At 63.7% G+C, this 53,804-nt stretch carries 57 protein-coding genes, 1 tRNA gene and 1 other annotated feature (1 of these 59 running past the window's edge); of the genes, 30 read left to right on the plus strand and 28 right to left on the minus strand.

Annotated features, from left to right (window positions below):
- Positions 1-96: 96 nt before the first annotated feature.
- Positions 97-993 carry a LysR family transcriptional regulator gene (locus J2Y55_RS28890; RefSeq protein WP_310160190.1) on the minus strand — a complete coding sequence of 299 codons (897 nt, stop codon included), beginning with the start codon at positions 991-993 and terminating at the stop codon, positions 97-99.
- 120 nt (positions 994-1,113) lie between these two features.
- Here J2Y55_RS28890 and J2Y55_RS28895 point away from each other — a divergent pair, with 120 nt between their 5' ends.
- The 5 genes from J2Y55_RS28895 to J2Y55_RS28915 all read left to right on the plus strand — a co-directional run bounded on the left by J2Y55_RS28895 (position 1,114) and on the right by J2Y55_RS28915 (position 5,917).
- Positions 1,114-1,842, plus strand: coding sequence for an SDR family oxidoreductase (locus tag J2Y55_RS28895; RefSeq protein ID WP_310160191.1), 729 nt, complete (start codon positions 1,114-1,116; stop codon positions 1,840-1,842).
- Positions 1,843-1,916: 74 nt separating this feature from the next.
- Complete coding sequence (locus J2Y55_RS28900; RefSeq protein WP_310160193.1) at positions 1,917-2,201, plus strand: Atu4866 domain-containing protein; 285 nt, start codon at positions 1,917-1,919, stop codon at positions 2,199-2,201.
- Between the two features lie 510 nt (positions 2,202-2,711).
- A complete protein-coding gene (locus J2Y55_RS28905; RefSeq protein WP_310160195.1) occupies positions 2,712-3,071 on the plus strand; it encodes a hypothetical protein in 360 nt (119 codons plus the stop codon).
- Positions 3,028-4,578: a hypothetical protein gene (locus J2Y55_RS28910; RefSeq protein ID WP_310160196.1), complete on the plus strand. Its 1,551-nt coding sequence runs from the start codon at positions 3,028-3,030 to the stop codon at positions 4,576-4,578. Before J2Y55_RS28905 ends, J2Y55_RS28910 begins: the two co-directional genes overlap by 44 nt.
- Positions 4,579-4,831: 253 nt before the next feature.
- Positions 4,832-5,917 (plus strand): hypothetical protein, encoded by a 1,086-nt coding sequence (locus J2Y55_RS28915; protein WP_310160197.1) that lies wholly within the window; start codon positions 4,832-4,834, stop codon positions 5,915-5,917.
- 140 nt (positions 5,918-6,057) lie between these two features.
- On the opposite strand, the gene J2Y55_RS28920 is transcribed toward J2Y55_RS28915, so the two are convergent.
- A complete protein-coding gene (locus tag J2Y55_RS28920; protein ID WP_310160198.1) occupies positions 6,058-6,552 on the minus strand; it encodes a hypothetical protein in 495 nt (164 codons plus the stop codon).
- Positions 6,553-6,710: 158 nt separating this feature from the next.
- Between J2Y55_RS28920 and J2Y55_RS28925 the strand changes: the two genes are divergently transcribed.
- From J2Y55_RS28925 to J2Y55_RS28940, 4 genes are all read left to right on the plus strand, one after another.
- Positions 6,711-7,049 (plus strand): hypothetical protein, encoded by a 339-nt coding sequence (locus J2Y55_RS28925; RefSeq protein WP_310160200.1) that lies wholly within the window; start codon positions 6,711-6,713, stop codon positions 7,047-7,049.
- Positions 7,049-9,082: a glycosyl hydrolase family 28-related protein gene (locus J2Y55_RS28930; protein ID WP_310160202.1), complete on the plus strand. Its 2,034-nt coding sequence runs from the start codon at positions 7,049-7,051 to the stop codon at positions 9,080-9,082. Before J2Y55_RS28925 ends, J2Y55_RS28930 begins: the two co-directional genes overlap by 1 nt.
- Before the next feature lie 67 nt (positions 9,083-9,149).
- Positions 9,150-10,010 carry a glycoside hydrolase family 108 protein gene (locus J2Y55_RS28935; protein WP_310160203.1) on the plus strand — a complete coding sequence of 287 codons (861 nt, stop codon included), beginning with the start codon at positions 9,150-9,152 and terminating at the stop codon, positions 10,008-10,010.
- A 368-nt stretch (positions 10,011-10,378) separates the two neighbouring features.
- Entirely contained in the window at positions 10,379-10,594 is a 216-nt protein-coding gene (locus J2Y55_RS28940; protein ID WP_310160205.1) for a hypothetical protein, read from the plus strand.
- A gap of 363 nt (positions 10,595-10,957) precedes the next feature.
- Here J2Y55_RS28940 and J2Y55_RS28945 read toward each other — a convergent pair whose 3' ends face one another.
- From J2Y55_RS28945 to J2Y55_RS28955, 3 genes are read right to left on the minus strand one after another with little or no spacing between them, the layout of a single operon-like run.
- Positions 10,958-11,311 carry a hypothetical protein gene (locus tag J2Y55_RS28945; RefSeq protein WP_310160208.1) on the minus strand — a complete coding sequence of 118 codons (354 nt, stop codon included), beginning with the start codon at positions 11,309-11,311 and terminating at the stop codon, positions 10,958-10,960.
- Positions 11,312-11,347: 36 nt separating this feature from the next.
- Positions 11,348-13,588 carry a glycosyltransferase family 9 protein gene (locus J2Y55_RS28950; RefSeq protein WP_310160210.1) on the minus strand — a complete coding sequence of 747 codons (2,241 nt, stop codon included), beginning with the start codon at positions 13,586-13,588 and terminating at the stop codon, positions 11,348-11,350.
- A gap of 12 nt (positions 13,589-13,600) precedes the next feature.
- Positions 13,601-14,233, minus strand: coding sequence for a class I SAM-dependent methyltransferase (locus J2Y55_RS28955; RefSeq protein WP_310160212.1), 633 nt, complete (start codon positions 14,231-14,233; stop codon positions 13,601-13,603).
- A 397-nt stretch (positions 14,234-14,630) separates the two neighbouring features.
- On the opposite strand from J2Y55_RS28955, the gene J2Y55_RS28960 reads away from it, so the two are divergent.
- The gene (locus J2Y55_RS28960) at positions 14,631-15,425 is read left to right on the plus strand and encodes an ABC transporter permease (protein ID WP_310160214.1); all 795 of its coding nucleotides are present in this window, start codon (positions 14,631-14,633) and stop codon (positions 15,423-15,425) included.
- A 51-nt stretch (positions 15,426-15,476) separates the two neighbouring features.
- Here the strand turns inward: J2Y55_RS28960 and J2Y55_RS28965 are convergent, their stop codons facing one another.
- Both J2Y55_RS28965 and J2Y55_RS28970 read right to left on the minus strand, forming a co-directional pair.
- Complete coding sequence (locus J2Y55_RS28965) at positions 15,477-16,427, minus strand: hypothetical protein (RefSeq protein WP_310160215.1); 951 nt, start codon at positions 16,425-16,427, stop codon at positions 15,477-15,479.
- A gap of 39 nt (positions 16,428-16,466) precedes the next feature.
- A complete protein-coding gene (locus J2Y55_RS28970) occupies positions 16,467-17,417 on the minus strand; it encodes a hypothetical protein (RefSeq protein ID WP_310160216.1) in 951 nt (316 codons plus the stop codon).
- 345 nt (positions 17,418-17,762) lie between these two features.
- Here J2Y55_RS28970 and J2Y55_RS28975 point away from each other — a divergent pair, with 345 nt between their 5' ends.
- From J2Y55_RS28975 to J2Y55_RS28985, 3 genes are all read left to right on the plus strand, one after another.
- Positions 17,763-18,350: a hypothetical protein gene (locus J2Y55_RS28975; protein WP_310160217.1), complete on the plus strand. Its 588-nt coding sequence runs from the start codon at positions 17,763-17,765 to the stop codon at positions 18,348-18,350.
- Between the two features lie 143 nt (positions 18,351-18,493).
- Positions 18,494-18,784: a DUF7696 family protein gene (locus tag J2Y55_RS28980; RefSeq protein WP_310160218.1), complete on the plus strand. Its 291-nt coding sequence runs from the start codon at positions 18,494-18,496 to the stop codon at positions 18,782-18,784.
- Between the two features lie 198 nt (positions 18,785-18,982).
- Complete coding sequence (locus tag J2Y55_RS28985; RefSeq protein ID WP_310160219.1) at positions 18,983-19,162, plus strand: hypothetical protein; 180 nt, start codon at positions 18,983-18,985, stop codon at positions 19,160-19,162.
- 275 nt (positions 19,163-19,437) lie between these two features.
- Here J2Y55_RS28985 and J2Y55_RS28990 read toward each other — a convergent pair whose 3' ends face one another.
- From J2Y55_RS28990 to gph, 3 genes are all read right to left on the minus strand, one after another.
- Entirely contained in the window at positions 19,438-19,692 is a 255-nt protein-coding gene (locus tag J2Y55_RS28990) for a DUF7696 family protein (protein ID WP_465247568.1), read from the minus strand.
- Between the two features lie 199 nt (positions 19,693-19,891).
- Positions 19,892-19,966 (minus strand) — tRNA-Val (locus J2Y55_RS28995).
- A gap of 117 nt (positions 19,967-20,083) precedes the next feature.
- Positions 20,084-20,788 carry a phosphoglycolate phosphatase gene (gene gph / locus J2Y55_RS29000; protein WP_310160225.1) on the minus strand — a complete coding sequence of 235 codons (705 nt, stop codon included), beginning with the start codon at positions 20,786-20,788 and terminating at the stop codon, positions 20,084-20,086.
- 216 nt (positions 20,789-21,004) lie between these two features.
- Here gph and J2Y55_RS29005 point away from each other — a divergent pair, with 216 nt between their 5' ends.
- The 4 genes from J2Y55_RS29005 (at position 21,005) to J2Y55_RS29020 (ending at position 24,284) form a co-directional block, all read left to right on the plus strand.
- On the plus strand, positions 21,005-21,361 hold the full coding sequence (locus tag J2Y55_RS29005) for a hypothetical protein (protein ID WP_310160314.1): 357 nt from the start codon (positions 21,005-21,007) through the stop codon (positions 21,359-21,361).
- A 158-nt stretch (positions 21,362-21,519) separates the two neighbouring features.
- On the plus strand, positions 21,520-22,971 hold the full coding sequence (locus J2Y55_RS29010; protein ID WP_310160226.1) for an NAD-dependent succinate-semialdehyde dehydrogenase: 1,452 nt from the start codon (positions 21,520-21,522) through the stop codon (positions 22,969-22,971).
- Positions 22,968-23,669: a ribose-5-phosphate isomerase RpiA gene (gene rpiA / locus J2Y55_RS29015; RefSeq protein ID WP_310160227.1), complete on the plus strand. Its 702-nt coding sequence runs from the start codon at positions 22,968-22,970 to the stop codon at positions 23,667-23,669. Before J2Y55_RS29010 ends, rpiA begins: the two co-directional genes overlap by 4 nt.
- Positions 23,670-23,777: 108 nt before the next feature.
- Complete coding sequence (locus tag J2Y55_RS29020) at positions 23,778-24,284, plus strand: DUF2059 domain-containing protein (protein ID WP_310160230.1); 507 nt, start codon at positions 23,778-23,780, stop codon at positions 24,282-24,284.
- 348 nt (positions 24,285-24,632) lie between these two features.
- On the opposite strand, the gene J2Y55_RS29025 is transcribed toward J2Y55_RS29020, so the two are convergent.
- The 3 genes from J2Y55_RS29025 to J2Y55_RS29035 all read right to left on the minus strand — a co-directional run bounded on the left by J2Y55_RS29025 (position 24,633) and on the right by J2Y55_RS29035 (position 27,740).
- Positions 24,633-26,132, minus strand: a complete 1,500-nt coding sequence (locus J2Y55_RS29025) for a tripartite tricarboxylate transporter permease (RefSeq protein ID WP_103717996.1) — start codon at positions 26,130-26,132, stop codon at positions 24,633-24,635.
- Between the two features lie 13 nt (positions 26,133-26,145).
- Entirely contained in the window at positions 26,146-26,622 is a 477-nt protein-coding gene (locus tag J2Y55_RS29030) for a tripartite tricarboxylate transporter TctB family protein (RefSeq protein WP_310160232.1), read from the minus strand.
- A 152-nt stretch (positions 26,623-26,774) separates the two neighbouring features.
- Positions 26,775-27,740: a Bug family tripartite tricarboxylate transporter substrate binding protein gene (locus J2Y55_RS29035; RefSeq protein WP_404979066.1), complete on the minus strand. Its 966-nt coding sequence runs from the start codon at positions 27,738-27,740 to the stop codon at positions 26,775-26,777.
- A 236-nt stretch (positions 27,741-27,976) separates the two neighbouring features.
- Between J2Y55_RS29035 and J2Y55_RS29040 the strand changes: the two genes are divergently transcribed.
- Both J2Y55_RS29040 and gor read left to right on the plus strand, forming a co-directional pair.
- A complete protein-coding gene (locus tag J2Y55_RS29040; protein WP_310160234.1) occupies positions 27,977-29,254 on the plus strand; it encodes an O-antigen ligase family protein in 1,278 nt (425 codons plus the stop codon).
- Positions 29,251-30,618, plus strand: coding sequence for a glutathione-disulfide reductase (gene gor / locus J2Y55_RS29045; protein ID WP_310160235.1), 1,368 nt, complete (start codon positions 29,251-29,253; stop codon positions 30,616-30,618). Before J2Y55_RS29040 ends, gor begins: the two co-directional genes overlap by 4 nt.
- Positions 30,619-30,621: 3 nt before the next feature.
- Here gor and J2Y55_RS29050 read toward each other — a convergent pair whose 3' ends face one another.
- From J2Y55_RS29050 to J2Y55_RS29060, 3 genes are all read right to left on the minus strand, one after another.
- On the minus strand, positions 30,622-31,032 hold the full coding sequence (locus tag J2Y55_RS29050) for a type II toxin-antitoxin system VapC family toxin (protein ID WP_310160238.1): 411 nt from the start codon (positions 31,030-31,032) through the stop codon (positions 30,622-30,624).
- A complete protein-coding gene (locus J2Y55_RS29055) occupies positions 31,029-31,268 on the minus strand; it encodes a type II toxin-antitoxin system Phd/YefM family antitoxin (protein ID WP_310160241.1) in 240 nt (79 codons plus the stop codon). Before J2Y55_RS29055 ends, J2Y55_RS29050 begins: the two co-directional genes overlap by 4 nt.
- Before the next feature lie 157 nt (positions 31,269-31,425).
- Entirely contained in the window at positions 31,426-32,439 is a 1,014-nt protein-coding gene (locus J2Y55_RS29060; protein WP_310160245.1) for an alpha/beta hydrolase, read from the minus strand.
- Positions 32,440-32,734: 295 nt separating this feature from the next.
- On the opposite strand from J2Y55_RS29060, the gene J2Y55_RS29065 reads away from it, so the two are divergent.
- The 3 genes from J2Y55_RS29065 (at position 32,735) to J2Y55_RS29075 (ending at position 35,127) form a co-directional block, all read left to right on the plus strand.
- Positions 32,735-32,983, plus strand: coding sequence for a type II toxin-antitoxin system VapB family antitoxin (locus J2Y55_RS29065; RefSeq protein ID WP_310160249.1), 249 nt, complete (start codon positions 32,735-32,737; stop codon positions 32,981-32,983).
- Positions 32,980-33,393, plus strand: coding sequence for a type II toxin-antitoxin system VapC family toxin (locus J2Y55_RS29070; protein WP_310160251.1), 414 nt, complete (start codon positions 32,980-32,982; stop codon positions 33,391-33,393). Before J2Y55_RS29065 ends, J2Y55_RS29070 begins: the two co-directional genes overlap by 4 nt.
- 348 nt (positions 33,394-33,741) lie before the next feature.
- A complete protein-coding gene (locus J2Y55_RS29075; RefSeq protein ID WP_310160253.1) occupies positions 33,742-35,127 on the plus strand; it encodes a class II 3-deoxy-7-phosphoheptulonate synthase in 1,386 nt (461 codons plus the stop codon).
- Between the two features lie 89 nt (positions 35,128-35,216).
- Here the strand turns inward: J2Y55_RS29075 and J2Y55_RS29080 are convergent, their stop codons facing one another.
- Positions 35,217-36,056, minus strand: a complete 840-nt coding sequence (locus tag J2Y55_RS29080; RefSeq protein WP_310160255.1) for an outer membrane protein — start codon at positions 36,054-36,056, stop codon at positions 35,217-35,219.
- 133 nt (positions 36,057-36,189) lie between these two features.
- Between J2Y55_RS29080 and J2Y55_RS29085 the strand changes: the two genes are divergently transcribed.
- On the plus strand, positions 36,190-37,929 hold the full coding sequence (locus J2Y55_RS29085; RefSeq protein ID WP_310160257.1) for an NAD+ synthase: 1,740 nt from the start codon (positions 36,190-36,192) through the stop codon (positions 37,927-37,929).
- A gap of 18 nt (positions 37,930-37,947) precedes the next feature.
- Here J2Y55_RS29085 and J2Y55_RS29090 read toward each other — a convergent pair whose 3' ends face one another.
- A complete protein-coding gene (locus tag J2Y55_RS29090; RefSeq protein ID WP_310160260.1) occupies positions 37,948-39,432 on the minus strand; it encodes a SulP family inorganic anion transporter in 1,485 nt (494 codons plus the stop codon).
- Between the two features lie 62 nt (positions 39,433-39,494).
- Positions 39,495-39,550: a sequence feature (sul1 is cis-regulatory element that is thought to sense ions involved in sulfur or methionine metabolism; They are found in Alphaproteobacteria), on the minus strand.
- A 157-nt stretch (positions 39,551-39,707) separates the two neighbouring features.
- Here J2Y55_RS29090 and gltX point away from each other — a divergent pair.
- On the plus strand, positions 39,708-41,048 hold the full coding sequence (gltX, locus tag J2Y55_RS29095; RefSeq protein ID WP_310160262.1) for a glutamate--tRNA ligase: 1,341 nt from the start codon (positions 39,708-39,710) through the stop codon (positions 41,046-41,048).
- A 110-nt stretch (positions 41,049-41,158) separates the two neighbouring features.
- On the opposite strand, the gene J2Y55_RS29100 is transcribed toward gltX, so the two are convergent.
- The 4 genes from J2Y55_RS29100 to J2Y55_RS29115 all read right to left on the minus strand — a co-directional run bounded on the left by J2Y55_RS29100 (position 41,159) and on the right by J2Y55_RS29115 (position 45,399).
- Complete coding sequence (locus J2Y55_RS29100; RefSeq protein ID WP_310160265.1) at positions 41,159-42,478, minus strand: MFS transporter; 1,320 nt, start codon at positions 42,476-42,478, stop codon at positions 41,159-41,161.
- 253 nt (positions 42,479-42,731) lie between these two features.
- Entirely contained in the window at positions 42,732-43,871 is a 1,140-nt protein-coding gene (locus J2Y55_RS29105; RefSeq protein WP_310160268.1) for a DUF2865 domain-containing protein, read from the minus strand.
- 338 nt (positions 43,872-44,209) lie between these two features.
- Positions 44,210-44,851 (minus strand): maleylacetoacetate isomerase, encoded by a 642-nt coding sequence (gene maiA, locus J2Y55_RS29110; RefSeq protein ID WP_310160270.1) that lies wholly within the window; start codon positions 44,849-44,851, stop codon positions 44,210-44,212.
- A 53-nt stretch (positions 44,852-44,904) separates the two neighbouring features.
- Complete coding sequence (locus J2Y55_RS29115) at positions 44,905-45,399, minus strand: MarR family winged helix-turn-helix transcriptional regulator (protein WP_310160273.1); 495 nt, start codon at positions 45,397-45,399, stop codon at positions 44,905-44,907.
- Between the two features lie 306 nt (positions 45,400-45,705).
- On the opposite strand from J2Y55_RS29115, the gene J2Y55_RS29120 reads away from it, so the two are divergent.
- Positions 45,706-46,581 (plus strand): CHAD domain-containing protein, encoded by an 876-nt coding sequence (locus tag J2Y55_RS29120; protein WP_310160276.1) that lies wholly within the window; start codon positions 45,706-45,708, stop codon positions 46,579-46,581.
- A 37-nt stretch (positions 46,582-46,618) separates the two neighbouring features.
- Here the strand turns inward: J2Y55_RS29120 and J2Y55_RS29125 are convergent, their stop codons facing one another.
- A complete protein-coding gene (locus tag J2Y55_RS29125; RefSeq protein ID WP_310160278.1) occupies positions 46,619-47,704 on the minus strand; it encodes a TRAP transporter substrate-binding protein in 1,086 nt (361 codons plus the stop codon).
- Between the two features lie 63 nt (positions 47,705-47,767).
- Here J2Y55_RS29125 and J2Y55_RS29130 point away from each other — a divergent pair, with 63 nt between their 5' ends.
- On the plus strand, positions 47,768-48,781 hold the full coding sequence (locus J2Y55_RS29130) for a fumarylacetoacetate hydrolase family protein (protein ID WP_310160280.1): 1,014 nt from the start codon (positions 47,768-47,770) through the stop codon (positions 48,779-48,781).
- A 39-nt stretch (positions 48,782-48,820) separates the two neighbouring features.
- On the opposite strand, the gene J2Y55_RS29135 is transcribed toward J2Y55_RS29130, so the two are convergent.
- Together J2Y55_RS29135 and J2Y55_RS29140 are read right to left on the minus strand one after the other, a co-directional pair.
- Positions 48,821-49,102 carry a HigA family addiction module antitoxin gene (locus J2Y55_RS29135; protein ID WP_310160283.1) on the minus strand — a complete coding sequence of 94 codons (282 nt, stop codon included), beginning with the start codon at positions 49,100-49,102 and terminating at the stop codon, positions 48,821-48,823.
- A gap of 10 nt (positions 49,103-49,112) precedes the next feature.
- Positions 49,113-49,394, minus strand: coding sequence for a type II toxin-antitoxin system RelE/ParE family toxin (locus tag J2Y55_RS29140; protein WP_310160286.1), 282 nt, complete (start codon positions 49,392-49,394; stop codon positions 49,113-49,115).
- Between the two features lie 185 nt (positions 49,395-49,579).
- On the opposite strand from J2Y55_RS29140, the gene J2Y55_RS29145 reads away from it, so the two are divergent.
- Both J2Y55_RS29145 and J2Y55_RS29150 read left to right on the plus strand, forming a co-directional pair.
- Positions 49,580-50,113 carry a hypothetical protein gene (locus J2Y55_RS29145; RefSeq protein WP_310160287.1) on the plus strand — a complete coding sequence of 178 codons (534 nt, stop codon included), beginning with the start codon at positions 49,580-49,582 and terminating at the stop codon, positions 50,111-50,113.
- Positions 50,114-50,115: 2 nt separating this feature from the next.
- Positions 50,116-50,517, plus strand: coding sequence for a lysozyme inhibitor LprI family protein (locus J2Y55_RS29150; protein ID WP_310160289.1), 402 nt, complete (start codon positions 50,116-50,118; stop codon positions 50,515-50,517).
- Between the two features lie 65 nt (positions 50,518-50,582).
- Here the strand turns inward: J2Y55_RS29150 and J2Y55_RS29155 are convergent, their stop codons facing one another.
- Positions 50,583-51,128, minus strand: coding sequence for a GNAT family N-acetyltransferase (locus J2Y55_RS29155; protein ID WP_310160291.1), 546 nt, complete (start codon positions 51,126-51,128; stop codon positions 50,583-50,585).
- 153 nt (positions 51,129-51,281) lie between these two features.
- Here J2Y55_RS29155 and J2Y55_RS29160 point away from each other — a divergent pair, with 153 nt between their 5' ends.
- Positions 51,282-51,800, plus strand: a complete 519-nt coding sequence (locus tag J2Y55_RS29160; protein ID WP_310160293.1) for a CreA family protein — start codon at positions 51,282-51,284, stop codon at positions 51,798-51,800.
- A gap of 124 nt (positions 51,801-51,924) precedes the next feature.
- Here J2Y55_RS29160 and J2Y55_RS29165 read toward each other — a convergent pair whose 3' ends face one another.
- Positions 51,925-52,287, minus strand: coding sequence for a hypothetical protein (locus J2Y55_RS29165; protein WP_310160295.1), 363 nt, complete (start codon positions 52,285-52,287; stop codon positions 51,925-51,927).
- Positions 52,288-52,378: 91 nt separating this feature from the next.
- Entirely contained in the window at positions 52,379-52,705 is a 327-nt protein-coding gene (locus J2Y55_RS29170; RefSeq protein WP_092175893.1) for a hypothetical protein, read from the minus strand.
- Positions 52,706-53,024: 319 nt separating this feature from the next.
- Here J2Y55_RS29170 and cysS point away from each other — a divergent pair, with 319 nt between their 5' ends.
- Positions 53,025-53,804, plus strand: partial view of a cysteine--tRNA ligase gene (gene cysS / locus J2Y55_RS29175; RefSeq protein ID WP_310160299.1) — the 5' portion only. The gene runs 690 nt beyond the window's last position; only the first 780 of its 1,470 coding nucleotides appear in the window; it begins with the start codon at positions 53,025-53,027; its stop codon lies beyond the right edge, outside the window.

A 53,804-nucleotide genomic window follows, 5' to 3' on the forward strand; every position in this document is an offset into this window, starting at 1 on the left:
TCACTACAACTGGCATCGACCACACGGTGGCATCAATGCCAAAATCCCAATCAGCAGACTCGCTCTCGACGAGGACAACCTGTTGAGGCTCCACATCTAGCGATTCCGGTTGCTGCGGACATGGTCGAGCAGGGCCCTGAGCTTGGGCGCCATGTTCGGGCGGTTGGGGTAGTACAGGTAGAAGCCGGGGAAGAACGGACAATACGCCTCGAGCAGGGGCACGAGCGTGCCTTGCGCGATCGCTGATCGAAACGTTTCTTCCAATCCGATGGTTATGCCGCTGCCGGCGACCGCCATCCGTATCATCAGCGCCATGTCGTTGGTGGTCACCTCCGGCTTCACATCGACCGCGAAGTCGCGCCCGCTTTCCGTGAACTCCCAGCGATAGGGGGCCGTGCGCGGCGCCGGGCGCCAACCGATGCAGCGATGCGCCGTGAGCTCGCTGGGATGGCCGGGCCTGCCCCGGCGCGCGAGATAGGAAGGCGCGGCGACCGGGATCTGCCGTTGCGGGCCCGAGACCGCGATCGCGATCATGTCCTGCTCGATGACCTCGCCCAGGCGCACGCCCGCATCATAGCCGCAGGCGACGATGTCGATCTCCTCATCCGTCACCAGGATATCGAGCTCAACCTCCGGGCAGGCCTCGGTGAATCTCGGCAGCAGCGGACCGGAGAGGAAGCTCTCGGCGATGGAGGACACCGCAAGCCGCAACTGGCCGCGCGGCCCTGCGCCGAGGTGATGGGTCGCCTCCGTCGCGGCGCGGATCTCGGCGAGGGGAGGGGCGATCTCGGCATGGAGCCGCTCGCCGGCTTCGGTCAGGCCGACGCTGCGGGTTGTGCGGTGGACAAGCGCGATGCCCATCTCGTCTTCCAGCCGCCGGATCACCTGGCTGACGGCCGAGCGGGTGACGCCGAGGCGGTCCGCCGCCGCGCGGAAATTCCGCTCCTCGGCGACCAGGACGAAGGTTGCGAGCGCATTGATGTCTACAGTCATTGGTTAGGGATACTAACCAAGTTGTCGCCTCTTGGCCAGATACCGGCGACAGCCGGAAGCCTCCATCTTTCCGCTCACTGGCTTGGCGCCACCAGCCGAGCCGCATCAGAGGAATGGAGCATGGCCATGGACAAGACCGTTTTGATAACCGGGGCATCGAGCGGCATCGGCGCCGGCATCGCCCGCGAGCTTGCGGCTAGCGGAGCCCGCCTGATGCTGGGCGCGCGCCGGGTCGAGCGACTCGAAGAGCTCGCCTTGGAGCTGCGGCAGCTGGGCGCCGAGGTCGAATATGGCCGCCTCGACGTGACGCGCCGGGACCAGGTCGCCGGCTTCGCTGATGCCGCCCGCGGGCATTTTGGGCGGGTCGACGTCATCATCAACAATGCCGGCGTGATGCCGCTTTCCCCGCTCGCCTCGCTGAAGGTCGAGGAGTGGGACGCCATGGTGGATGTCAACATCAAGGGCGTCCTTTACGGCATCGCCGCCGTCCTGCCGGAGATGACGGCCAGGGGCTCGGGCCACATCGTCAACATCGCCTCGATCGGCGCGCTCAGCGTCTCCCCGACGGCGGCGGTCTACTGCGCCACGAAATATGCGGTGCGGGCGATCTCGGACGGGCTGCGCCAGGAGCACAGCGATATCAGGGTCACCTGCATCCACCCCGGCGTCGTCGAAAGTGAGCTCGCCGACACCATCACCGATGCCGCGGCGGCCGAGGCGATGCGGAGCTATCGGGCGATCGCGCTCCAGCCGGACGCCATCGCCCGGGCCGTGCGCTACGCGCTGGAGCAGCCCGAGGATGTCGACGTCAACGAGATTGTCATCCGCGCGACCAAGGCACCGCATTGATGCGCGCCCGGCTAAGCCTCACTGCGGCAGGTCTCGCCGCCGCGCTCACAACCATCGCCCTTACGGAGAACCTCATGGCGCAGGCCAGTCATTCCCAACTCGACGACCGCCAAGCTGGCCACCCCTATGTCGGGATGTGGACGACCGACGACAACCGGATCCGCCATGAACTGCTGCCCGGCGGCCGCTATGTCGAGGCGCGCGGGACGCGCGAAGGCGCTTATCGCGGGCGCTATGAAGTGACGGGCAACCGCATCGCCTATTGGGACGACACCGGCTTCACCGCCGATGGCGAGTTCGTCGACGCCGACACCCTGCATCATGCCGGCATGATCCTGCGCCGGCGTGAGCGACCATGACGGTGCCGTAAGCCTTCATCTCCAACGGCGCGGTGCGCTTTCGTGGAAATGCGAGCCGCTGATGACCCGCCTCGCGATCCCGCTTGTCCCTGAGATCCAAGGGCTCCGCCCGAGCATAACGGAAAGGGCGCGGGGAACCCCTCTCCTGTAAGGAGAGGGGCAGGGGTGAGGTGTAGGCCGTTTGAAGCTTTAGCCGTGACCTCACCCCTGCTTCGCTGTGAGGACATCACGTGACTGGTCCAACGGCCTACCCCTCACCCTGCCCTCTCCCTACGGGAGAGGGTTCCCCGCGCCTCGATAGGGAAGGGGTGAGGCGATGGCGGCCTATGCGCTTCGCGCCTACAAATCTCGTAAGAATTATTTCAAAGGCCTATTGACAATGATCCTATGATGGGTCCATTGTCTCAATCTCACTGTGAATATCTGTGCCTGCCGCCCGGAGCCAATCGCTCGCGGGCGTTTTTGTTTCAGGCCGGGCGCAAGCGAAGCCTTCAGTTCAAAGATCCAGACATGGCCAGGGGCGCTGCAAGGACGGGCCGCAAGGCCGGCGCGACGACGCGCCGGGCTGAGGCGGGGCCGGCCGCCGAGGGCGGCCTGACGCCGCTCGACTACATGCTCACCATGCTTCGCGACGAGAGCCTCGAGCCCAAGGCTCGGTTCGAGATCGCCAAGGCAGCAGCCCCTTATGTCCATGCCAAGCTTGCCACGGTCGAACAGAGCGGCGGCATCGCGCTCAGCCATGAAGACGCGCTCGCTGCGCTCGACGATGAGCCCCGAGACGATGGGCCAAAAGACCATGAGCCTCGAGGAAATGAACCCCAGGGAGATGAGCCCGAAGGAGAGGGCGATCCGCCTGAGGCTGCGGGCTGAGTTCGAGCCTTATGCGGAGAAGGCGCTGCGGATCCGGACCAAGACCGGCGCGATCGCGCCGCTCCAGCTCAACCAGGCGCAGCTTTATCTGCATGGCCGCCTCGAGGCGCAGCGGGCGCGCACCGGCAAGGTTCGCGCGCTCGTGCTCAAGGGCCGCCAGCAAGGCATCTCGACCTATATCGGCGGGCGCTATTACTGGCGCGCCAGTCACGCGCGGGGCGTGCGGGTTTTCATTCTCACGCATGAGCGGGAGGCGACGAACAACCTGTTCGGCATGGTCGAGCGCTACCACCAGCACTGTCCGCGGCTGCTGAAACCGCAGACCGGCGCGGCCAATGCGAGGGAGCTTTCCTTCTCCAGGCTGGAGAGCGGCTATGCCGTCGGCACCGCGGGCGCCAGGGCGGTCGGGCGCTCGCAGACGGTGCAGCTCTTCCATGGTTCGGAGGTTGCGTTCTGGCCCAATGCCGCGACGCATTTCGCCGGCGTCGTCCAGGCCATCCCCGATCTGCCGGGAACCGAGATCGTGCTGGAGAGCACGGCCAATGGCGTCGGCGGCGAGTTCCATGCGCGCTGGCAGCAGGCCGAGGCCGGTATCGGCGATTATGAGGCGATCTTCATCCCCTGGTTCTGGCAGGACGAGTATCGCCGGCCGGTTCCGGACGGTTTTGCGCTCGACGCGGACGAGCAGGCTTATGCCGGGGCGCACAGCCTGACGCTGGAGCAGATGGCCTGGCGCCGCGCCAAGATCGCCGAATTGAAGGACGAATTGCTGTTCAAGCAGGAATATCCGGCAACCGCCGCCGAGGCCTTCCAGCTCACCGGCCATGACAGCTTCATCACATCGGACGCCGTGCTGCGCGCCCGCAAGGCGCGCTGCGAGGGCATCGGGCCGCTTGTCATCGGCGCCGACCCGGCGCGCTTCGGCGACGATCGCTTTGCGCTGGCCTGGCGCCGGGGACGTCAGGTCAGCAGGACCGAAAGCAAGGCGAAGATCGATGTCGTCGCTGGCGCAAACTGGATCAGGCAGGTGATCGACCTGGACAAGCCGGCAAGGGTGTTCGTCGATGTCGGCGGTGTCGGCGCCGGCGTCGTCGACATCCTGCACTCCTGGGGCGCGCCCTATGACGATATCGTCGTGCCCGTAAATTTCGGCTCCGAGCCGCAGGAGCCGGTCGAATTGTTGCCTGATGGCACGAAGAAGCCGGGCCCGCGTAATCGCCGGGCCGAGATGTGGAAGCGCTCGCGCGACTGGCTCGACGAGCCCGGCGGCGCCGACATTCCAGACCTGGACGGTTTGCAGGCCGATGCCTGCGGCCCGTCCTACCATTACGACGCGAACCAGCGCCTGCTCCTCGAAAGCAAAGAGCATATGCGAGCGCGCGGAATCCGGTCGCCCGATGATTGGGACGCCATCGCATTGACCTTCGCCGAGCCTGTCAGGGATCGGCAGCCCAAGGAGCGCCGCCCGCGAAGCCCGCGCGGACGCGGCGCCTGGATGGGCGGATAGGACCAGACATGATCGCTCAAGACGATGATAACGCGAAGGCTTCCGATGATACGAAGGCCCCGGCCTCTGCGCCCGAGGACAGCGGGCGGGGCAGGCGACGGAGGGAACGCCTCTTGAACCGTTGGCGCGCGGAGGCGCGGCAGTGGTGACTGGAGGTCTTGCTGCTCTCGCAACTCGTCCCGCCCCGGCGACGGCCCTTTCCGCCGGTCTGCGCGGCGTTGATGAGGCGACCCTTGTCGCGGCGGGGCAGCTCATGCAGGCGGCTCAAGCGCGCGGCATCGCATTGACGTGGCCGGAGGCCATCGCGCACGTATCCAATGGCGGCGGCAGAGGTCTCATGAACCTTCAGCGCTTCACCGAGGATTCCGTCGGTGGCGGCGATATCATGGGCAGCTTCATGGCCCAGCGCCCGGCGCAGGTCGAGGCGGCGAGCCGGCGGGCATTTGATACCATCGCCCCGCAATCCCAGGCGCCCTCGACCCTCGGTCCCACCATCGGCCGCGCGGCCGATGATACGATTCAAGAGGCGACCGGAATCATAGATCGCGCGACGCCGCCGGCGGCGGCCACGCAGCCTGCGCAAGTCGGCTCATATGAGGCCGCACGGGCGCAGCAGGAAGCCTTGCGCCAGCGCTATCTCGAGCCGCTGATGGCTGGCCCGCTTGGGAAGCTTGCCAAGCGCGACATCGACACGCGCGAGGCGATCGCGGTGCTGTTTCCGAAGGACCCTCTGGCGGGGAGCGCTCGGGAAATCACGGATACCGTCGGGGCTCTGACGCAGCGAAACGCCACGGCCGCGCGCCAGCTCGTCCGCGCCCATGTCGAGAGCGTGTTCAATGATGCGACCCAGACGATTCAAGCCAAAGCGAACCAGTTCGTAGGCGCGGACTTCGTCGACGCGCTGAAGGGAAACTCGCAGCGGGCGGAAAACCTCGCAGCTGCGATCCAGGGTATCGGCGGCCCGGAACTCCTGCAGGGCTTTGACGAGTTCCTGAAGATCCTGAGCGCAACCGGCCAGCGCCTGCGCCCCGGTTCGCAAGCCGCCTTCACCAAGCAGACGGAGGATATCTTGAAGGGCGGTGGGATGGTCGCAGACGCTGCCGAGATGCTGGCGGCCGGCCGTATCAAATGGCCGAAAAAGGCCACGGAAATCTATGAGCGGTGGCAGTTGGGGCAGAATACGGAAGAGATCGCCCGGCTCATCACCGACCCGACGGGAATCGAGACGTTCAGGCGGCTGGCGAAGGCCGCGCCTGGTTCCAGTCAGGCTCAGGCTCTCGCCATCCGGCTGGCTGCCATGACCGCGCAGGCCATCGCGGCCGCGCAACCACGCAAATAGGCCCATGATGAGATGGCTGCGCCGATTCGGTCCGCAGCGTTGTCGATCGGGACGCCCTTTTACCTTCGCACACGCCCAACCCAAGGTGATCCGGGTCGCCAGAGCGAGCCAGGCGGATCCAAAATGCTCTCACCGTTCATTCAGCGATCCTGCCGCAAATGCGTCAGGGAACCGGGGGGCGAGGGCCGGCTGCCTTTGGCGATCCACTCGACGTCTGGTTCTGGCGCAGCAGATGCGTTTGACTTCCGAACGGTGAAGCTGTGCCACAACGCCAAGGTGGTGGCCCAGATTAGTCCAAGAATCCCGAATATAATAAATGAACGGTACAAGTACGAACGGACGTCTCCTGTCTCGAATACCATCGGCAAGCCGGGGCCGAAGGCAACAACGAGGATAGCCAAGAGCAGGCTTGCAAAAGAACGGCGCCCCCAGCGCCCGATGCCCCGCAAATGCAAAGGGGCATCCCGCACGGCTATGACTGCGGCGGTGTAGACGCCGGCGATCACCGCCCCGGCGATGAGCATGCCACCGACATTTGGCTGCTGACCGCTCGCTATTGAATCGACGTAGACAAGCCAAACCGTTCCGCAGAAAAGGCCCGCCTGCGGCAGATACCAGAGAAGCAGGTTCTTCATGTGTCGTCGCCCGCAAGCAGTCCCTCAGCTTGTTGATCCTGCCGTAGGGTCGGGCGCGGAGTCCATATCAAACCTTGCCAATTCTCCGGCTGTTTCAGCCAATCCGAATCGTCCCCAAGCCGCCCGTCACCGGGCGGCTTTTTTCATGAGGAGCCGCCATGGCCGGCGCTGCCTATCAGCTCAATGTTTCCGCGACCGATGACGAGACCTTCGCATTCACCTGCGAATGGACGCTCGCGGACGGTTCCGATTTTCCGTGGGCGGACTACGCTTACGCCTATGAGCTGAAACGCGACCGCCGTCCGGTCCTGTCGCTCACCGGCGGCGACGGCCTGGCTGTCGACCCCAGCGAAAACACCATCACCTTCCAGCCGCCTGAGGCGATGCGCCTTTGCGCCGGTCGATACCAGCATGGCTGCCGCATCACCCACACAGCGACCGGCAAGACGATCCAGGTCTTCGACGGCTCCGTCACCATTACCGAGGGGAATTTCTGATGCCCGATGTCAGCATTGTCGCGCGCGGACCGTCCTCGCTGAAAATGCGGTTTCGCCCTGGCCTTGTCGGGCCGCCACTGGCTGAAGACGACTTTGCCACACAGGCACAGGCGGAAGCCGGGACCGACGTTGAAAAGGTTATGTCGCCGCTGCGGACGAAGCAGGGCATCCTTGCGAACGCCAAGTCCAGCACTTGGCTCCAGAGCGGCACTGGCGCTGTCGCGCGCACGCTCGACGCCAAACTGAAGGATGTCGTCAACATCATCGATTTCGGCGGCGTAGGGGATGGCGTTTTCGACAATACCGCAGCCCTCTCGGCGATGATCACCTTCCTCAACTCGAGGAGCAATGGCTCCTCGGGCGGTGGAATCGGCATTATTCCGCAGGGCCGTTGGCGCGTCGCCGGTGACCTTCCCTACATCGGTACGAATGTGGGCCTCTTCGGCGACGGCCCGCAGGCCACGCTGGTCGATTTTCAGAACGGATCGAACGACTGCTTCAAAATCGGCGATCCGACCATAGCGGTGAACACTCGCGGTCAGGTCATCGCGGGCATGTATCTTGGCGCGCAGGCCAAGACCGGCGGCACGATGATCAAGGTCAGGGCGGCCTTCAATACGAAATTCTCCCGCATCCAGTCCGAGGCTAACTGGATCGGGATCGATATCGGGCCGCGCTGCAACAGTACCACGCTTGAGGACTGCTTCATCTCGGCGACGCAGGGCGCAACTCCCGTCTGCTTGAAGTTTGTTGCCGGTGCATCGAACGCGGATCGTTCCGACGTCCTCGCGATCCGCAATATCGTGCTCACCGGCCAATGGAGCGATGCAACCTGCTTCGAGTGGGATGGAGCGGCTTATACCGTCACGGCGCAGTCATTGCGCATGCTCCATGCGAAGTACGGCATGGTCGTCAAGAACTCTGCGGGGGACTCCAGTTGGTATCCGTCGTTCCTGAACGCGCACGACATAGAGGCCGAGGGCTTCAAGCAGCGAGCTGTGTGGATTCAAGCTGGTGCTGGGTTCAAGATCACTGGCTCCGATATCAACAATCTCACGGCCGGCGACCTGAGTCAGGGAGCGGCGGATCTATCGTCTATCCAGATCGACGCGGATATCGGAGCGAGCTATACGCGGGCGATTCAGATCAGCGACACGCGCATCGGTGGCACTCAGCGAGAAGGGCTTGTGTTCGACGCCCGCAATATGATGCTGTCGAACATCATCTTCTACACGACGAGCTATGCCGGCGTGAACAGTTACCCGGCGATGCGCTTTAGCGCCAATGCACAGAACGTGCAGTTGTCGAACATTCAGGCCGAGGAATTCGGCGGCGCGGCGCGCAGCTCCTATCTCCTCCAGCTCGATGCTGGTGCGGCGCGCATAAGCGGCAACAATCTCAACGCGCAGTTCTGCAATACAGGCGCGATCCTCGACAATTCGGGAAACACCTCGAACGTCTTCTCGAACATCGTGCGCACCGGCTCCTTGATTCCATCACAGAGCCACAACGGCGTCTGGTGGAATAGAGCGCCCCTGCCGAACGCCTACCTCCAAACACGCTCGCATAACGAAGACGCAGCCGGCACTTCGCAGGCCGGTTTTACCATGAGCACCGGCCTAGCCAACACGTTCCGTCAGTTCTTCATCCACAACAACGCCGGCACCCCATATTCTATGTTGAACGGGGGCTCGGCCGTGACGACGCAGTATTGGGACACCGATCTCGACGTCTGGCGGAACAACGCCGGCACGGACAAGGCGCGCCTTACCCTCGCTGCGTTCAATCTTGTCAGCGCTGCCGCCGTCTACCAGATCAACGCCGTGAAGGTTGTCGGCGCGCGCGATACCGGATGGACGGCCATGACAGGCACCGGCAGCAAGGCTGCGCTCGCGACAGCGGCGGCCGGTACGGTGTCTGCTGCTTATGTGCAAGCCGAGGCGCAGGCTTCGCGCGACCGTATCGCGGCCTTGGAGGCGCGTCTGCGGTCGCTTGACGCCGCGCTCTTCACCCACGGCTTGATCGGCGCCTAGCGCGCTCAACATCGCCAACATATGTCCGCCGCCTCCGGGCGGCTTTTTCATGTCTGGAGCATCGGTTATGACGGCGCAGAATTTCTCCAAGGCGTTGAAGGCTGTTCTCGTCCATGAGGGCGGTAAGGCAAACCACCCTAGGGATCCGGGCGGGCGGACCAATCAGGGCGTGATCCAGCGCGTCTATGACGGCTATCGCGCCCGCAAGGGCCGGCTGAAGCGCGATGTCTACCTGATGGAGCCGGTCGAGCGCGACGAGATCTATCGCGCGCAATATTGGGATGCCGTGCGCGGTGACGATCTGCCGCCCGGCGTCGACTATGTCGTGTTCGATGGTGCGGTGAATTCTGGGCCGACGCAGAGTGTGAAGTGGCTGCAGCGCGCGCTTGGCGGCGTGAAGGTCGATGGCGATCTTGGCGAGGCGACGTTGGCGGCCGTGGCGGCGCATCCCGATCATGATGCGCTGATCGCCGCTACCTGCGCGCGCCGCATGGCCTTCTTGAAGGCGCTGCGGACCTGGCCCGATTTCGGCAAGGGCTGGATGGGGCGCGTCACTGGAGTGCGCTCTCTCGGCCAGGCCTGGGCTTCGGGCAAAGATCCACAGCCATCCTTCCGTGCGGAGGCGGTTCCGGCGATCGGCGGCAACGTCAAGGCGACGCTCGACCAGGCCCGGCCGCTGCCGGCCATGGCGGGCGGGGATGCCGCGATCGGCGGCGGCGTGGCTGCAGGTGGCCTCGGCGGCGTGCTGCAGCAGGCGCAGGATGTGCTCGCGCCCCTTGCCGGCAACAGCATGATCATCGGCAACATCGTCGCCGCGTTCGTCGTCACCGGCGCTGTCATCACGATCGGCGGGCTCGGCTATCGCTTCCTCGCCCAGCGCCGGGCGGCGGCCCGGGCTGATGCACTCGATCTCGCGGTGCGGGCGTGACGGCGGCGCTCGCGGCGCTGCGGCACGTGCCGTGGCAGGCCTGGGCCGTGGCTGCGCTCGCGCTTGGCATCGGCCTCTATGGCTGGAACCGTTTCGAGGCTGGCGGCGAGGCCGCCCGTTCCGCAATCCAACTCTCCAACGACAAGGCAAGGAAGCGCGCCGATGATGCGAGCCGCACGGTTGAGAATTGCACTGGCGCTTGGGACCGCGCTCGCGGCCTCTGCCTGCCAGCCGACGGGGCCAGTCGATAGGCCCTGCGGCGTGATCACCGACAGCCTGATGTCGGTGCAGGGCGCCACGCCCGCCGATACTCGCCGCATCGATATCCATTTTGAACGCGGCGCAGCAGCCGGGTGCTGGAGCCGGCCGTGACTGACATGACGGATACCAGAGACCGGGTCATCGCCTTGGAGCGCGATGTCAAGCATCTGACGGAACAGGTAGACGACATGGCCGACAAGGTCGCCGCCATGCATGACATTCTGATGCAGGCGCGAGGGGTCCGTTGGATCATCGTGCTGATGGCCGGTGTTGGCGGCTTTATCGCGTCGAAGCTCGGGGCCTTCATCCCATGGCCCCGATAGAGCCTGCACCTGCAGCATAGAGGGCTCCTGAGCCTTCGGTTTATGCCCTGACAACCACTCTGCACGCTTGTCTTTCGGGACGGGCGGGGCTTTTTTCAGTTCAACTGCGGTGGAGCACGTAAAAGTAGATCAGGAATCCGCTGCCCAGAACTATCGTAGGGATAAGCAAAGGCTCAAGCAGCCTTAGCCAAATTGAGAACAACGACAGAGATAGCACGAATGCACCGCAGTTCAGCATTCCTCGCGTCAACACACCCTCGCTCCGCGATTTGCTCCTTATGCCCGAGAAACCGATGATTAAAAGCGCCAGAGCTAGGATAAAGCCCATCAATTGTTTCATAGCGTATCCAGCGCTAGAGCCGGTTAGTCCAAGAGCTTGAGGCGCGTGAGGCGGCTATCTCGATCGATCAACTCATCGTGCTGTCGAACGAGGTTCTTTTGAATTTCCACTCGTTCTGTGATCGCACGGACATGGCTTCGGTACTGCGAGAATACCGTTCCCGTGGCTGCGTCCTTGGCTGCCCACTCCAAAAGCTCGCAGCCAGGGTTGTTCGCCTGAAACCAGAATAGAAACTGGAGTTCAGCCTGCGCCAATTTGGGCTGCGTCAGTGGATCCTCGACCTCCACCGTATGCTTGATGCCGTGCGCCGTTGAAGCGCCGGGCACTGACCCTTGCGAAGGCATCCATTTGGCATGCTCAAAGACAATCTTGCTCATGCGCACCTCTATGAAAGAGAGCGGCTTTTAGCCCGCTTAGCCTTTCGTATGCCACCAACCTGTACGCTCAATGTGGTCGAAAATGCTATCCGGGGTGTCTCGACCGTACCAAGCTGGATAATACAAGCCAGACGACAGCTTGCCTGGAGGAACCCAATTAATAGAGAATTCCTCTTCAAAGCCGGAGCGGGGGTGGAGGGGATGATACGGGTTATCCTTGGGGCGCCAAAAAATGCAAGTTGGAACGTTCAGATAGGGACCAACAATTCCAACACCTGACGGGAAAGATATGACGAATTTGGCGCGCCGGATCAGAGCCAGCGTCTCTGTTATATCCATCTGACCGATAACATTGAGATAAAAATTGTCGGAGGTTCGGCCCAAGATTTCGTTGGCGTAGTCCAGATCATAGGGGGCGCCAATTACAATAATTGAGGTGTTGTATTTGGCGTTTATCTTCCTGCCCAGTTCAATCCAATCTTCTGGTTTCCAGATTTCGCCTGCGTTTAGTCCTCCGGTCTGGTTCGTGTTGCGCGCGCCAAAATGAAATATCACATAATCTTGACCAACGTAGTGCGCGGCGCGGCGATATCCTTTTAAGTCAGCGTCAAGTTCCTCGTACTGGTCAAAAAAATTGAAATTAATGTCTCTCGGGCCTAAATTGAACATGTCTGCGACGGCGTCCAGCGTCCAGCCGCGTTCCAAGAAGGTATTGAACACTAGGCGATAGTCAAACTCATCCAGACTATCGAGTGAGACGGGGCCGCCTGGGATGTAATTGATATGCCCACTCCGCTCATCCATGGTCGGATGGGCATGGATATCGAACTTAGAGCCGACGATCTCGTCGACAAACTTAAATCTGGCGAGCATGTTGTTGCTGCGCTTTGCGCGAACGTCGCCAGAATGATGGATGTGCAGCTGAACGTGCTCAGCGCCATACTTTCTGACGACCCCCTCAGCAAAGAGAAAGGACCAAGCAGCGTCTCCAATGCCCGACATCACTCCCATGCTGAAAACCGGCTTCTTTCGTACCCTGTACCAGGCTACATCAAACTTGTTGCCGCGAAGCTGGACCTCCTCGACCAATGGCTTGGTGAGCAACTGGCGTAGTGCGCTGGTAGAGAAGCGAAACAACGTGTTGTTCTCGGTTGAGACGAGCGAAGGCACGTCTGCTGGCTCGGCCGCCGCTTTCGCGTCGTCGATGATTTCCGCGCCAAAAACGAGATAACCGCCTGGACGTAACAACCGCAGACAGTCATCGATCATGCGCCTGACATCAGTCAGACCTTGAGAAAGATTGGGGATGATAATGATATCAAACTGACAGCGCGCCTGGCCACGATTCTGAACCCCATCGCTTCGGATGTTTATGCTTAGGATTGCGCTCGCTTCTGCCCGGTCGCCGACATCAAGATTGATCCCTGCGATGGAGCCGGCGGCTACCTTAGAATCGAGCCCAAGATGCTCGATGAGCTCTCTGAACTGCTGTTCGGATAGTTGTGCTCGCAGTTCGGAAACATCCGCGCTGACGCTGTTCTCATTCACATAAGTCACGGACCTTCGGAAATTCGTTCCGCAACTGTTGCAGATGAAATAGTTATTCCGAGATTTTCTGTAAGATCGTGACCAGCAACTACACTGAACGGAAGCGTTATTTGGTTGGTAAATTCCGTCTGTGTCCGCGTTGAAATCGGAAAGGGCGATTCGAACTCTAGCTTTCGAAATAGACGGTGCTGTCACAAGCACATGGTTTCTTTCCAATTCCGACTTGTCTTCCGGAAATTTCGCAACCTGCGGAGTATCGTAATACTGATCATGAGTCGCGATTATGTGGCGAATCTCGTGAAGCAATTCGGGATTGTCATTGATACGCGCCGCGCTTTGAAAATATTCGAGCGCCTCCGCCGGGCTCTTGCGGAGCTTGCTCAGATGACCAAGCTGTACATTGACGTCATAAAGCTCTGTTTGATGGTCTTGCCCTTGAACGTCACTTTTTTCTGCATTCAGAAGACGGCCAAGCTCAGATTCATAGATGTTTTTGGCTAAATCTAGTTGTCCGGAGTCCTTCGCCATGTTGCCGATCTGCATCAACAAATAGCGCTGATCGGGGCGAAGCTGCGCGGCCTGCTGATAGAGCGGCAACGCCGCAGCCGGCTGGTTTCCGTCACGGAACTGATTAGCCTCTCGAACTAGATCATCGAAAGATTTTTCGTTGCTCGTATTGCTGCGTACGGCGCGCTTTCGGCGTATATCCAATAGCGATCGAATATTCATGTCGTTGCTATCTCAGCTGCGCTTACGGAAGGTGCCCGCGATGATGTTCGGATCGTTCTCCTGAGATTTTCGGATTGTGTCTTCGATATTGCAGATATTCACCGTGTCGAAACCGATCGAATCGAAGAAGGCGGCGAGTGATTCTTTGTTGAAATGCCACAGGTGTTCATTTGGTTTGCGATGTTTCCAGTTAGAGAACCACTCGACCGAATGATGGTGGCACCAAGGCATCGTAACGCAAACAAAATTTGTCTGTAGCGAACGGATTTGGTACGGGTCTTCAAAGTGTTCAAGGCAGTCAAAGAACGTTACGACATCAAACTCTCTAGAGTAGATGTCTTCAATAATTTCGATCCCATCAAGAGGGTACGCCGGCGGGATGTCGTTGCCGTATGCTTCAGGGACCATTAGCTTGGCTACTTTGAGGAAATCCCCGCTTCCGTAGCCAACATCAAGTATCGATTTCGGAATTCGCCCGATCGATCCGCAGACATACCCGAACCGAAGATGAGACATTTCCGCGTGGCGGTGGTTCCGGTCTGCTGTGCCATACGAATTCGCTGTATAATTGATATCATAGACGTATGGCTCTCGTTGAATCTGATAGATGACGCCGTTCTCGTCTTTAGCGTAGTTCTCAAGCACAGGCAGCCCCCACATTCATCGGCGTAGCGCAGTTATCATTCCAAAAGAGCACGGTTGCCAAAAAAATTCTAGCAATTGCTGGGCCGGTGCCTTTCGCTGTTTGGCATCTACCACATATTCGGTTCGCGTCAATTTGCGGTTGAGGCAGGGCCGCCCAGCGGTTGTCATGCCTCTCCATGCGACGCGATGCAGGGTGCGGGAGACCGACATCAAACACCTAATCCGCGCGAGCGACTTAGTCTGGAAGAAGGTAAGGAGCGCGCTCAATCCCCGCCGCTCTGCGCGGTGCGTCTCTAGCTGTTTTATCGGTGTACGTGCTACGGATGGCGCCATCGCTGGACCGGTCTTGGCAAGAATCGGGATCGCTGCTCGCAGGTCGGAATTTTAGGGCTCAAAAGTGCTCGAACCTAATAATTTTCGCGAAGGGCTCGCTATCAAAGCGAGGGTCTACGACGCGCTTATTGTTCGCCATATTCTTATGCGATACGGTCGCGACAACCTCGGGTTCTTATGGACAGTCGTCGAGCCGATGCTGCTGTGCGTTGGCGTGATGGGCATTTGGTCGATTACAAAAGGCGGCCACGAGCATGGTCTTCAGGTTACGGCTCTCGTCTACACCGGATATATGCCGCTGACATTATGGCGGCATATGACTAATTCGATGGTGCATTGGTTGCGCTTCAGTAAGTTTTTTATTCAGTTTCGAGGTATATCGCTTTTAGATGCCCTGTTGTCTCGACTGTATATAGAGTTTATATCGGTAACTTCTGCTGCGATTATCGTTTATTTTTCCTTGAATACCGTAGGGCTTTTGCCGGATATTCAAGATTTTGGCACTGTCCTAGAAGGTTGGCTCATTATGGGGGCCCTTGGGTTCGGCGGAGGCTTTCTAATCGCTGCGGCAAGCGAAGCGACGGAGATCACCGAGAAGATAATGCCCCCGTTGCAATATTTTATGCTCCCATTCTCGGGGTGCTTTTTTATGCTTTCTTGGCTACCAAGTTCGGCGCGTGAGTATCTATCATATGTCTCTTTCGTTCATTCGTTCGAAACATTCAGGTCTGGTTTCTTTGGGTCATCTGTTGAAACGTATGGAAACCCCTCTTACGCATTTGCTGTTGCGCTAGCGACTGCGGGGTGTGGCTTCATTATATTTGAACGAATTCGCGACAATATTAGCCCGAACGGATAGCGTGTCTTCTAGCTCGGTCGGCGATGCTGACGTTGGGCGATACATTGTCGCTTATGCTCCGCCTAGCTGTCCGGACAGGATTTCCATGAAGCGCGCCGTGTCAAAAGGTGTGACGTCAGTTCCCGGGCTGACTCCTTTGTAGAGAGCCGGATTCGACGCAAGGCTGTCGACCCATGCCAGGCCCGCCTCAGCGTCGCCAAAGAAAACTCCTGGTAGGTCTCCCAGGCGCTCTTTCTGCTCCTCTAGGGAGAAAACTCCATCCGCCAAGCAGACAACGGGCTTTCCGTGCACCACCGCTTCAGCGATGATTGAGGACATCCCGTTTGTGATGACGAACTGGGCATTTGAGATGACAGACGGAGTGCTGGTCCCCCAAGGAGCAACCTCGGATCCGCGACTCCTGGCGAAATTGGCGAGCCTTTCGATTTCTCCAAATTTGGGTAGCAAGACAATCGGCCTGCGATCCAGAATGGGACCAAGAAGGGAAGCGATTTCATTCGGTGGCAACCGCAGTAAACGAGGGATTTCGCTGGGAATGAGCGCGATCGGATAGCGCGGTGTGCCGCGCTCCATCGCAGGTTTAAGTTTGATCCAGCCTATGGAGATGACGGGCACGAAACGATTGAGGTACCAGAAGCGGTCGTTCGGCATAAGAAGGGCGTCAAAGTATTTAAGGGCCGGAATCTCGTCGTCCTTGTAGGGATAAACTAGATCGTGGGGGACGTAATATGATTTGGATGGTCTGTAAGTCTGAATAAATTCTGGAATGGAAATTACGGGTGCTGGTATTCTATGAAATTTGATATAATCTTCTGCGCCGAGGTAGGGGTGGTGGCTGGTTACGAGAATGAAATTTTCACGTTCGACGGCATTCATGGCATCAAGCCAGCGACTATTGAGCATATCGATCTCTGTTACATCGAAGCCGGATGCTATAGTCTGTTTGGCGAGGTCGCTAAAAACATATTCAACACCTTGCCCTAGAAATACAATTCTTTTCATTTTCCATATGCTCTAAATGTGGAGTTATTGGCGGTAAATTCAATTAGAGGCATGCAACCATGTCACGGAACCCGGCAGTTGCTGCCATTCTTCCTGAAGCTTTAGGTTCGATCTGTGTAAAATGGGTGCGGTCGGAATCCCGAGGCTTGTTTGGATTGGGCTCGCGTTGGTGATTCCAATCGAGCGCGCCGTGCTGATGCCATTCGATGACGCTCGGACGCCCGAGACGGAGAAATATCCGGCACAGTGAAGGCGCTCTCTGATCGCACGAATGTCGGTTGGTCGCGAAGTGTCTAGGGATGCATATGCTTCTATTTTCGAGATCAGTACGCGCCGGTCCATGGAAACAAGTTCAAAATCCGAGATTGCTACACTAAGAACTCTATCGTCGCTCGCAAAAATAGGGGCTTCGGAAACGATAGAAATCGTAGCAATCGGTCCGCTGAAATGGACGGGCAATATGACTTCTGTCATTCCCTGGCTCACTGCGATGGTAACATCGACAGGTCCGCAGGATAACCTCACTTGTCGCGGCAGTTCGCCCGCAGACACAATGCCGAGAAGTGCCTGAGTCCACGAAGATAGCGGACTGGGTTGCCGGACGGTTATGTCGGCTGAGGCGCTACTCGCGTCGATCCAAGACCAAGTTGAAGTGTCGGAGCGCTCGAGAAATGAAAAATTTGGATCCCAGCATAAATGAGGCTCTAAGTCTGGCGCCAAGCTCGGCACGATCAATTCCGAGAAACGCAAGGCTATGCCGGATAAGGCGTCCGTGTGCGAGCAAAGTTGATCTGTGAGGTCAGGGTCTGTGCAAACCAATACCGTCGCGTCGCGCGAGGCAAGCGGGCTCCTCCTGAGTGCTTCAAAGAGGTCTTCTGACGCCCAAGATTTTACTGCGATATCAGCAGCGCAGCCAGCTATTGCTTGACTGAGTTCGTGGGCAGCACGCCCAATTATTGTTAATTTTTTACCTGCGGCGACCTCACGCATCCAGGGTATCGGAGCGGATCGATATGTAGGGATGTCAAATTGAAAACCGTTCACCAACCTCACCTCTTCGCGATCCGCACCCCCGTCTCTGTAATGTTTGGGGCACGATCCTAAAAAGGTTTTAGCCGACGATCTTTCTTCCCGCCAGTTTCGGGCTGCTTCCGGAAGGTTACCGATTATAATGACGTCACCTCTAATGGTGGAAGCGTTCCAATTTGCTCTCAGGGATGGGCGTCGCGGATCGCCGCGCACTCCTCGCTTCAAAAAAAACGGCGAACCGACATCATAACGACGCTGGCGATCATCGCGCCTCACGCGGTCGCCACGAAGAGCCCGCCCCTGACAATGAAGCATCGCTTACGGCTGCGTGCTCCGTATAGCGATGGATCGGGGAGGTGGGGCAAGGTCGAGACGGATATCCAGCTGCTCGGCGCGAACCTTGAGAACCTCGGGCAGGATCTGAAGAGCTTCCGAAGGGAATGGTCGGAAAAAGCTGAAGAAGACCGCGCCGCGCACAAATCCGCCCGCCTGACCATGCCGCAGATCGTCGGCATGATCGGCACCGCGGTGGTGGTGACCTCGGTCCTGTTCGGGGGCCTGATTTTTCTCGTCAACGGGCAGATCGCCACGGTGCGGCTCGATCTCGCCTCTCAGCTTGCGCAGGTGACGCTCTCGGTGCGGGGGCAGGGCGATGCCATCACCGCCCTGAACACGGCCCAGCAGCAGGCGCAGCGCGACATGGCTGCCGATCGGGTCAAGCTTGGCCTGGTCGAGCAGAGCGCGGCCATGAGCAGCCGCTTCATCGATCAGGCGCAGAGTTTCGACGCTGTGATGGCCCGGCATGAGGAGCGCATCCGCTCGCAGGACGAGCGGATGCGGGCGCTGGAAAAGCTGCTGCGCGAACTGGCGGCGCGAAGGCCCGCGCCGCCCTGATCGGAATGGCGGGCCTTGAGTGCAGATCGCCGGGGGCGCTTGGCTCGAGAGCGTGCGGGGGCGGGTTTTACGTCCGTGGAGCCCGATTTCGAATTCGGTGGAACGTAATCGGCCTGGAAAGGTTGCTCCCCAAGAGGTTCCTCATGTTTTCCAATAGAACTCGCCTTATTCCCGCAGGCTCAGCGCCGGTCAGATCTGTTTTGACCGGTGAACTCATCTCGAACATGTCCGAGGAATTTCGCCATGAGCGTGAAGTGGAATTTCTCTGCTCGCTTTCGCCTGATGGTCTGGAAGATATCCTGACCGGTTTCGGGCGAAGGGCAAGCCATCGCAGCATCACGGCGATCAGAGGGCCGGCCGAGGTCAGGTTCCTGCGAAGCCAGATCAGCCTGTTCCGGCTTCGCAGCGACGCGGTTCCCGCGCTCATCCGATAACCCTCGCCAATTGGGCCGTCCTTCCCTCGGGATCGGCGGCCCTTTTTCCTTGCGACAAGGTACTTTCTCGTTGCGGCAAGGACTTGCGGCACGCGTAGCGGCTCCTAAATTTTCCCTCGTCTTTGTCAATCCGGGGGAAAGAGAATGCCCTTTTCGTCGTTGAGAGACCCATTCGACCTGGCCCGAGCCTGTGCAGTGATGGAAGCCGCATGGAACGAGCTCAAGGATGCAATCCCTGAGCCGGAGCGCGGTGGCGAGCGCACAAGGCTTGCCTATATCGTCGCAAGCCTTGCGCCATTGGCGCTCGATGACGATGACCTCAAGAAAAACGTCCTGCACCAGTTCGGGCTGCGCGCTTCGCAGACCAGCGGCGCGTAGAGCAGGGTGCGAGCAAGTGAGAACCGGTTTTTCGCATTGATCCGGCTCTCACTCTTGGATGAGAGACGGATTCAGATGTCAAATGGGATCACTGCGTGATTCCATCTGACATCATCCGGCTCTCGGCGCTTTCAGGCGAAGTGCCCCCCGCTCGCGTGAAGAAAACGCGTTAAAACACAAAGCTGGTGCAATTGAACGATCCAATGGAAACGGAAATTACTCCGGACCTCTGTTCGCATGCCCGGCTTCGCTTCGGCGAGGCGGGGGTTTTTCGTTCAGCCGCGCTTCCGGATCTCGCTCAACCGCTGGATCTGCGCCCGCAGCGCTGCGACCGCCGCCTCTCCACGAACGCCCTTGATGCCGCGCGCATCGCGATCGGTCGACCCGGTCACGCCGTCCAGCATCGCGTTGCGCTTCGGGAGCGGCAGGCTGAGCAGATATGCGACCTCGCATTCGAGCCGCCATTCCTCGGAGGATGTCGAAACCTCGCGGCCGGCGAGATCGGACCAGGTGAATGACGGGGCAGGCATAGGCACAGGCGAATCTCCTTGGGAGCGGCGACCCTACCTCCTGCGCGCCTGTTGGGCATCTGTCGGGACGGCTGGCGATCCGCCTGGCAATGGCCATGGCCCGGCGCCTGCGCGGTTGGGCCATCGCGCCGGTCACGAACCATCACTGGTGACGCCTGGGCGGCGGCCCGGGGCGTGATCCGTAATGATTGAAGGAAAATGGTGGGCGACACAGGGATCGAACCTGTGACCACTCCCGTGTGAAGGGAGTGCTCTACCGCTGAGCTAGTCGCCCGCACCGGCGCCTCTCCTAGTCGGCGCGCGCCGTGGCGTCAAGAATGAGTGCCGTCAAGAATGTATGGCCTCATGCATCCTTGGCGTCATGCATCCTGGGCGTCGTGCACCCTTGGCGTCAGGAATGCATGGGCACGCGACCAAGCGCTTGCTGGCCGAAGACCTGGCGCACGGCGTCGGGCAGGGCATCGAAATGCTGGATCACGAGATCGGGCTCCAGCGTCTCGATGGCGACGTCGGTATAGCCGAAGGGCACGCAGATGCAGGGAATGCCGGCGGCTTTCGCCGTGGCGATGTCGGTGCGCGAATCGCCGATCATCACGGCCCGCTCCGGATCGGCCTTGGCAGCTTCGATCGTCAGGGTCAGATGGCGCGGATCGGGCTTGTGGAAGGGAAAGCTGTCGCGCCCGGCGATGGCCGCGAAGCGGCCGGTGATGCCGAAATGGTCGAGAATCAACCGCGTATGCAGGATCGGCTTGTTGGTGCAGACCGCGAGCGCATAGCCCTCAGCGGCAAGGGCATCCATCGCCTCCAGCACGCCGTCGAAGAGATGGCTGTTGGAGGCCGTGTCCTGCGCATAGATCAGCAGGAAGTCCTCGAACAGCCGCTCCAGCGTCGCCTCATCGAGCGGGCGGCCGGAGACGCGGAAGCCGCGTTCGATCAATGCCCGGGCCCCGGCGCCGACCAGTTCGCGGGCGCGTTCCAGCGGCAATGCCGCCAGGCCCTCTCTTATCAGGATGAGGTTGAGCGTGCGCATGATGTCGGGCGCGGTCTCGGCGAGCGTGCCGTCGAGATCGAACACGACGATGGCGGGCAGACTCATGGGCGGGTCTCTCTCATGGGCGAGGCTCTCTCATGGGCAAGCCTCTCCGGGCGGGGGCGCGGGGGCCATATAAAGCCTCTTAGCCCGCTTAAGGCTGCTTCGGAAAGGCTGTGACGCCGCACTGATGCCGCTCTGTCGGCAAAAGCTTCATCGATGGTGATATCGTCTCGCCGATTCGCTGGAAGGAATGCTGCGGTGTCGAACTCCCTGGAAAAGCTGGTGCGCCTCGTGGTGGTCTCTGGCCTGTGCATTGCGGCGGTCGGACCGGCACTGGCTGCACCCTTCGAATTCGCGCCGGCGCCGCAGACCGATCTCAACCGTGTCTACCGTGTCGACAAGGCGACAGGCGAGGTCGGGGCCTGCCAGTTCCAGCTCAAGGAAGGCGGCGTCGGCATGACGATCTGCTTTGCGGCGGGCGAGGGGGCCGGGCCGCAGGCGCCCAGCGACTACCAGCTCGTGCCGTCGCGGCACGAGCGCGAGGGCGGCATCTTCCGCGTCAACATCCGCACCGGCGAGATGAGCATCTGCTACGTCTTCGACGACAAGGTGGTCTGCACGCCCCAGGCGAAATAACCTGCCCCGGGCGGAATATCCCGCCCGGGCGAAATAACCCGCTATTTGCCGGCCTGTATTGAGCCGATGATATCGGCGGCATGCGGCATTGGCCGTCGGCATGTGCTGTCGCGCTATGCTAAACGAACGGCTCCCGTGATTTTCCCTCGAGATTTGTCATGCTCAAGCTCAACGATCCGACGCTCCTGAAGTCGCAGTGCTATGTCGATGGCGCCTGGATCGGCGAGGGCGTCGATGCGGTCGACAACCCGGCGACGGGCGTGGTGCTGGCCAAGGTGCCGCGCTTCGGCGCAGCTGAGACGACGGCTGCCGTCGAGGCCGCCTCGCGCGCCTTCAAGCCCTGGGCGAAGAAGACCGCCAAGGAGCGCTCCGTCATCCTGCGCAAATGGTTCGAGCTGATCATGGCGAACCAGGAAGACCTCGCCCAGATCATGACCGCCGAGCAGGGCAAGCCGATCACGGAAGCCCGCGGCGAGGTCGCCTATGCCGCCTCCTTCGTCGAGTTCTATGCGGAGGAAGCCAAGCGCATCTATGGCGAGACCATTCCCTCGCCCTTCCCGAATTCGCGCATCATCATCCAGAAGCAGCCCGTCGGCGTCTGCGCCGCGATCACGCCCTGGAACTTCCCGGCCGCGATGATCACGCGCAAATGCTCGCCCGGCCTCGCCGCCGGCTGCACCTTCGTGGTCAAGCCCGCGCCCGATACGCCGCTGACCGCGCTCGCCTTGGCGGAACTTGCGCAGCGTGCCGGCATTCCCGCCGGCGTCCTCAACATCGTCACCGGCGATGCCAAGGAGATCGGCGGCGTCATGACCTCGCACCCGGCCGTGCGCTTCATCGGCTTCACCGGTTCGACGCCTGTCGGCAAGCTCCTGATGCAGCAGGCCGCCTCGACGGTGAAGAAGGTCGGGCTGGAACTGGGCGGCAACGCGCCCTTCATCGTCTTCGACGACGCCGATATCGACGCCGCCGTGCAGGGCGCCATCGCCGCCAAGTACCGCAACATGGGCCAGACCTGCGTCTGCACCAACCGCCTCTTCGTCCAGGACGGTGTCCATGACGAGTTCGTCGCGAAATTCGCCGGCGAGGTCGCCAAGATGAAGGTCGGCAACGGTGTCGAGGTCGGCGTCGTGCAGGGGCCGCTGATCAATGAGCGCGCGGTCGAGAAGGTCGAGCGCCATGTCGCCGACGCCGTCGCCCATGGCGCCAAGGTCGTCGTCGGCGGCAAGCGCCATGCGCTCGGCCGCACCTTCTACGAGCCGACCGTGCTTTCGGGCGTCACCACCAAGATGCTGGTGACCAATGAGGAGACGTTCGGCCCGGTCGCCCCGGTCTATCGCTTCAAGACCGAGGACGAGGTCGTGACCATGGCCAACGACACGCCCTTCGGCCTGGCGGCGTATTTCTACTCCAAGGATCTCGGCCGCGCCTTCCGCGTCGCCGAGGAACTGGAATACGGCATGGTCGGCATCAACTCGGCCATGCTCGGCACCGAGGTCGCCCCCTTCGGCGGCGTCAAGGAATCCGGGCTCGGCCGCGAGGGCTCGCTGCATGGCATGGATGAGTTCGTCGAGATCAAATACATGCTGATGGGCGGGCTGGGCGTTTGACTGCCGATGACCTGAAGAAGCTGGCGGCGGCGCGGGCGCTCGAGCTCGTGCGCCCCGGCATGCGGCTCGGTCTGGGCACGGGCTCGACCGCGAAGCATTTCGTCGATCTGCTCGGCCAGCGCGTCGCTGCGGGGCTCGAGGTGATCTGCGTCGCGACCTCTGAGGCAACGCAGGCGCAGGCGCTTGCGCTCGGCATCAGGATGTCGACGCTGGACGAGACGCCGGAGCTCGATCTCACGGTCGACGGGGCCGATGAGATCGATCCGCAATTGCGCCTGATCAAGGGCGGCGGCGCGGCCCATCTGCGCGAGAAGATCGTCGCGGCCGCGTCAGCGCGGATGATCGTCATCGCCGACGACAGCAAGCTCGTCGCAAAGCTCGGGCGCTTTCCGCTGCCGATCGAAGTCGTGCCCTTCGGGCTGGCGGCGACGCGCCGGGCCGTGGCCGCGGCCATCGCCGCCAGCGGCTCTGCCGGAGAACTCGTGCTGCGTAAGCGGCCCGATGGCGCGACCGTTGTCACCGACAACGGCAACTCCATCCTGGACGCTCATCTGGGCGAGATCGCTCAGCCCGAGGCTTTGGCGCTCGCGCTCAGTCAGGTTCCCGGCGTCGTCGAGCACGGGCTCTTCATCGGCCTGGCGACGGGCGCCATCCTGGCGGGGGCCGACGGCTTGCGCCTGCTTGGTGCGACCGGGTGATTCCCAATCGGTGCAAACCACGCTAAGGATCGCCCCGAAACCGAAACGGCCCGCCGCGGCCGACGGCGCACCGGGCCGTTGTCCGGCCGCATGATGAAGGACCACTGCATGATCCGTCACTCTCTCGCCAGCGCGGCTCTTGGGCTCGCCCTAATCCTGTCGGCGCCGGCTTTCGCCCAGACGGCGGCTCCGGCTATCACGCCCAGCCATCTTCAGCTGGCGCGTGAAGCCGCCGAGCTCACCGGCATCTCGTCGTCGCTGGAGTCGATCTATACCGAGTTCAGCGAGCGCACGAAGCAGCTCGTCGGCACGACCCGCCCCGAGCTCAAGAAAGACATGGACGCGGTCATCGACGCGCTGAAACCGGAGGCGGACGCCAAGCGGGCCGAGATCATGGTCACGGCGTCGGAGATTTTTGCCCGGAAGATCAACGAAGCCGATCTCAAGGAGGTCGTTGCCTTCTTCAAGTCACCGGTCGGCCAGCGCTACAACGCGGCGCGCACCAAGGCGATCGACGAGATCTACGTGGTGCTCGAGCCCTGGAGCATCAACACCAGCAACTTCCTGTTCGACCGCTTCACCCAGGAAATGCGCAAGCGCGGCCACCAGATGTAAGCTCGGGCGCAAGCCATCCGAGAATCGAGAAACCCGCCTGCGGAGACCGCGGGCGGGTTTCTTTTTTGTCAGCCTCGGCGTCGTCCTCGCGCAGGCTGGAACAGCGCTGTCATCCTGGCCGAAGCTCCCGGGTGCGATCTTCGATCGGCCCAAGGTAAACTCCGCGGAGCGCCGGGATCAGAAGCGCGTCATGGTCGGGCTTGACTCGACCATCTCGTAAACCAGAGCACTCTGGTCATGAGATTCTTGGGGCGCAAGCCCGAGAATGACGCCATTCGTTGGATCCGGGACGCCCTGCGGGCGCCCAGGATGGCGCTGTGGTTCGTAGGCAAGCCGCGACGCGCGCCGTCAGTCCTCCGAGGCCTTGAACCTGTTCAGCCCGCTCATCACGAAGGGCGCGATCAGGCCGATGAAGGCCAGGCCCAGCAGGATGGCGGAGCCGGGGTTTTCCAGCAGGATCATCGGGTCGCCCAAGCTGATCTGCAGGGCGCGCCTGAGCTGCGCCTCCGCCATCGGACCCAGGATCAGCCCGACAACCATTGGCGCGACAGGATAGTCGTAGCGGCGCATCAGGAAGCCGAGGAAGCCGAAGACGAACAGCATCGAGAGCTCGACCACCGAGGCCTTGACCGCGAGCGTGCCCATCGCCGCGAAGACGAGGATGCCGGCATAGAGCCAGGGCTGCGGGATCGCGAGCAGGCGGACCCAGAGCCCGATCAGCGGCAGGTTGATGATCACCAGCATGGTGTTGGCGATGAAGAGCGAGGCGATCAGCCCCCAGACCAAGTCCGGCCGCTCGGCGAAGAGCAGAGGGCCCGGATTCAGGCCGTATTGCTGGAAGCCCGCCAGCATGATCGCCGCTGTCGCCGAGGTCGGCAGGCCCAGCGTCAGCAGCGGCACGAGCGTGCCCGCGGCCGAGGCGTTGTTGGCCGCCTCCGGCCCCGCCACGCCCTCGATTGCGCCATTGCCGAATTCGCCGGGATATTTGCAGAGCTTCCGCTCGGTCGAATAGCTCAGGAAGGTCGGCACTTCCGCGCCGCCCGCCGGCAGCGCGCCGATCGGGAAGCCGAAGGCGGTGCCACGCAGCCAGGGCGCCCAGGAGCGCTTCCAGTCTTCCTTCGTCATCCAGAGCGAGCCTTTGATCGGCACGATCTCCTCGGGGTCGCGGAAGCGCTTGGAGGCGACATAGAGCGCCTCGCCGACCGCGAAGAGCCCGACCGCCAGCGTCGTCACCTCGATCCCGTCGAGCAGCTCGGGCACTCCGAAGGTCAGGCGCGCCTGGCCGGTCAATTTATCGATGCCGATCAGCCCGAGCGTCACGCCGATCGCAAGGCTGGTCAGCCCGCGCAAGGGCGAGTCGCCGAATGTTGCCGACACCGTGACGAAGGCCAGGATCATCAGGCCGAAATAATCCCACGGCCCGAACTTGACCGCGATGTCGACGAGCCAGGGCGCGAGGAAGGCAAGTCCGAGCGTCGCGATCGTGCCCGCGACGAAGGAACCGATCGCGGCGGTCGCGAGCGCTGGCCCGCCGCGGCCGGCCTTGGCCATTTTCGAGCCTTCGAGCGCCGTCGCAAGCGAGGCGCTTTCGCCCGGTGCGTTGATCAGGATCGCCGTGGTCGAGCCGCCATACATGCCGCCGTAATAGATGCCGGCGAACATGATCATCGAGCCGGCGGGGTCGAGCTTGAAGGTGACGGGCAGCAGCAGCGCGACCGTCAGGGCCGGCCCGATGCCCGGCAGCACGCCGACGGCGGTGCCGAGAAACACGCCGACCAGGGCGAAGAGCAGCTTGGAGGGTTCGAGCGCGACGGAGAAGCCGTGCATCAGTGAGGCGAAGGTATCCATTGTCCCTAGCCTCTCAGAACAGGTTTTCGAGGGGGCCGGACGGCAGCGTCAGCTGCAGCAGCTTCGAAAACAGCAGGAAGATCGACAGACCCAGCACGGCGCCGATGCCGAAATCGATCGCCAGCGCCTGACGTCCGAAGGAGCGGGCGGTGCAGGAGAACACGATCGCGGTCGCCATGATGAAGCCGCCGCCGAGCCCGATGCAGGCGATCAGGCCGATCAGCCCGCCGGTCAGCCAGAGAATGGCGTTGCGGTCGACCGCTTCCGGCTTGGGCAGGCCTTCGCGGAAGGCGACGACGACATGCGACAGGCCCAGAATGGCCAGTACGGTGCTGACCAGATAGGGCATGGCCGTGGGGCCGAGGCCGTAGGTCGAGACGATGGTCTGCGAGCGGGCGTCGTAGAACACGAGCGCCGCGGCGATGAGCAGCAGGGCCGCGACGACGAGGGCAGGCCGATCGACCCGGCTTGTGGTGACATCCTGGTTCATTCCAACCCTCTTGCCTTGCGCGTTCTTGCTTCGCTGCTTCGCCGGTTGATCCGGCGTTGATCCGTAAACAAAGGGGCCGCTTGCACGGCCCCTTCGTCAAGTGGTTTTGCAGATGGGCCCTACTTTACCAGGCCTAACTTTACCAGGCTGCCTTACTTTACCAGGCCGACATCCTTGAGCACCTTGGTGACGCGGGTATCCTCGTCCTTCAGGAAGGTCTCGAAGGCGGCGCCGCCGAGATAGGCGTCGTCCCAGCCGCGCGCCTTGAGGATCTCGGCCCATTCCTTGGTCTTGACCATCTTCTCGATCGCGTCCGAGAGAACCTTGCGCTGCTCGGGCGTGATGCCGGCAGGAGCCATCACCGAGCGCCAGTTCAGCACTTCGAGATTGACGCCGCCCTCTTTCAGCGTCGGTGCGTCGGGAGCGTTGGGCAGGCGCGAGCCGGAGCTGACGCCGATCACGCGCAGCTTGCCGGCCTTGATCTGCCCTTCGAACTCGCCATAGCCGGAGATGCCGGCCGTGACGCGCCCGCCCAGCATCGCAGCCAGTGCCTCGCCGCCGCCCGAGAACGGGATGTAGTTGACCTTGGTCGCGTCGGCGCCGACGGCGCCGGCGAAGAGCGCCGCCATGATGTGGTCCACGCCGCCGGCCGAGCCGCCGGCCCAGGTCACCTTGGCCGGATCGGCCTTGACGCGGTCGGCGAGGTCCTTGGCGTTCTTGATCGGCGAGTCCGTCGGCACGACGATGACCTCGGCCTCGGCGGTGATCCGCGCGATCGGCGTGATCTGCGACAGGTTCACCGGCGACTTGTTGAGCAGGATGGCACCGACCATGACGAAGCCGTTGACCATCAGTTGCGAGCCGTCGCCCTTGGCGCCGTTGACGAACTGGGCAAGCCCGATCGTGCCGCCGGCGCCGTTGACGTTGTTGACCTGCACGCTCTTGGCGATGCCCGAGGCCGTCAGCGCCTGCTGCATCGAGCGGGCAGTTCCGTCCCAGCCGCCGCCGGGCGCGGCGGGTGCCATGATCTTCAGTTCGAGCTGGGCGAAAGCGGCAGTCGACAGGCCAGCCAACGCCACGGCGGTCACGGCGCCGCGCTTCAGAATGGATCTCAGCATGGGTTTCCTCCGCTCGCGGGTTTCCCGCGGATTTTATCTTGAACGATCCGCAGTGACACTTTGACGCTTCCAGCGTCAATTGCACGTGATTGCATAATCCTTCGTCATCAATCAGAGCGCGCAGCCCCACGAAATGGCCTGCCGCCGCGGCATGGGCGGAGGCCCAAATTCCTACCGTGATGCTCTAGGCGGGCCAGCCATGATCGCGTAATCGCTTGCCGATGAGCCGATCGACCTTGTCTGCGACATCTCAAGAGTCCGCGCCGGAAGAGCCCGCGCTGCCGCGTCAGGCTGCTTTGGCCCTGAACATCGCCAGCGCGCTTCTGATCATGCTCCCGCCGGTGATGTGGGCGGCCAATCGCTCCGCCCCGCTGCTTCTCTCGCTTGCGGCGCTGGCGGTCCTTGTCGCTGAGATCCTGGCCGGGCGGCTGTCCACCCGGCTGACGCAGGCGCGCGCGCTGCTGGGGCGGCCCCTGGCCTTGGCGCTCCTCGGCTTCCTGGCTTGGGGCCTGGTGACGCTGCTGTGGAGCCATCTCCCGCGCGCCGGGCTCGGCATGTATGGCGAGCTGGTTCTGTCGCTGGTGTCTGGCTTCGTCGTCGCGCTGTGCTGGCCGCAGACGGCGCCCGTGCGCGCCGGGCGGGCGCTGGGCTGGTCGCTGGCACTGACCGGCATCCTGGTCCTGGGTGAATTGCGCCTCGGGCCGGGCTTGCGTGACGCCCTGGGGCTGCGGAGCCAGCTTTATATCTTCAATCGGCCGCTCCTGACCTGCCTGCTCCTGCTGGCCCCGGCGGTCCACGGCCTTTGGACTGTCCCCGGAACCGGGCGCGGCGGCCGGGCGCTTGCCGCACTAGTGGCGTTTTTCGTCACTGCGGCGATCATGGCCGGCGAGAGCGGCGCGGCCAAGCTCGGGGTGATGCTGATGGCAGCAACCTGGCTCATTGCGTTGGCCGTGCCGCGCCTGGCGCTGGCCGGCGTGGCGCTCGCCTTCGTCGCCATGATGGCGGTCGCGCCCGTGCTCGGCCCGCTTGCCGACCGCGTCCTGCCGGCTGGCGTCTATGAGCAGCTCGCCCGCGCCCATGCGCGCGACCGCGTCGAGATCTGGCTCAGCTTCGACGAGGCGATCAGGGCGCGCCCGTTGACCGGCTTCGGTTTCGGAACCTCGGCCGCCTTGCGCAACCACCCGGCCGCGGCCGCGGTCTCCGAGCCGCACCGCCTGCTGCTCGATGTCGGCCATCCCCACAACGCCTTCCTGCAGGTCTGGGTCGAGACCGGCCTGATCGGCGTCCTGCTGATCTCGGCTGCAGGGCTCGCATTTCTGGGACGCCTTCGCCATATGCCGGCCCGGGCTCTTGCCCCGCGTCTTGCGGTGATCACTGCGGCGCTGGGGGTGGCCTCGGTCGGCCATGGCGCCTGGCAGGGGTGGTGGATCGCGGCTCTTGGCGCAACGGCGATCTGGTTCATGAGCATTGGGCGAAACGATGCCAAGCGGAACGATGCGGAGACAAGCCGATGAGTGAATTCGACGTCGATCTCTTCGTCATCGGGGCGGGCTCCGGCGGCACGCGCGCCGCCCGTATCGCGTCTGGTCACGGCGCCAAGGTGATGATCGCGGAGGAGGATCGCATCGGCGGGACCTGCGTCATTCGCGGCTGTGTGCCCAAGAAGCTCTTCGTCTATGCCAGCCGCTTCGCTGATGATTTCGAGGACGCCGCCGGCTTCGGCTGGAGCGTTCCCAAGCCGAGCTTCGACTGGCCGACCTTGCGTGATGCCGTGGCGGGCGAGGTCACGCGGCTGTCGGGCCTCTACCGCAAGGGCCTGGAGGGCGCCAAGGTCGCCATCCGGGAGGAGCGCGCCGTGGTCGAGGGGCCCCATAGCCTGCGCCTGACGAAGAGCGGCGAGATCATCCGCGCCCGCCATATCCTGGTCGCGACTGGCGGCTATCCCGCCTTCGATCCGCCGATCCCAGGTGGCGATCTCGGCATCTCCTCGAACGAGATCTTCCATCTGCCGAGCCTGCCCAGGCGCATGCTGGTCGTCGGTGGCGGCTATATCGCGCTCGAATTCGCCAGCCTGTTCGCGCGGCTCGGCGTCGCGGTGACGCTGCTGCATCGCGGCGACAACATCCTGCGCGGCTTCGACGAGGACATCCGCACCCGGCTGCGCGACGCGCTGGCGCATGCCGGCATCACGCTGCGGCTGGGCTGCACCATCGACCGGGTCGAATTGCTGCCGGATGGCGTGCGCCGCGCCCATTGCTCCACTGGCAGCCCGATCGACGCCGAGGTGGGGCTGGTTGCGACCGGCCGCCGGCCCAATACGGTCGGCCTCGGGCTGGAGACGGCCGGCGTCAAGCTCGGCCCCCTCGGCGAGATCATGGTCGACGAGAACTCCGCCTCCAGCGTGCCCTCGATCCACGCCGTCGGCGACGTCACCAACCGCGTCAACCTGACCCCGGTCGCGATCCGGGAGGGCCACGCCTTCGCGGACTCGACCTTCGGCGGCAAGCCCTGGCACATGGACCACAACCTCGTGGCTTCGGCGGTCTTCACCACGCCGGAGATCGGCACGGTCGGCTTGACCGAGAACCAGGCCTTTGCGGCCGGCTACGAATTGCGGGTCTTCGAATCGGCTTTTCGGCCGATGAAGGCGACGATCTCCGGGCGGCAGGAGCGCATCTACATGAAGCTTGTGGTCGATGCGAAGACGGACAGGATGCTCGGCGTCCACATCCTCGGCCATGACGCCGGCGAGATCATCCAGGCTGTCGCCATTGCGGTGACGATGGGCGCGACCAAGGCCGATTTCGACCGCACCATTGCGCTTCATCCCAGCGCAGCCGAAGAACTCGTGACGATGCGGACGGCGCGGGCAGGGTAGGAGTCAGGGCAGCACGGGCACGCCGAGTGATCGGGCGGCGGCGGCCAGGTCTCGGTCGCGCGTTGCCAGCGTTGCGCCCATGCGTAGCGCCAGTTCCAGATAGGCTGCGTCATAAGTCGTCAGGCGATGTGCGCGAGCGAGATTCTGCGTCTCGCGCCAGGCGCGGCCCGCCGTCTCCATATCTGTGACCAGCGCCAATTGGCCGAGCAGTTCCAGGCGCTCGGAGACCGCGGCGGCGCTGAGGCGGCCCTTCCGCTCTGCCTGCAACAGGATGTTGCCGATTTCCAGCGCAAACAGGCCGGGCACGATCGCTCCGCTTTGGCCAAGCCGGTCCGCGATCGCATCGCTCTCCGGGGACGCCTCGTCCTCGAAACACCATGCGAGTGCGATCGAGGCGTCGATGACCAGCGTCACCGCCGCCCCTCGTCGCGCAAATCCTTCCAGGAGAGCTCGCCCAGCGTCGCGTCGCCGCGCAGCGCCTTCAATTTGGCGAAGGCCACGTCGCGGCGCGATTGATCGAGATCGCCGGCGCCGGTCAGCCGCGCGATCGGTTTGCCATGTTTGGTGATGACCACCTCCTCGCCGGCGGCGACCCGTTCGAGCAGCGCTGAGAGATGAGTCTTGGCCTCAAAAGCGCCAATCGTGACCATGGCGAGTTTCCAACCTGATTTTCAAACTAGTTGAAAAGATAGGTCGGTATGGCCGGCGGGGCAAGCGCCTGTGCTTTGGCCAAGCTGAACGCGGCTGACGCGAAGCCGCGACGGCTGGAAACAAATCGCGTCTGCGCCATCCGCCGTCCGCCGCGCGCTATTTGCTCAGCCCCTTCCTGGCGAGCCAGTCCTGGATCAGTTGGGCGACCTCCAGATTGTTCTTGTCGAGCATCATCATGTGGGAGTTTCCCTTGATGCCCACGGTTGGGAGATTGACGACGTCGACCGAGCCGCCGGCCGCCTTGATCTTGTCGCCGAAATCGGTTCCCGCCTTGCGGATCGCCGGCCAGCGCGCATCCTGCTCGACATAATCGCCATAGACCATCAGCACCGGGATGTTCTTGAGGAGATCGGCCTTGGCGGGGTCGCCAAGGCCCGCCGGCTCGACCGCGATCAGCGCCTTGACCTTGTCGGGGCGCGCCTGCGCCACCTTGAAGCCGAACTGCCCGGCCTGGCTGTGGAAGGCGATCACGCAGGGACAGACCTTGTCGACCTCGGCGATATAGGCATCGATGATCATCTGGTCGGTGGAGGTCCAGCGCGGCACGATCTGCTTGACGAAATTGTCGTAGCCATCAGCCGGGAACTGGCTCCCAGTGAGATATTTCCGCTTGGCGGGATCGCCATTGTAGCTGCCGGCGCCGTCGCCGATGCGGAAGCGCTCGAACGGGTTCGCCGTGGTCAGGAAGACGGGCTCGCCTGGAATGACGTCGGGATACATCGCCCAGCCCGAACGGCCGCGCTCGACCGCGTCGGAGTTGTAGACGGCCCAGCCCTTGCGCAGGAAGAACTCGAGCCAGCCCTGCCGCCCGTCAGGCGTCGTCTCGTAATTGACGCCGGTCATGCCGCCGCCATGCCAGAGCAGGAGAGGGGCCGCGCCACGCTCGTTCTGCGGCAGGAAATACTGCACATACATCTGGCCGGTCTGGTAGGTGCCGTTGGGATCGACCTTGGCGGGAACGCCGCCGGGCGTGAACGTCACCTCCTTGACCGGCCGGCCCGAAATCTCGACCAGCTTGCCGCCGACATGGAACGACCCCATGCCGCGCAGCGACAGCGGCTCCTCTGCGAAAACAGCGGAGAGTGTGGCGGCGAAAAATGCCCCCGCCATTGCGAAGCACCGAAAGCCCATCTGCGTTTCCCTGACAGTTTCTCTTTCTATCTTGGGGCGGACGCTAGAGCCGGATGATTTCAGATGGAATCACAAAATGATCCCGTCTGAAATCTGAATCCGCCTCTCATCTGAGAGTGAGAGCAGGATGCGATCGCCCGGACCACAAGGCAGGCGCCAATAGGTGGTGAAGGGTTGGGGGCGCAGGCCAGGCGACGCCACATCGGCCTGCTGACGCAACGGCCGTTTTGGACTATAGAATGGCGCTGCCGAATTCTAGAAAGGAGACGCTGCCATGGGCTTGAGCATCAAGAACGAGGCCGTCGAGACGCTGGCGCGCGACCTGGCACGGCGCCACGGCACGGGCGTGACCGAGATCATCCGCCTGGCGCTGGTGGAAAAAGCCGAACGCGATCTTCCAGAAAAGACGCTTTGGGAGAAGCTGGCTCCGATTCATGAAGAGTTGAGAAAGGCCGGTAAAACGGGTTTGGTGGCCGACCGCGCGTTTTATGACGAGTTGAACGGCGAGTCAGAGCGGCCGTGATCGTTGTCGATGCCTCGGCGATCGCCGCGATCCTGGGACGTGAAAGCGACGGCGAGGCGCTCGCGCAGAGGCTGGAGACTTGGCCGCGTGGGCCTGGATTGCGGCATGCCTCCACCGTTACGCTCTGGGAGGCTGCCTCTGCCGTTGCGCGTCTCCACCGGGTGAGCCGCGACCGTGCTTTCGAATTGGTCATGATTTTCTGTGAGTTGACGATGGTGACGCCGATCGCGCCCGACATCGAGATCACGGCGGGGGCTGTGGCTGCGGCCGAGCGCTACGGCATGGGCGGCGGCCGCCCCGGCATCCTCAATCTTGGCGATTGCTTCTCCTACGCGACAGCCCGGCATCTCAAGGCGCGGTTGCTGTTCAAGGGCGACGATTTCAGCCGAACCAATATCGAGGTCGCGTGAGCGGCAGGCCGCCATCTCTTGCTGTCAGTTCCGCATGATTCAAAGCCTGAAGCCGTTGAAGCGACCGTCGATGTCGTTGAATCGCCATCTCAGCGACTTGAATCTGCGTCTCAATGGCCGGATTCAGGATGTGAGCCGAGCGCGCCATCGCGTTGCGATGATTCACGGTTTCGCCTCCGGCCGGGCAAAGGCCGCCGCGGCCTTGTCCGCGCGAAGCCTTTCCATGCCAGGCCTTTCCGCACCATGCGGCGTCGCCATGGTGGTCAGCCCGCGATGATGGGTGTATAGGCCCCGCTTCGCGCTGAGATGAGGTTAACAGCCGCGCGATCGCAAGCAGGAGCAAGACAAATGTCCGAGCGTTGGACGCCCGAGAGCTGGAGGGCCAAGCCCGTTCAGCAGATGCCGGAATACCCGGATCAGGCAGCCTTGAAGGCGGTTGAGCAGCAGCTCGCCGGCTTTCCGCCGCTCGTTTTTGCAGGCGAGGCGCGCAAGCTCAAACGGGCGTTGGGCAAGGTCGCGGCCGGAGAGGCCTTTCTCCTTCAGGGTGGCGATTGTGCGGAGAGCTTCGCCGAGCATTCCGCCGACAACATTCGCGATTTCTTCCGGCTCTTCCTGCAGATGGCGGTGGTGCTCACCTTCGCCGGCGGCTCGCCGGTGGTGAAGGTCGGGCGCATCGCCGGCCAGTTCGCCAAGCCGCGTTCGGCTGGAACCGAGACGATCGGCGGCGTCGAGTTGCCGAGTTACAAGGGCGATATCGTCAACGACATCGAATTCACGCCGGAAGCGCGCATCCCCGATCCGCGCCGCCAGCTCGAGGCCTATAGACAGTCGGCCGCGACGTTGAACCTGATCCGCGCCTTCGCGACCGGCGGCTACGCCAATCTCGACAATGCGCATCGCTGGATGCTCGGCTTCGTCAAGGATGCGCCGGCTTCGTCGCGCTACAACGAGGTGGCCGAGCGCATCACCGAGTCGCTCGACTTCATGCGCGCCATCGGCATCGATCCCGAGACGCATCCCGAGATGCGCACGACGGATTTCTACACCAGCCATGAGGCGCTGCTGCTCGGCTACGAGCAGGCGATGACGCGTACAGACTCGACCACGGGTGAGTACTACGACACCTCCGGCCATATGGTCTGGATCGGCGACCGCACGCGCCAGCTCGACCATGCCCATGTCGAGTTCTTCCGCGGCATCCGCAATCCGATCGGCCTGAAATGCGGGCCGTCCACGACCGTCGACGGCTTGCTGAAGCTGATCGAGGTGCTGGACCCGCAAAACCAGCCGGGCCGGCTGACGCTGATCGCTCGCTTCGGCGCCGACAAGGTCTTCGACAACCTGCCGGCTCTGGTGCGCGCCACCAAGCGGGAAGGGCGCAATGTCGTCTGGTCCTGCGACCCGATGCACGGCAACACGGTCAAGGCGGCGAGCGGCTACAAGACGCGGCCCTTCGACCTGATCATGACCGAGGTGAAGAACTTCTTCGCCGTCCACCAGGCCGAGGGCACCCATGCCGGCGGCCTGCATCTGGAGATGACCGGCAAGAACGTCACCGAATGCACCGGCGGCGCGCGCGGCATGACCGATGCGGACCTCAACGACCGCTACCACACGGTCTGCGACCCGCGCCTCAACGCGGAGCAGGCGCTGGAGCTGGCCTTCCTTGTGGCCGAGCTGGTCAAGCGCGAGCGCTCGGGCCGCGCGCGCCCGGAGGTCGAGGCGGCCGAGTAACCTCGCCAAAAATAATCTCGCCTGTATTCCGGCGGATATGAAAAAGGCCGGGGCTCAGCCCCGGCCTTTTTCAGTTCACGGTGCGATGCTCAGAATTTGAGAGCAGCCGCGACGCGGGCAGTGTTCACATTGACCGTGACGCCCTCGACATTGTTGAAGCGCGTGAAGAGATATTCGCCGCGAATGACGATGTTGTCGGCCAGGGCGGCCTCGACGCCGCCGCCGACGCTCATGCCGTAGCCCCAGACATCTTTCTTCGGGCCGCCGGCGACACGCGGATAGCCGTAGAAGCTGTTGGTGTAGTTGCTGGAAGCCGACGTCCAATCGGCGGCGACAGCGACATTGGTGTCGAAGCGTCCGGCCGCCGCGCCGATGGTGAAATACGGCATCAGCCGACCATAGGCGTAGCCCAGCCGCAGCCGGGCGTTGACGTAGTCGTTGAGCCGAGCGTTCTGGACCGAGGCGACATAGACGTCGCCGGTGGAGAGCCGGCGCCCTTCGATCGTCGAGGCCGAGGTCGTCTGGTCGATGCGCGAATATTCGGCCTCGAAGCCGATGACGGCATCGCCGAAGGCCATGTTGTAGCCGGCGAACCCACCGAAGGTGATGCCCCTGTCATCGCGCGGCGAGGTGCGAACAAGTTCTCCGGGGGTGGTTTCGCTGAGGACCGATGTCGCATTGAACAGGCCGTTTGCCAGATCCATCACGCCGCGATCGGTCCTGAAGCGGGTCTGGGTCTGCCCGGCGAAACCGCCGACATAGAAGCCGGTCCAGTTGAAGGTGCCAGAATCGAAATCTCGCGGCGGCGCGTCCTCGGTCTGCTGCGAGCCGCGCAGGACCGGGTAGTCCGCGCCCAAGGCGGCCCGGTCCACGGCCAGAACGAGGCCGGCTGCTGCGACGCCGGTGAGGATAAGGGAGCGGATGCGCATGAGGTTTCTCCAAGCCGGCCGGTCATCGTCACTGTCCGACACGCAGCTATTCATGCCCGATTAACCCTAACGGGCAGTTAAGCCCGCGCCGCACGCATTGCTGGCTTTGGGGCGTCGCGCTACAGGCAAAGTCATGACTGCGACCTCCCTTCGTCTTGCGCTCGCGCAACTCAACCCGACCATCGGCGACATCTCCGGCAATGCCGACAAGGTCCGCGCCGCCCGCCGCACCGCAGGCGATGCCGGCGCCGAGCTCTTGATGCTGCCGGAGCTCTTCCTCTGCGGCTATCCGCCGGAGGATCTGGTGCTGAAGCCGGCCTTCCAGGATGCCTGCCGCAAGGCCTGCGAGGCGCTTGCGCGCGAGACCGGGGATGGTGGCCCCGCCGTGCTCCTGGGCCTGCCCTGGGTCGAGGGCGGCAAGCTCTACAATGCCTATGCGCTGCTCGATGGCGGCCTGATCCAGTCGGTGCGCTTCAAGGTGGCGTTGCCCGATTATGGCGTCTTCGACGATTCCCGCGTGTTCTCGCCCGGTCCGCTGCCCGGCCCGGTGGTGTTCCGCGACAAGGTCCGGCTGGGCCTGCCGATCTGCGAGGATATCTGGAGCGAGGAGGTGGTCGAGTGCCTGGCCGAGACCGGGGCCGAGATCCTGCTCGCGCCCAACGGCTCGCCCTATCGCCGCGATGTCGGCGACGAGCGCATGAATATCGCGGTCGCGCGCGTGGTCGAATCCGGCCTGCCGCTGGTCTATCTCAACCAACTCGGCGGCCAGGACGAGCTCGTCTTCGACGGCGCCTCCTTCGTGCTCGCGGCCGACAGGACGCTGGCGCATCAATTGCCGGCCTTCCGCGAGGCGCTCGTCGTCACCCAGTGGTCGCGCGTGGCCGGGCAATGGCGCGCCCAGTCGGGCGAGATCGCGGCGATCGAGAGTGGCGACGAGGCGGATTACGCAGCTTGCGTGCTGGGCCTGCGCGACTATGTCAGCAAGACTGGGTTCAGGGGCGTCGTGCTCGGCCTCTCCGGGGGCCTCGATTCCGCGCTTTGCGCCGCGATCGCCGTCGATGCGCTCGGGCCCAGGCGCGTCACTTGCGTGATGATGCCCTCACGCTTCACCGCGCAGCAGAGCCTGGACGATGCCAAGGCCTGCGCCAAGGCGCTCGGTGTCCGCTACGAGACGCTGCCGATCGCGGCGCCGGTCGAAGGCTTCGACGCGGCGCTGGCCGGGCTCTTCGCGGGCACGCAAGCCGACGTCACGGAGGAGAACCTGCAGAGCCGGACGCGCGGCACGCTCCTGATGGCGCTCTCCAACAAATTCGGCTGGATGCTGGTGACGACCGGCAACAAATCCGAGATGTCCTGCGGCTATGCCACGCTCTATGGCGACATGAATGGCGGCTTCAACCCGATCAAGGACGTCTACAAGACGCAGGCCTTGCGCCTGGCGCAGCTGCGCAACCGCTGGAAGCCGGCGCGCGCGCTCGGCCCTGATGGCGTGGTCATCCCCGAGAGCATCATCGCCCGGCCGCCCAGCGCCGAACTGCGCGAGGGCCAGACCGACCAGGATGCGCTGCCGCCCTATGAGGTGCTCGACGCCATCCTCGCCTGCCTGATCGAGCGCGAGATGCGCGTCGCCGACATCGTCGCGCTCGGCCATGAGCGTGAAACCGTCCTGGCGGTCGAGCGCCTGCTGCATCGCGCCGAATACAAGCGCCGCCAGGCCGCGCCGGGCGTGAAGGTCACGGGCCGCAATCTCGGCCGCGATCGCCGCTACCCGGTCGTCAACGCTTTCAGCGACCTTGGCGAGGCCGCCTACGCGCCGGACGCTGCGCTGGTGAAGGGCGTGGGCCGGCCGGGCGGGGATAGCTTCGACGTCTGAGAGGGTTTCCTCCCGCGATCAATGCGCTGAGGCCGAGGGGGACGCGCCAGCCTTGTCGTGCTGGCCGAAGCGGTCGACCATCGTCGCGCTGGCTTCGTTCAGGCCGATCACGGTGACTTCCGCACCGTTGCGGCGGAACCGCAAGACCGCCTTGTCGAGCGCGGCGATCGCCGAGATGTCCCAGAAATGCGCATGGGTCAGGTCGATCGTCACGCGTTCCGGCGACTCGTCGAAGGTGAAGCCCGCCAGGAAGCTCTCGGTCGAGGCGAAGAAGATCTGCCCACGCACGATGTAGTCGCACTCCGTCCCGCCGGGGCTCTCGCGCTTGTCGACGGCGACGAGCCGCGCGACCTTGCCGGCGAAGAACACGCCCGACAGCAAAACGCCGACGAGCACGCCCTTGGCGAGGTCATGCGTGGCGACGACCGTCGTGACGGTCGCCAGCATGACGATTGAGGACGGCAGCGGGTTGAGGCGCAGATCGAGGATGGAGCGCCATGAGAAGGTGCCGATCGAAACCATGATCATCACGGCGACGAGGGCGGCCATCGGGATGATCCGCACGAGGTCGTCGAGCACGACGATCAGGAACAGCAGGAAGGCTCCGGCGACGAAGGTCGAGAGCCGGCCGCGTCCACCCGACGAGACATTGATCACGGACTGGCCGATCATGGCGCAGCCGCCCATGCCGCCGATCAGCGCCGAGGCGATGTTGCTCGCGCCCTGTCCGTAGCATTCCTGGCTCTTGTTGCTGCCGGTCTCCGTCATATCGTCGACGATCTGCGCCGTCAGCAGCGATTCAAGCAGCCCGACTGCGGCGAGCGCGACCGAATACGGGAAGATGATCCTCAACGTCTCGAAGGTCAGCGGAACCTGCGGCAGCGCGAAGACGGGCAGGGTCGAAGGCAGCTCGCCGAGATCACCGACCGTGCGCAAATTCAACCCGAAACCCCACGCCACCGCCGTCAGCACGGCTATGGCGACGAGCGGCGAAGGGATTGCCCTGGTCAGATAGGGCAGGAGATAGATGATCGCGAGACCAGCCGCGATCATCGCATAGGTCAATGGCGGCACGCCGATCAATTCGGGCAATTGCGCCATGAAGATCAGGATGGCGAGTGCATTGACGAAGCCGGTGATGACCGAGCGCGAGACGAAGCTCATCAGCCGTCCGAGCCTGAGCGCTCCGGCACCGAGCTGGATCAGCCCCATCAGGATCGTTGCCGCGAAGAGATATTGCAGGCCGTGTTCCTTCACCAGCGTGACCATCAGCACGGCCGTGGCGGCGGTCGCGGCCGAGATCATGCCAGGGCGCCCGCCGAGGAAGGCGGAGACACAGGCGATGGCGAAGGACGCGTAGAGCCCGACCTTTGGATCGACGCCGGCGATGACCGAAAAGCCGATCGCTTCCGGGATCAGCGCGAGCGCGACGACGATACCCGACAGGATGTCGGCCCGGATGTTGGAGAACCATTCACGGCGGTAGGCAGTCATTTTTGACATTGCGGAACCCACGAGCAATCAGCGCCTGCGCGATGCGCAGGATCAGGCTTGATCGACATTTGGGTTGTCCGGCGGATCGGCGGCCGGAAGAGCCACCCGGAATTTCACCGGGTCCATTCGAATAATCTCTTCTAGCCACGAGTCCTGCTGCACCGCAACAGGAATTGCGGCGCAAGCGATGGGCCCAGCAGCGACGTTCGCTGGGTGCGGCGATCAATGGGCGCGGCGATCAATGGGCGATTGTCCGGCCCCGTCAAACGCGCCATAAGCCGCGCATGACTTCTCCGCTCGTCCGCACCGCCCCGTCTCCGACCGGCTTCCTGCATATCGGCAATGTCCGGTCGATCATGTTCAACTGGCTGTTCGCGCGCCGCCATGCTGGGCGCTTCCTGCTGCGCTATGACGATACTGACGTGGCGCGTTCGAAGCCGGAATTCGCCGAGGCGATCGCGGAAGACCTGGCCTGGCTCGGCGTTGTGCCCGACTTCGTCATCAGGCAGTCGGACCGGCTGGCGATCTATGACGCGGCAGCTGCCCGCCTGCGCGAGGCCGGCCGGCTCTACCCCTGCTACGAGACTGCCGACGAGCTCGATCGACGCCGCAAGCGCCAGCTCGCGCGCGGCTTGCCGCCGGTCTATGACCGCGCCGCGCTGAAACTGACGGCCGAAGACAGGGCGCAGCTCGAGGCCGAGGGCCGCAAGCCGCATTGGCGCTTCCTGCTGGAGCCGCGCATCGTCGCCTGGAACGATCTCGTCCGCGGCGAGGCCCATGTCGATTGCGCCTCGCTGTCGGACCAGGTGCTGATCCGCGAGGATGGCAGTTATCTCTATCATCTACCTTCCGTCGTCGACGATGCCGAGACTGGCGTGACCCATGTCATCCGCGGCGAGGACCATGTCACCAACACGGCGGTGCAGATCCAGATCTTCGAGGCGCTGGGCGCAGCCCTGCCGCTCTTCGGCCACCACAATCTGCTGACGACGGCGAGCGGGGAGGGGTTGTCGAAGCGGCTCGGCCATCTCTCCCTGCGCGGCCTACGTGAAAGCGGAGTCGAGGCCCTGGCTGTCGCGGCGCTCGCCGTGCTCGTCGGCTCCTCGGATGCGGTCAGGCCTGTCGCGAGTCTCGATGAGCTTGCTGGCCTCGTCGATCTCGCCCATGTCTCGCGCGCCCCGGCCAAGTTCGACGAGCATGAGCTGGAGGCGCTGAGCGCCCGCACGCTGCATCAATTGCCCTATGCCGCCGTGGCCGAGAGGCTGGCAGGGCTGGGTGTGCCTGCGAGCGAGCCGTTCTGGCTCGCCGTGCGCGGCAATCTCGGCAAGCTCGATGATGTGAAGAGCTGGTGGCAGGTCGTCGAAGGGCCGCTGCAGCCGGTCGTCGCCGACCCTGCTTTCGCCGCTGCGGCGGCTTCCGTGCTGCCGGCCGAGCCTTTCGATGCGACGAGCTGGAAGAAGTGGACGCAGGCTGTTGCGGCCGCGACCGGCGCCAAGGGCAAGGCCCTGTTCATGCCGCTGCGCCTGGCCCTGACCGGGCTGGAGCACGGCCCGGAGCTGGCGGCGCTGCTGCCGCTGATCGGGCGAGAGAAGGCGTTGAAGCGGCTGGCCGGCGAGACGGCCTGAGCCAAGCCGTCATTGCGAGAAGCGAAGCGACGAAGCAATCCAGCGTAGAGTTCTGCCGCTCCTGGATTGCTTCGCTTCGCTCGCAATGACGTTTGCGGGAGGCGGCGCCCTCAATCGTGCCGGTGCATCGCCGAAGCGTGCTTGGTGTCGCGCATCGTCGTGTAGACTAGCAGCGAGAGGAAGATCACGCCCGCGAGGTAGTAGTAGAACCACTGCTCATGGCCGAGCGTCTTGAACCAGAGAGCGATCGCCGGAGCCGTGCCGCCGAAGATTGAGACCGTCAGCGCATAAGGCACCGCGACGCCCGTCGCGCGGATCGAGGTCGGGAACAACTCGGCCTTCACCACTGCGTTGATCGAGGTGTAGCCGGCGACGAAGACCCAGGCTCCCGAGATCAGCAGGAAGGCGATCCAGGGCGATTTCGTCCCGGCGAGCGCGGTCAGGATCGGCACCGTCAGCAGCGTGCCGGCGACGCCGAAGAAGATCAGCATCGGCTTGCGGCCGATCCGGTCCGAGATCGCGCCATAGATCGGCTGCAGGGCGGCAGCGAAGATCAGGGAGCCGGCGATGACATAGGTCGTGGTCAGGTCGCTGAGGCCCACCGTCTGCTTCACGAAGGTCTGCATATAGGTGGTGAAGGTGTAGAAGGCAGCGGTACCGCCGGCGGTGAGGCCGACCACGATTGCGATCTCACGCGGATAGCGCATCAGCCCGCGGATCGAGCTTTCGCGCTTCTTGCCCTTCAGCGCCTCGAAGCTCTCGGTCTCGTGCATGTGGCGGCGCATCAGCATGGCGATGATGGCAAGAGCCGCGCCGATGACAAAGGGGATGCGCCAGCCCCAGGCGACGAGCTGCTCATGCGTCAGGAAGACGTTCTGCAGCAGCAGCAGCACCAGGATCGCGGTGAGCTGCCCGCCGATCAGCGTGACATATTGGAAGCTCGAATAGAAACCGCGATGCTCGGGGTCGGCGACCTCGGTGAGATAGGTCGCGCTGGCGCCGTATTCGCCGCCGAGGCTCAAGCCCTCGACGATGCGGGCGAAGGCAAGCAATGCAGGCGCGGCGAAGCCGATCGAGGCGTAGGTCGGCGTCACCGCGATGATCAATGAGCCGAAGCACATCAGCACGACCGAGACGGTCAGCGAGAGCCGGCGGCCATAGCGGTCGGCGAGATGGCCGAACAGCCAGCCGCCGATCGGGCGCACGATGAAGCCCGCCGCGAACAGGGTCGCGGCGTTGAGCTGCTGGACGACGGGGTCGCTGGACGGGAAGAAATGCGGCGCGAAATACAGCGCGAAGGCCGTATAGGCGTAGAAATCGTACCACTCGACCAGATTGCCGACCGAGCCCATGAAGATCGCCTTCAGGCGGCGTTTGGCGTCGTTGAATTCGATCGGATGGGGATGGGCGGGAATGGCGTCGTCAGACATGGCGGCCTCTAGGTCTTTTGGGGACGGAGGCGGCCTCGCGCCGTCGGGAGACGGGCGCGTCATTCTGCGGCCAGGCGGCGTCCCCTTATGAGGGGTCGCTCTTTAATGCGCGCTGGCCGGTCATGCGTCCAGTGCTGGGTTACTCAGCTGGCGTCGTAGCGTCATGGTTCCTGTGCATGAAGGCATGATCGCTTCTAAAATTTATGGGCATTGCTCCCGCGAAAAACCGGTACCCGGTTTTTCGCGCAATGCTCTATTGCCGCGTCGCCGAGGGACCGAGATTGGGCGCCAGGTTCGGCGCAATGATCCGCACCGTGCGCTTCTCGCCGGTGACGCTCTTCGTCTCGCTCTTCACCCCGTCGCCCTTGTCGAGAACCTTCTCGCCGATCGTGTCAGGCCCGACGCCGGCCGATTCCGTGCCCGCCGTCGGCGAATTCTCTGACGGCATCGGCTTCTCGTCGGGGACATCGGGGACGGCGGCCGGCTGCACGGTCGCAGGCGCCGCGCCCCGGCGCTTGGGATCGACCCTGGGCCGCGACAATTCAGCCGCGCGCTGCTCGGTGACGATGACGTCGCCCTTGCGTTTGTCGAGCAGGTATTCGGCGTCCTTCAGGGTTTGCGCCCAGCTTTGGCCCTGGCCTCGGCAGGTGCAGGCGGCGTCAAAACTGCGCTGATATTTTCCGGCGTTCGCCAGCGAGGTATAGGGTTGGCCGGTGCTGCGGGAAACCGCGTTCTGGATGTCGCCGCCACCCGTCATGCCGAAGGCGGTGGTTTCCGAGCCCGGGCACAGCGCCTGGCACATCTCGTCGGCGTTGCCCGGATTGTTGGCGAGCGGGAAGAAGAAGCCGTCGCAGCTGCGCACGCAGACAGTGTAGGCGCCGCCCATGCGTGGCTTTTCGGGCTCCAGCGGCTGCTCGGGCTGGAGCTCCGGCAGTGTCGTGTCGATCTCGCCCCGGCGCGGTTCGATCCCGAAGATGGTCTCGAAGAAGCCGCGCTGCTGCGGCCGGCAGTTATTGTCGATTGCAGCAGCGAGCTGGGCGCGGCGCTGCTCGACGCTGCCGCCCTCGGCCTGGCGCTGAGCCGCGCCATATTGCGCCTGCAACTGGCCGATCTGCGAACGCAGCAGGCCGCATTGCGGCGGCGGCCCCTCACCGAAGAAGGAGAAGCTGCGGTCGCAGCCCATGGAGCGGTACTGGCTGGTCACTTGCGCAAGCTGCGCACCGGCGCGCTGCGCGGCCTGGGCGGAGCGCGGATCGCCGCCACGCTGGCCCTGCAGGCTGGCGAGCTCGGAGCGCCAGGCATTGCAAGCCGGCGATTGCGCAAAAGCCGCGCCACCCAGGCTCGCCAGCGCCACCAGCACAGCGCCGAAGCGTCGGAAAAACGGAACTGTCATCGCGGGTCGGGCCACATCACCTGTTTTGCTGGTCCAGGCGCTTGCCGCGCCGATTGCTCACGCGCGAGAACACCTGCCAAACGCGACGGAACTAAGGACGGCGCCTGCGGCGACCTGGCGCGGATTCGCTGGGAGCCGTAGCTGAACCCGCATGCCATATTTGCCTCTAGGCGGCAATCGGCTGCGGTTTCGGGCTCAAGGCTCTCGCATTTGGCTCCTCAGCCCTCATCCTTCGAGACGCCGCTTCGCGGCTCCTCAGGAGGAGGGCTCAAAAATCCAGATGCGGTTCCTCTGGTTTCGGGCTTTCAGCCGCGCGGCTCCCTATTGCGACAGGTGGCTCAGGAACGCCCTTCGGCGGGAAAGTCGGGCTGCGCTTCTGGGCGTGCGAGGCGGAACGCTTCGATGGGCGTGCAGAGCTGCTCGACCTGCAGCAGAAGCGGGTAGGCGGAGAGGTCGCACTGCAGGCGGCGGGCGGCGCCGAGCTGCGGAATGAGGTGAAGCTCGGCCCAGCCCGGCCTCTCGCCGAAGCAGAACGGCCATTGCCGTGTCCGTTGCGCCAGCGTCGTTTCGAGCGCCGCGAAACCCAGGGACAGCCAATGCTGCACCCAGCGGGCGACGCCGGCCTCGTCGACATTCATCTGGGATTGCAGGACGCGGCGGACGCGCTGAATGGTGAGAGGATGCATCTCGGAGGCGATGAGCGCGCCGAAGGCGCGGGCTTGCGCACGGGTGACGGGCTCGGACGGCAGGAGGCTGGGAGCGGGAAACATGCTCTCGATGTAGTCGAGGATCGCCGAGGATTGGGCGATGATCTGGCCGTCGACCTCCAGGGCAGGCAGCAATCCTTGCGGGTTCAGGCGCAGATATTCGCCCGGCGCCAGGGAGTTCACCGGGACATAGATGTAGTCCAGGCCCTTGAGGCGAAGCGCGATGCGGACACGCTCCCCGGCCGAATTCTGCCAACGCGATAACAGGCGCATCCCGAAGACCTCCCGCTTGTCTGTCGTTTCCGCTCCCGGAGCGCGCTGTACCGTCAGGTCTCGTCGCCGCGATAGCCGCCGGCGAGATGGCGGCCGCGCTCGGTCAGGGTCGAGAGCACGCGCTCGAACACCTTCAATTCTTCGGGAGCGATGCCTTCCGTCCAGCGTGCTTGCAAGGCGAGCGCCAACGGCACGATCTGGCCGTAGATTCGCACGCCCGCCGCGGTCAGCGCCACGAAGGATTCACGCCGGTCCTGCCGGTTCTCGGCGCGCGAGACCAGACCGCGCTTCTCCAGTTCGGTGACGGCGCGCGAAACCTTGGTCTTGTGCATCTCGGCGAGCTCGCCGATGTCGCGCGAGGTCAGCTTGCCGAATTCGCCGAGCTGCGCGATCACCCGCCATTGCGGGATGTCGATACCGAAATGCGCACCGATGATCCGCCCCAGCGCCCGGCTGCCGAGCAGGCCGACGACGTTCAGCCGGTAGGGCAGGAATTGCTCAAGGCGAAGCAGGGGTTCGGCGGCGGGAGAGGGATTGTTCGTCGACATCGATTTTATGTCCGGAGGCTTCAGTTTGCGCGATATGATGCGGGCTCATGGTCCCGGAGCCTAGAGGTTGTTAGGGACTCTGGGCCCGGCAGGTGAGGTGGGTGATCGCCTTTCGCCCCGCCTTGCACAAGACCTGGGCGGTCGCCGCAGGGCTTGCGGCTTCCCGGCGTTTGGGATTGTCTCTCCGGTAAGGGGAGCGAGGAGGGCGTTGTGGCGGTTCGAGCGAAAGCGCCGGCCAGGCGGGCTCGTGCCGGCAGCGGGTCTATCGTGCCTCGCAAGCCGGAGAAGCGTCTCGACGCAGCCGGCATGATGCAGCGCTGGGCCCGCCATTGGTTGCGCAGCTGCCGCGACATGCCCAAGCGCGCGCTTCGCCTGATCAACGACGCGCGGGCCGGGCCCGAGCAGCAGGTCCATGCGTTCCGCCGCCTGATGAAGGCATGGCGCTCCCTGCTCAAGCTCGCACCGGACTCCCTGGCCGAGGAGGCCAAGCTGATGCGCGCCGAGATCAGGGGGCTCCGCCGGGATTTCGGCGCCGCACGCGATGCCGTCGTCCTGGCGAGGACCCTCGAGGACGCGCTGGGGAAGCGCCTCTTCAGGCGTCTGCCGAAACCGGAGGGGGAGGCCAGCTCGCCGGCTGCGCCGTCCGATCTGCGGCAGCAACTGGAGGCCGCTCGCATCAAGCTCGGTCGGCTCTCCGTCGAGATGGCGCGTTGGTCGGTGGCGGGGGAGGGCGGCGCCTTTCTGCTGAAGGGCTTCGAACGCTCCTGCGGGAAAACGCGTCGGCGCCTGCAGCGCGATCCACTCCGGATGAGTTTGAAACACCTGCACGAATCGCGGACGGCGATCATCGATCTCGGCTATCAGCTCCAGTTCTTTCGCCCGGCCGAGGCGGCGGAATTTGCACCGCGGGGCAAGCTGGCAGAGCGCCTGCGCTCGCAGCTCGGCGCTGTCGTCGATCTCGATCTGGCCCAAAAACATCTGATCGCGCTGATGCCGGCCGGGCACGGGGCCAAGGCCAATCACAAGAAGGCCGAGCACAGAATCGCCCGGCGCATCGTCAAGCGGCGCGGGAAGGCGGCGCGGCTGGCGCGCCGATTGCTCGACGAACGGCCCAAGACCCTGCGCATCCGCCTGGGCGAGATGATGGCGATCCGGGAGCCGCACCGGGTCAAGCTGAGCTGACCCGGCGTGTCTTGTCGTCTCGCCGGAGGCCTGCGCCTCAGCGCGCCCGGAGCCGGTTCATGAAGGAGTCGTAGGACAACTCCGCCACCTGCCACCAGAGCAGGTTCTCGCCGCGGAAGGCGACCAGGGAATCATAGCCCTTCTTGAAGTCCGGGCTCTTGGCCGAGGTCTCGGCGTAGTATTCCTCGGCGGCCTTGAGGGCTGCCTCCATCACCGGCATCGGGAACGCCTTCAACTGCGCGCCTTGCGCCACCAGACGGCGCAGGCCGCCGGGGTTCACGAAGTCGTATTTAGCCAGCATCCAGTTATTGGCCGCCTCGCAGGCGTTCTGGACGATCGCCTGGTAATGCTTGGGCAGCTTGGCCCAGGCCTCCTTGCCGATGATCAGGTGCAGCATCGCGCCGCCCTCCCACCAGCCGGGATAGTAGTAATATTTCGCCACCCGGATGAAGCCGAGCTTCTCGTCGTCATAGGGGCCGACGAACTCGGCCGCATCGATCGTGCCGCGCTCCAGCGCCGGGTAGACGTCGCCGGGCGCGATCTGGGTTGGAACCACGCCGAGCTTGGCCAGCACCGCCCCGCCCATGCCGCCGATGCGGAACTTCAGGCCCTTGAGGTCGTCGAGCCCGGTCAGCTCCTTGCGGAAGAAGCCGCCCATCTGGCACCCGGAATTGCCGCAGGGGATCGAATAGGCGTTGAAGCGGTCGAGCACGCCGTTGACGATCTGCTCGCCGCCACCGAAATACCACCAGCTATGCTGCTGGCGCGCGTTCAGCCCGAAGGGGATGCCGGTGCCGAGGCCCAGCGTCGGATCCTTGCCGATATAGAAATAGGTCGGCGAATGCGCGCATTCGACCGTGCCCGACGAGACTGCGTCGAGCGCCTGCAGGCCGGGTACGATCTCGCCGGGCGCAAAAACCTGGATCTCGAACTTGCCGTCCGTGGCGTCGCTGACGAATTTCGAAAACTGCTGGGCGGTGCCGTAAATCGTGTCGAGCGACTTCGGAAAACTCGACGTCAACCGCCATTTCACCTCGGGAGCCGACTGCGCGATCGCAGGCATCGCGACCGGGGTCGCGGCGGCGGCGAGAGCCCCTGTTTTCAAAAAGTCGCGACGTTTCATATGGTCACCTCCCAAAAAGCTTGTTGCGCTCTTTCTGGCGCGTCCGGGGAGGAATGAAAAGACATGAAACTCGCGTCGCTTATGCACGGCCGGGATGGCCGACTCGTCGTGGTCTCGAAAGACCTCACCCGGGCCACCGATGCCTTCCCTGTCGTGCCGACCCTGCAGGCGGCGCTCGATGATTGGGATCGCTACGCGCCGCGCCTGGCCGATCTGGCGGAGACGCTGGAGCATGGCTCGGTCCCGTCCTTCCGCTTCCACGAGCATGATTGCGCGGCCCCGCTGCCGCGCGCCTATCAGTGGCTCGACGCCTCGGCCTATGTGAATCATGTCGAGCTGGTCAGGAAGGCGCGCGGCGCCGAGATGCCGGAGAGCTTCTGGACCGACCCCTTGATGTATCAGGGCGGCAGCGACTCCAATCTCGGGCCGCGGCAGGCGATCCGCGCCCGCAGCGAGGTCGACGGCATCGATTTCGAGGCCGAGATCGCGGTCGTCACCGGCGACGTGCCGATGGGCGTCTCGCCCGCCCAGGCGCTCAATCATATCCGTCTGGTCATGCTCGCAAACGATGTGAGCCTGCGGAATCAGGTTGCGAACGAATTGGCGAAAGGCTTTGGATTCGTTCAGTCAAAGCCGCCGACCGCCTTTTCCCCGGTCGCCGTGACGCCGAGCGAATTGGGCGCGAGCTGGGCCGGCGGCAAGCTGCATCTGCCGCTGTTGACGCAGCTCAACGGCAAGCCCTTCGGCAGGCCCGACGCCGGCACCGACATGACTTTCGATTTCGGCGCGCTGATCGCCCATGCGGCGCGCACCCGCCCGCTCGCGGCCGGTACGATCGTCGGCTCGGGCACGGTCTCCAATCGCGGCGCTGAGGGCGGCCCGGGCAAGCCTTTGGCGGAGGGTGGGCTCGGCTATGCCTGCATCGCCGAGCAGCGCATGATCGAGACGATCGCACGCGGGGCGCCGACGACGCCGTTCCTGCGCTTCGGCGACAGCATCCGCATCGAGATGAAGACCGCCGCCGGCCACTCGATCTTCGGCGCGATCGAACAGGAGATCCTGCCTCACGCCGAGTGACGGGCTGGGCCAAGCTCGCCGGCTGAGGAAAGGGGCGCTTCAGGCGGCGTGCGGCTGGACGGCCGAATAGTCCTGCTGCGTCTCGGCCTTGGAGAGGTCGTGCGCTGCCTGAAGATTGAGCCAGAAGCGCGGATCGGTCTGGAAATAGCGCCCCAGCCGGATCGCGGTATCGGCCGAGACGTCCCGGCGCTCGCGCAGCAACTCGCTGACGCGGTTGCCGGGAACGCCGAGCGCTTTCGCCAATTGCCTTGCGCTCATGCCGAGCGGTGCGAGGTATTCCTCACGCAGGATCTCGCCGGGATGGGTGCGGATGCGCGGCATCGCTAGCTCCTCAATGACAATCGACGATCTCGACCGCCGCCGGCCCCTCTGCGATCCAGCGGAAGCAGATGCGCCATTGGTCGTTGATCCGGATGCTCCATTGGCCGCGGCGGTCACCCTTCAGCGCCTCCAGGCGATTGCCCGGAGGCGAGCGCAAATCGCCCAGCGCCACTGCCGCGTCGAGCATGTCGAGCTTGCGCCGCGCGACGGACTCGATCGCGCGCCATCGCGTGGCGCTGAGGCCGTCCCGGAACAGGCGTTCGGTCTCGCGGTTCGCGAAGCTCTGGATCACGCTTTAGTCTACGATACGTATCGCGTATCGGTCAATGATGATGCCTCGCCCCGTCTGGTCTAGGCTCACAAAGCGCCTTCGACATTAAATGAAATCGGGTCGGCCTCCGAAAACCGGTTTCCAGGCTTCGGCTTGATGTTCTAGGCTTTGTCCGCAACCCGCTTGCCGCGAGAGCCCTGCCTGCCATGATCGAATCCGTGCCGCTCTACCCGACCACCATCCCGCTGGCCTTTTTCGTCTGGGGCCCGGCGCTGGTGATGCTGCTGTACTGGCTGGTCGGCGTCTGGGCGAGCCGGCAGGGCGTGGCACGCCTGCTCGAGAGCGACTGGAACGGTTTCACCGTGGCCGATGTCGAGAAGCTCTTCGCCGCCTATGGCGACGAGCGCCGTGCCAAATACCGCCATCGCGTGCTGCCTGCCGATGTCGCCGTCGCCTTCGTCTATGCGATCGTCGGTGCGGTGATCATCGCCGGGCTGTGCATGCGCGGGCAGCCCTGGTGGGTCGCGGCGCTGTGCGGCGGCGGCTGGCTGCTCGGTGGGCTCTGCGATGTCGCCGAGAATTTCGGCATCGCGCGCCTGCTCGACACATATCCCAAGCTCGAGGCCGGCGCTGTCGCCTTCGCGAGCAGGGTCACGCAATTGAAGCTGGTGCTGTTCACGCTCGGCATCATCGGCGCGCTCGTGGCGGCCTATCTGGTGTTCAAGCCGCTGGCGGCGTGATCATGCAAGTCTTGTCGCGTCTCTTGTCGCGTCTCCTGCCGGCCCTTGGCGTCATCCTCGCCTTCGCCGCTCCGGCCGCCGCCGACGAGGCCTATAAGCGCTGTATCGATGCTTCGGACGGCACCAATCCGGCTTGGGGCGCCTGCGGCGGCGCATGGGTCGCGCGCGAGGACGCCAAACTCAACGCGGCCTGGAAGCAGCTCTACGATGCGGGCGAGCCGAACACGAAGAAGGACCTGCTCGAGGAGCAGCGCGCCTGGAACGCCTTCAAGGAGAAATCCTGCAGGTTCTACGACAATGGCGATTTCGGCCGGGAAGGGCAGGTCCTGCACTTCCCGGCCTGCCGCGCTGAGGTCATCGCGCAGCGCACGGCAACGCTGAAGAGCTACGGCATTGGCCAATAGCGCCCTTAGAGTTTGATGATTGTCACCAGAATGAGGGCGGTAGTTCCGACTTAAGTCATCGCAATCTAGCGGGGGCGCTCCAGGCGCAGGCGGGTTGCGACGACGGGCGGTGCGCCGATCAGCGTCTCGGCCTGCCTCAGTGCCGGCTCGAAGCCGAGTTTTTCCGCCAGCCGCAGCGATGCCGCATTCTGCGGATGCGTGACGATGACGATCTCCGGCAGGGCCAGCGTCTCGAAGCCGTGGCGCAGCAGCCGGGAAACGGCCTCGAAGCCATGGCCCTGGCCCCAGTGGCGCGTCGCGAAGCGGTAGCTGAGTTGGACCTGCTGCTGCGCCTCGCCATCGGGAATGAGCCCGACATAGCCGATGAGCTCCGCATCGATGACGTCATGTGTCTCCGTCGCGGGAAAGACCGACCAGTAGCCGAGCCCGCGTGCGAGATGGGTGAAGCTGCGCGCCGCGATGCCGTCCCGGCCCATCGCCGGATCGCCGAGTGGCGCAATGTAGCGCATCACCTCGGGATCGGCGTTCATCGTGGCGATGGCGTCGAGATCGGCGAGCCGGCGCGGCCGCAGGGCCAGCCGCGCGGTCTTCAACTCTGGCTGTGCCGTCATGGTCATCTCGCGGTTCTCGCACGGCGCGATCTCGGCTGCGCCGTCACCATCTTGGAGCAACCGGTTTTTCGCATCGATCCGGCTCTGGTGCGGCAGGGCGCGATATCCCATATCCTGACCGCCGCCATGCGGAAAAGCGTCGGGAGAGAGAGAATGCGGTTTCGTCGTCACGTCCTGGTCGCTTTGGCGGCGTTCGCTCTTGCCGGCTCCGCGTTTTCGCCGGCCCAGGCCCAGGAAGATCTGATTTTTAGGAAATCCACGGTCTGGAAGATGCTGACGCCTGACGACAAGCTCGCCGTCTACGGCGTCGATGATCCGGTCGTCGAGGGCGTGGCCTGCCACTATACCGTGCCCGAGAAGGGCGGCGTCGCCGGCATGTTCGGCGTCGCCGAGCAGGTCTCGGACATCTCGCTCGCCTGCCGGCAGATCGGCCCGATCAAGTTCAAGGACAAGTCCGAGCAGGGCGATGTCGTCTTCCGCGAGCGCCGCTCGCTGATCTGGAAGAAGATGCAGATCGTGCGCGGCTGCGACGCCAAGCGCAACGTATTGATTTACATGGTCTATACCGACAAGCTGATCGACGGCTCCCCGCAGAATTCGACCTCGACCGTACCGATCATGCCCTGGGGCGCGAATGGCGATGCGCCGAAATGTGCGGAATGGGTGAAGTGAGGGCGATGGGCTGCCGGCGCTCCTGGAGCGTTTTCGAGCGAAGTGGACTCCGGTTCGGAGGAAGACAACGCGTTAAAGCAAAGAGCAGGAGCTGTTGAACGACACAATCGGATCGGAAATGGCTCTAGCGCTTCGGCGGATAGGTGCCGGCGAACTCGCAGCTCGCGCCATGGAATGCCGAGCAGCCGGGGCCCTGGCTGAGAGCGATCGCGTTGCCCTGCTTTCGCAAGGTCACGCGGCACGACGAGCCGAATTGGTTTTTTGTTGCGACCAGCACATCATTGTTGACACGGCCCGTGGCCGTCAGTTCGGCGATGCATCCGGGGACGGTCGCATCGACGACGACTTCGAAGGTTCCGCCCGTACGCTGCTTGATGACGAGCGTTCCCCGCTTGCCCGCATACTGGCCTTCGAAAGCGAGTGCGGAACCGCATAGCGCCACGAGCAGCAGTACAGCAATCGGAGGTCGTGCGTTCAGAAGTCTCATGCGGGCCTCCGAGCAATTATTGTCGGAGAGGATCGCAGATTGCGCGCTGAGGCAAGGGCATGCGGAACTATTGCCGCGCCATCCGGCTCACTCAGCCGCAGACGATGACCAGCGGCTGCTCGGGTTCGGCCGTCACGGTCGCCTTGGCGAGCGTGCCGGTGAAATCCTCGCGATCGGCGAGGCCGAAGCTGGTCGCCATCTTGAAGCCCTTGGCCTCGCACCAGGCATTGGCGACGATCTTGCCGCATTCGGATTTGGACGAGATGCAGTCGGCGACGCCGTAGCCGTCGCTGGCCGGGATCAGGAAGGTGCGCTGGTCGCTGGCCGCTGCGACGGTCTTGGTCGAGGGCAGGACCGACAGGGACAGACCTGCGCCGATGATTCCGAAGAGGCCGACAAGAGCGATGGCGCGGCGCATTTCAGATATTCCTCGTGACCCGGTCGGGCGCTCAACCCTCAAATCGTGAGGATGGTTCCAACAGGTTAAATTTGGATGAACTCGCGCGAGCCATGGTGCGGCGCAACAAGTGGGCCGCCCTCTTGACGCAAAGCTCGCATGCAGGCAATCAGTTTTTCATGACGCGAGCCGCCAACCCGATTTGCATTATTTGCCGCTAGCTTTCGCTGGCCGGCTGCTCACGTCCTCGTCCTGAAACGGAAAGACAGACAGCGCCCCGGCCAGCGGCCAGGATATGCTCGTCTCCATGCCTTCCGCCGTTTCGCCAGGACACTTTCCGATGTCGCCGACCTTGAGGCTCTACAACACGCTGACGCGGACGAAGGAGGATTTCGCTCCGATCGATCCCCAGAACGTGCGCATGTATGTCTGCGGCCCGACGGTCTATGACTATGCCCATATCGGCAATGCCCGCCCGGTCATCGTCTTCGACGTGCTCTACCGGCTGCTGCGGCATCTCTATGGCGCCGACCATGTCACCTATGCCCGCAACCTCACCGACGTCGACGACAAGATCAACGCGCGGGCGGCCCGGGACTATCCCGGCCTGCCGCTGAACCAGGCGATCGCTGGGGTCACGCAAGCGACGACCGCGCAGTTTCATGCCGATATCGGCGCGCTCGGCAACCTGCCGCCCGATGCCGAGCCGCGCGCCACCGACCATATCGAGGAGATGAAGGCGATCATCGAGCGCCTCATCGCGCGCGGCGTCGCCTATGTCGCGGAAGAGCATGTGCTGTTCCATGTGCCTGCCGTCGCGCATCTCAAGGCCGCGCCGAAATACGGTTCGCTGGCGCGCCGGCCGCTCGACGAGATGATCGCCGGGGCACGCGTGGACGTCGCTCCGTACAAAAGAGATCCGATGGATTTCGTGCTATGGAAGCCGAGCCGCGAGGGTGTCGATCCGGGCTGGTCCTCGCCTGCAGGGATCAAGACGCCCGGCCGCCCCGGCTGGCATATCGAATGCTCGGCGATGTCGATGGCAAAACTGCTCGCGCCCTTCGGCGGGGGCCTGTCTTGCGACGACCCGGCCAAGAACGTCTTCGACATCCATGGCGGC

Source organism: Allobosea sp. BE125 (genome assembly GCF_031456075.1).
Taxonomy (GTDB): Bacteria; Pseudomonadota; Alphaproteobacteria; order Rhizobiales; family Beijerinckiaceae; genus Allobosea.

Excerpts from the sequence above, each read along its gene's own strand:
- J2Y55_RS28920 (WP_310160198.1), bottom strand. The coding sequence starts at position 6,552 with ATGAAGAACCTGCTTCTCTGGTATCTGCCGCAGGCGGGCCTTTTCTGC.
- J2Y55_RS29055 (WP_310160241.1), bottom strand. The coding sequence starts at position 31,268 with ATGGTCACGATTGGCGCTTTTGAGGCCAAGACTCATCTCTCAGCGCTG.
- J2Y55_RS28965 (WP_310160215.1), bottom strand. The coding sequence starts at position 16,427 with ATGAAAAGAATTGTATTTCTAGGGCAAGGTGTTGAATATGTTTTTAGC.
- J2Y55_RS29080 (WP_310160255.1), bottom strand. The coding sequence starts at position 36,056 with ATGCGCATCCGCTCCCTTATCCTCACCGGCGTCGCAGCAGCCGGCCTC.
- J2Y55_RS28945 (WP_310160208.1), bottom strand. The coding sequence starts at position 11,311 with ATGAGCAAGATTGTCTTTGAGCATGCCAAATGGATGCCTTCGCAAGGG.
- J2Y55_RS29020 (WP_310160230.1), top strand. The coding sequence starts at position 23,778 with ATGATCCGTCACTCTCTCGCCAGCGCGGCTCTTGGGCTCGCCCTAATC.
- J2Y55_RS28990 (WP_465247568.1), bottom strand. The coding sequence starts at position 19,692 with ATGCCTGCCCCGTCATTCACCTGGTCCGATCTCGCCGGCCGCGAGGTT.
- J2Y55_RS29160 (WP_310160293.1), top strand. The coding sequence starts at position 51,282 with ATGCGGTTTCGTCGTCACGTCCTGGTCGCTTTGGCGGCGTTCGCTCTT.
- J2Y55_RS29125 (WP_310160278.1), bottom strand. The coding sequence starts at position 47,704 with ATGAAACGTCGCGACTTTTTGAAAACAGGGGCTCTCGCCGCCGCCGCG.
- J2Y55_RS28930 (WP_310160202.1), top strand. The coding sequence starts at position 7,049 with ATGCCCGATGTCAGCATTGTCGCGCGCGGACCGTCCTCGCTGAAAATG.
- J2Y55_RS28895 (WP_310160191.1), top strand. The coding sequence starts at position 1,114 with ATGGCCATGGACAAGACCGTTTTGATAACCGGGGCATCGAGCGGCATC.
- J2Y55_RS29065 (WP_310160249.1), top strand. The coding sequence starts at position 32,735 with ATGGGCTTGAGCATCAAGAACGAGGCCGTCGAGACGCTGGCGCGCGAC.
- J2Y55_RS29105 (WP_310160268.1), bottom strand. The coding sequence starts at position 43,871 with ATGACAGTTCCGTTTTTCCGACGCTTCGGCGCTGTGCTGGTGGCGCTG.
- J2Y55_RS29075 (WP_310160253.1), top strand. The coding sequence starts at position 33,742 with ATGTCCGAGCGTTGGACGCCCGAGAGCTGGAGGGCCAAGCCCGTTCAG.
- J2Y55_RS29150 (WP_310160289.1), top strand. The coding sequence starts at position 50,116 with ATGCAAGTCTTGTCGCGTCTCTTGTCGCGTCTCCTGCCGGCCCTTGGC.
- J2Y55_RS28900 (WP_310160193.1), top strand. The coding sequence starts at position 1,917 with ATGGCGCAGGCCAGTCATTCCCAACTCGACGACCGCCAAGCTGGCCAC.
- J2Y55_RS28905 (WP_310160195.1), top strand. The coding sequence starts at position 2,712 with ATGGCCAGGGGCGCTGCAAGGACGGGCCGCAAGGCCGGCGCGACGACG.
- J2Y55_RS28980 (WP_310160218.1), top strand. The coding sequence starts at position 18,494 with ATGTTTTCCAATAGAACTCGCCTTATTCCCGCAGGCTCAGCGCCGGTC.
- J2Y55_RS29130 (WP_310160280.1), top strand. The coding sequence starts at position 47,768 with ATGAAACTCGCGTCGCTTATGCACGGCCGGGATGGCCGACTCGTCGTG.
- J2Y55_RS29155 (WP_310160291.1), bottom strand. The coding sequence starts at position 51,128 with ATGACGGCACAGCCAGAGTTGAAGACCGCGCGGCTGGCCCTGCGGCCG.
- J2Y55_RS29100 (WP_310160265.1), bottom strand. The coding sequence starts at position 42,478 with ATGTCTGACGACGCCATTCCCGCCCATCCCCATCCGATCGAATTCAAC.
- J2Y55_RS29085 (WP_310160257.1), top strand. The coding sequence starts at position 36,190 with ATGACTGCGACCTCCCTTCGTCTTGCGCTCGCGCAACTCAACCCGACC.
- J2Y55_RS28890 (WP_310160190.1), bottom strand. The coding sequence starts at position 993 with ATGACTGTAGACATCAATGCGCTCGCAACCTTCGTCCTGGTCGCCGAG.
- gph (WP_310160225.1), bottom strand. The coding sequence starts at position 20,788 with ATGAGTCTGCCCGCCATCGTCGTGTTCGATCTCGACGGCACGCTCGCC.
- J2Y55_RS29135 (WP_310160283.1), bottom strand. The coding sequence starts at position 49,102 with ATGCCGCGCATCCGCACCCATCCCGGCGAGATCCTGCGTGAGGAATAC.
- J2Y55_RS29120 (WP_310160276.1), top strand. The coding sequence starts at position 45,706 with ATGATGCAGCGCTGGGCCCGCCATTGGTTGCGCAGCTGCCGCGACATG.
- J2Y55_RS29010 (WP_310160226.1), top strand. The coding sequence starts at position 21,520 with ATGCTCAAGCTCAACGATCCGACGCTCCTGAAGTCGCAGTGCTATGTC.
- J2Y55_RS28970 (WP_310160216.1), bottom strand. The coding sequence starts at position 17,417 with ATGCGTGAGGTCGCCGCAGGTAAAAAATTAACAATAATTGGGCGTGCT.
- J2Y55_RS29145 (WP_310160287.1), top strand. The coding sequence starts at position 49,580 with ATGATCGAATCCGTGCCGCTCTACCCGACCACCATCCCGCTGGCCTTT.
- J2Y55_RS29025 (WP_103717996.1), bottom strand. The coding sequence starts at position 26,132 with ATGGATACCTTCGCCTCACTGATGCACGGCTTCTCCGTCGCGCTCGAA.
- J2Y55_RS29060 (WP_310160245.1), bottom strand. The coding sequence starts at position 32,439 with ATGGCGGGGGCATTTTTCGCCGCCACACTCTCCGCTGTTTTCGCAGAG.
- J2Y55_RS29035 (WP_404979066.1), bottom strand. The coding sequence starts at position 27,740 with ATGCTGAGATCCATTCTGAAGCGCGGCGCCGTGACCGCCGTGGCGTTG.
- J2Y55_RS29165 (WP_310160295.1), bottom strand. The coding sequence starts at position 52,287 with ATGAGACTTCTGAACGCACGACCTCCGATTGCTGTACTGCTGCTCGTG.
- J2Y55_RS29115 (WP_310160273.1), bottom strand. The coding sequence starts at position 45,399 with ATGTCGACGAACAATCCCTCTCCCGCCGCCGAACCCCTGCTTCGCCTT.
- J2Y55_RS29170 (WP_092175893.1), bottom strand. The coding sequence starts at position 52,705 with ATGCGCCGCGCCATCGCTCTTGTCGGCCTCTTCGGAATCATCGGCGCA.
- gltX (WP_310160262.1), top strand. The coding sequence starts at position 39,708 with ATGACTTCTCCGCTCGTCCGCACCGCCCCGTCTCCGACCGGCTTCCTG.
- J2Y55_RS28910 (WP_310160196.1), top strand. The coding sequence starts at position 3,028 with ATGAGCCCGAAGGAGAGGGCGATCCGCCTGAGGCTGCGGGCTGAGTTC.
- J2Y55_RS29030 (WP_310160232.1), bottom strand. The coding sequence starts at position 26,622 with ATGAACCAGGATGTCACCACAAGCCGGGTCGATCGGCCTGCCCTCGTC.
- J2Y55_RS29090 (WP_310160260.1), bottom strand. The coding sequence starts at position 39,432 with ATGTCAAAAATGACTGCCTACCGCCGTGAATGGTTCTCCAACATCCGG.
- J2Y55_RS28935 (WP_310160203.1), top strand. The coding sequence starts at position 9,150 with ATGACGGCGCAGAATTTCTCCAAGGCGTTGAAGGCTGTTCTCGTCCAT.
- J2Y55_RS28925 (WP_310160200.1), top strand. The coding sequence starts at position 6,711 with ATGGCCGGCGCTGCCTATCAGCTCAATGTTTCCGCGACCGATGACGAG.
- J2Y55_RS28950 (WP_310160210.1), bottom strand. The coding sequence starts at position 13,588 with ATGAATATTCGATCGCTATTGGATATACGCCGAAAGCGCGCCGTACGC.
- J2Y55_RS28985 (WP_310160219.1), top strand. The coding sequence starts at position 18,983 with ATGGAAGCCGCATGGAACGAGCTCAAGGATGCAATCCCTGAGCCGGAG.
- J2Y55_RS28915 (WP_310160197.1), top strand. The coding sequence starts at position 4,832 with ATGCAGGCGGCTCAAGCGCGCGGCATCGCATTGACGTGGCCGGAGGCC.
- maiA (WP_310160270.1), bottom strand. The coding sequence starts at position 44,851 with ATGCGCCTGTTATCGCGTTGGCAGAATTCGGCCGGGGAGCGTGTCCGC.
- gor (WP_310160235.1), top strand. The coding sequence starts at position 29,251 with ATGAGTGAATTCGACGTCGATCTCTTCGTCATCGGGGCGGGCTCCGGC.
- J2Y55_RS28975 (WP_310160217.1), top strand. The coding sequence starts at position 17,763 with ATGAAGCATCGCTTACGGCTGCGTGCTCCGTATAGCGATGGATCGGGG.